42 protein-coding genes and 1 riboswitch (1 of these 43 running past the window's edge) are annotated in these 57,671 nt (G+C 71.3%); of the genes, 7 read left to right on the forward strand and 35 right to left on the reverse strand.

Translation table 11 applies throughout. The annotated features are described in order from the left end of the window. Positions 1-40: 40 nt before the first annotated feature. Both JKV81_RS07100 and JKV81_RS07105 read right to left on the reverse strand, forming a co-directional pair. Complete coding sequence (locus JKV81_RS07100; protein ID WP_202075188.1) at positions 41-934, reverse strand: NAD(P)-dependent oxidoreductase; 894 nt, start codon at positions 932-934, stop codon at positions 41-43. A gap of 49 nt (positions 935-983) precedes the next feature. After that, positions 984-1,607 (reverse strand): adenosylcobinamide amidohydrolase, encoded by a 624-nt coding sequence (locus tag JKV81_RS07105; protein ID WP_372444091.1) that lies wholly within the window; start codon positions 1,605-1,607, stop codon positions 984-986. 341 nt (positions 1,608-1,948) lie between these two features. On the opposite strand from JKV81_RS07105, the gene JKV81_RS07110 reads away from it, so the two are divergent. Then, the gene (locus JKV81_RS07110; RefSeq protein ID WP_202075190.1) at positions 1,949-2,941 is read left to right on the forward strand and encodes a PRC and DUF2382 domain-containing protein; all 993 of its coding nucleotides are present in this window, start codon (positions 1,949-1,951) and stop codon (positions 2,939-2,941) included. 58 nt (positions 2,942-2,999) lie between these two features. On the opposite strand, the gene JKV81_RS07115 is transcribed toward JKV81_RS07110, so the two are convergent. The 19 genes from JKV81_RS07115 to JKV81_RS07205 all read right to left on the reverse strand — a co-directional run bounded on the left by JKV81_RS07115 (position 3,000) and on the right by JKV81_RS07205 (position 26,328). Further along, complete coding sequence (locus tag JKV81_RS07115) at positions 3,000-3,833, reverse strand: ABC transporter ATP-binding protein (protein ID WP_129260614.1); 834 nt, start codon at positions 3,831-3,833, stop codon at positions 3,000-3,002. Continuing rightward, the gene (locus JKV81_RS07120; RefSeq protein WP_236055622.1) at positions 3,830-4,840 is read right to left on the reverse strand and encodes a FecCD family ABC transporter permease; all 1,011 of its coding nucleotides are present in this window, start codon (positions 4,838-4,840) and stop codon (positions 3,830-3,832) included. Before JKV81_RS07120 ends, JKV81_RS07115 begins: the two co-directional genes overlap by 4 nt. A 155-nt stretch (positions 4,841-4,995) precedes the next feature. Continuing rightward, complete coding sequence (locus JKV81_RS07125) at positions 4,996-6,045, reverse strand: ABC transporter substrate-binding protein (RefSeq protein WP_129260615.1); 1,050 nt, start codon at positions 6,043-6,045, stop codon at positions 4,996-4,998. A gap of 58 nt (positions 6,046-6,103) precedes the next feature. Next, positions 6,104-6,290, reverse strand: a riboswitch (cobalamin riboswitch). A 79-nt stretch (positions 6,291-6,369) separates the two neighbouring features. Then, positions 6,370-6,528, reverse strand: a complete 159-nt coding sequence (locus JKV81_RS36650; protein ID WP_164992653.1) for a hypothetical protein — start codon at positions 6,526-6,528, stop codon at positions 6,370-6,372. Beyond that, entirely contained in the window at positions 6,525-8,369 is a 1,845-nt protein-coding gene (locus tag JKV81_RS07135) for an acyl-CoA dehydrogenase family protein (RefSeq protein WP_129260616.1), read from the reverse strand. Before JKV81_RS07135 ends, JKV81_RS36650 begins: the two co-directional genes overlap by 4 nt. A 48-nt stretch (positions 8,370-8,417) precedes the next feature. Further along, positions 8,418-9,368 carry a carbohydrate kinase family protein gene (locus JKV81_RS07140; RefSeq protein WP_202075191.1) on the reverse strand — a complete coding sequence of 317 codons (951 nt, stop codon included), beginning with the start codon at positions 9,366-9,368 and terminating at the stop codon, positions 8,418-8,420. A 114-nt stretch (positions 9,369-9,482) separates the two neighbouring features. Then, entirely contained in the window at positions 9,483-9,746 is a 264-nt protein-coding gene (locus JKV81_RS07145) for a type B 50S ribosomal protein L31 (RefSeq protein ID WP_099171537.1), read from the reverse strand. Positions 9,747-9,847: 101 nt separating this feature from the next. Then, a complete protein-coding gene (locus tag JKV81_RS07150) occupies positions 9,848-11,155 on the reverse strand; it encodes an MFS transporter (protein WP_202075192.1) in 1,308 nt (435 codons plus the stop codon). Between the two features lie 35 nt (positions 11,156-11,190). Next, positions 11,191-11,874, reverse strand: a complete 684-nt coding sequence (locus JKV81_RS07155) for a helix-turn-helix domain-containing protein (protein ID WP_129260619.1) — start codon at positions 11,872-11,874, stop codon at positions 11,191-11,193. A gap of 67 nt (positions 11,875-11,941) precedes the next feature. Continuing rightward, a complete protein-coding gene (locus JKV81_RS07160) occupies positions 11,942-12,817 on the reverse strand; it encodes an ABC transporter substrate-binding protein (RefSeq protein ID WP_129260620.1) in 876 nt (291 codons plus the stop codon). A gap of 5 nt (positions 12,818-12,822) precedes the next feature. Then, a complete protein-coding gene (locus JKV81_RS07165; RefSeq protein WP_202075193.1) occupies positions 12,823-13,515 on the reverse strand; it encodes a GNAT family N-acetyltransferase in 693 nt (230 codons plus the stop codon). A 51-nt stretch (positions 13,516-13,566) separates the two neighbouring features. After that, positions 13,567-14,472 carry a YihY/virulence factor BrkB family protein gene (locus JKV81_RS07170; RefSeq protein WP_129260622.1) on the reverse strand — a complete coding sequence of 302 codons (906 nt, stop codon included), beginning with the start codon at positions 14,470-14,472 and terminating at the stop codon, positions 13,567-13,569. 110 nt (positions 14,473-14,582) lie between these two features. Beyond that, positions 14,583-14,900 (reverse strand): cupin domain-containing protein, encoded by a 318-nt coding sequence (locus JKV81_RS07175; protein WP_124278669.1) that lies wholly within the window; start codon positions 14,898-14,900, stop codon positions 14,583-14,585. A gap of 32 nt (positions 14,901-14,932) precedes the next feature. Then, a complete protein-coding gene (locus tag JKV81_RS07180) occupies positions 14,933-16,567 on the reverse strand; it encodes a glycoside hydrolase family 13 protein (protein ID WP_129260623.1) in 1,635 nt (544 codons plus the stop codon). A gap of 110 nt (positions 16,568-16,677) precedes the next feature. Continuing rightward, entirely contained in the window at positions 16,678-17,634 is a 957-nt protein-coding gene (locus tag JKV81_RS07185) for a carbohydrate ABC transporter permease (RefSeq protein ID WP_202075194.1), read from the reverse strand. 15 nt (positions 17,635-17,649) lie between these two features. Further along, on the reverse strand, positions 17,650-18,612 hold the full coding sequence (locus JKV81_RS07190) for a carbohydrate ABC transporter permease (RefSeq protein ID WP_124278667.1): 963 nt from the start codon (positions 18,610-18,612) through the stop codon (positions 17,650-17,652). 83 nt (positions 18,613-18,695) lie between these two features. Then, positions 18,696-20,108 carry an extracellular solute-binding protein gene (locus tag JKV81_RS07195; RefSeq protein ID WP_202075195.1) on the reverse strand — a complete coding sequence of 471 codons (1,413 nt, stop codon included), beginning with the start codon at positions 20,106-20,108 and terminating at the stop codon, positions 18,696-18,698. Between the two features lie 357 nt (positions 20,109-20,465). Continuing rightward, positions 20,466-24,755 (reverse strand): discoidin domain-containing protein, encoded by a 4,290-nt coding sequence (locus JKV81_RS07200; RefSeq protein ID WP_202075196.1) that lies wholly within the window; start codon positions 24,753-24,755, stop codon positions 20,466-20,468. Between the two features lie 388 nt (positions 24,756-25,143). Beyond that, entirely contained in the window at positions 25,144-26,328 is a 1,185-nt protein-coding gene (locus JKV81_RS07205; protein ID WP_129260626.1) for a S8 family peptidase, read from the reverse strand. A 348-nt stretch (positions 26,329-26,676) separates the two neighbouring features. On the opposite strand from JKV81_RS07205, the gene JKV81_RS07210 reads away from it, so the two are divergent. Further along, the gene (locus JKV81_RS07210) at positions 26,677-29,874 is read left to right on the forward strand and encodes an alpha-L-rhamnosidase (RefSeq protein ID WP_129260627.1); all 3,198 of its coding nucleotides are present in this window, start codon (positions 26,677-26,679) and stop codon (positions 29,872-29,874) included. A gap of 47 nt (positions 29,875-29,921) precedes the next feature. On the opposite strand, the gene JKV81_RS07215 is transcribed toward JKV81_RS07210, so the two are convergent. The 4 genes from JKV81_RS07215 to JKV81_RS07230 all read right to left on the reverse strand — a co-directional run bounded on the left by JKV81_RS07215 (position 29,922) and on the right by JKV81_RS07230 (position 35,481). Then, positions 29,922-31,997, reverse strand: a complete 2,076-nt coding sequence (locus tag JKV81_RS07215) for a beta-galactosidase (RefSeq protein ID WP_129260628.1) — start codon at positions 31,995-31,997, stop codon at positions 29,922-29,924. Between the two features lie 90 nt (positions 31,998-32,087). Beyond that, positions 32,088-33,434, reverse strand: a complete 1,347-nt coding sequence (locus tag JKV81_RS07220) for an ABC transporter substrate-binding protein (RefSeq protein ID WP_129260629.1) — start codon at positions 33,432-33,434, stop codon at positions 32,088-32,090. 163 nt (positions 33,435-33,597) lie between these two features. Beyond that, positions 33,598-34,539 (reverse strand): carbohydrate ABC transporter permease, encoded by a 942-nt coding sequence (locus JKV81_RS07225; protein ID WP_099171563.1) that lies wholly within the window; start codon positions 34,537-34,539, stop codon positions 33,598-33,600. 3 nt (positions 34,540-34,542) lie between these two features. Then, entirely contained in the window at positions 34,543-35,481 is a 939-nt protein-coding gene (locus tag JKV81_RS07230) for a carbohydrate ABC transporter permease (protein WP_236055618.1), read from the reverse strand. Between the two features lie 510 nt (positions 35,482-35,991). Here JKV81_RS07230 and JKV81_RS07235 point away from each other — a divergent pair. Continuing rightward, positions 35,992-36,978 carry a LacI family DNA-binding transcriptional regulator gene (locus JKV81_RS07235; protein WP_129260630.1) on the forward strand — a complete coding sequence of 329 codons (987 nt, stop codon included), beginning with the start codon at positions 35,992-35,994 and terminating at the stop codon, positions 36,976-36,978. Positions 36,979-37,008: 30 nt separating this feature from the next. On the opposite strand, the gene JKV81_RS07240 is transcribed toward JKV81_RS07235, so the two are convergent. Next, on the reverse strand, positions 37,009-37,434 hold the full coding sequence (locus JKV81_RS07240) for an acyl-CoA thioesterase (RefSeq protein ID WP_129260631.1): 426 nt from the start codon (positions 37,432-37,434) through the stop codon (positions 37,009-37,011). A 278-nt stretch (positions 37,435-37,712) separates the two neighbouring features. Here JKV81_RS07240 and JKV81_RS07245 point away from each other — a divergent pair, with 278 nt between their 5' ends. After that, positions 37,713-40,724 carry a carbohydrate binding domain-containing protein gene (locus JKV81_RS07245; RefSeq protein ID WP_129260632.1) on the forward strand — a complete coding sequence of 1,004 codons (3,012 nt, stop codon included), beginning with the start codon at positions 37,713-37,715 and terminating at the stop codon, positions 40,722-40,724. A 56-nt stretch (positions 40,725-40,780) separates the two neighbouring features. On the opposite strand, the gene JKV81_RS07250 is transcribed toward JKV81_RS07245, so the two are convergent. The 7 genes from JKV81_RS07250 to JKV81_RS07280 form a co-directional block, all read right to left on the reverse strand. Then, positions 40,781-42,805, reverse strand: a complete 2,025-nt coding sequence (locus JKV81_RS07250) for an elongation factor G (protein ID WP_202075197.1) — start codon at positions 42,803-42,805, stop codon at positions 40,781-40,783. Positions 42,806-42,936: 131 nt separating this feature from the next. Then, entirely contained in the window at positions 42,937-44,001 is a 1,065-nt protein-coding gene (locus JKV81_RS07255) for an aldose epimerase family protein (protein ID WP_202075198.1), read from the reverse strand. Continuing rightward, positions 44,001-45,038 carry a LacI family DNA-binding transcriptional regulator gene (locus tag JKV81_RS07260; RefSeq protein WP_099171573.1) on the reverse strand — a complete coding sequence of 346 codons (1,038 nt, stop codon included), beginning with the start codon at positions 45,036-45,038 and terminating at the stop codon, positions 44,001-44,003. The genes JKV81_RS07255 and JKV81_RS07260 overlap by 1 nt, the downstream gene beginning before the upstream one ends. A gap of 65 nt (positions 45,039-45,103) precedes the next feature. Next, positions 45,104-46,147 carry an ABC transporter permease gene (locus JKV81_RS07265; RefSeq protein WP_202075199.1) on the reverse strand — a complete coding sequence of 348 codons (1,044 nt, stop codon included), beginning with the start codon at positions 46,145-46,147 and terminating at the stop codon, positions 45,104-45,106. Next, on the reverse strand, positions 46,144-47,142 hold the full coding sequence (locus JKV81_RS07270) for an ABC transporter permease (RefSeq protein WP_124278655.1): 999 nt from the start codon (positions 47,140-47,142) through the stop codon (positions 46,144-46,146). Before JKV81_RS07270 ends, JKV81_RS07265 begins: the two co-directional genes overlap by 4 nt. Then, positions 47,139-48,746, reverse strand: coding sequence for a sugar ABC transporter ATP-binding protein (locus tag JKV81_RS07275; protein WP_129260637.1), 1,608 nt, complete (start codon positions 48,744-48,746; stop codon positions 47,139-47,141). The genes JKV81_RS07270 and JKV81_RS07275 overlap by 4 nt, the downstream gene beginning before the upstream one ends. A gap of 101 nt (positions 48,747-48,847) precedes the next feature. After that, a complete protein-coding gene (locus tag JKV81_RS07280; RefSeq protein WP_202075200.1) occupies positions 48,848-49,933 on the reverse strand; it encodes an ABC transporter substrate-binding protein in 1,086 nt (361 codons plus the stop codon). Positions 49,934-50,440: 507 nt separating this feature from the next. Here JKV81_RS07280 and JKV81_RS07285 point away from each other — a divergent pair. Both JKV81_RS07285 and JKV81_RS07290 read left to right on the forward strand, forming a co-directional pair. Next, on the forward strand, positions 50,441-52,873 hold the full coding sequence (locus JKV81_RS07285; protein ID WP_202075201.1) for an RICIN domain-containing protein: 2,433 nt from the start codon (positions 50,441-50,443) through the stop codon (positions 52,871-52,873). A 72-nt stretch (positions 52,874-52,945) separates the two neighbouring features. Continuing rightward, positions 52,946-55,294: an AbfB domain-containing protein gene (locus tag JKV81_RS07290; RefSeq protein WP_202075202.1), complete on the forward strand. Its 2,349-nt coding sequence runs from the start codon at positions 52,946-52,948 to the stop codon at positions 55,292-55,294. A gap of 45 nt (positions 55,295-55,339) precedes the next feature. On the opposite strand, the gene JKV81_RS07295 is transcribed toward JKV81_RS07290, so the two are convergent. Continuing rightward, complete coding sequence (locus tag JKV81_RS07295; protein WP_129260641.1) at positions 55,340-56,167, reverse strand: phytanoyl-CoA dioxygenase family protein; 828 nt, start codon at positions 56,165-56,167, stop codon at positions 55,340-55,342. A gap of 222 nt (positions 56,168-56,389) precedes the next feature. Between JKV81_RS07295 and JKV81_RS07300 the strand changes: the two genes are divergently transcribed. Next, positions 56,390-57,409, forward strand: a complete 1,020-nt coding sequence (locus tag JKV81_RS07300; RefSeq protein WP_202075203.1) for a LacI family DNA-binding transcriptional regulator — start codon at positions 56,390-56,392, stop codon at positions 57,407-57,409. Between the two features lie 103 nt (positions 57,410-57,512). Here the strand turns inward: JKV81_RS07300 and JKV81_RS07305 are convergent, their stop codons facing one another. Continuing rightward, positions 57,513-57,671: the final stretch of a LamG-like jellyroll fold domain-containing protein gene (locus JKV81_RS07305; protein WP_129260643.1), read on the reverse strand. 3,171 nt of this gene lie beyond the right edge of the window; the window shows 159 of its 3,330 coding nt (coding positions 3,172-3,330); its start codon lies beyond the right edge, outside the window; it ends in the stop codon at positions 57,513-57,515.

Genomic DNA, 57,671 nt, shown 5'->3' on the forward strand with positions numbered 1-57,671 from the left:
CGTCATATGATGCCCCATCAACAGCCTTTGAAGACACGCCTTAGGGCGTGCCCGCGTAGTACGTCGCGATCATGTCCTGGTCCCCGTGTCCGGCCGCCTCCGCCCGGGCGAACCGCTCGGCGGAGGCGGCGACCAGGTCGAGGGTCACTCCGGAGGCCTCGGCCGCGTCGAGGATCAGCCGGGAGTCCTTGAGCGCGGTGGACAGCGCGAAGCTCGGGGTGAGGTCGCCGGAGAGCACCGCCGCGGACTTGCCCTGGAGGTACGGGGTGTCCAGCGGGCCGCCCTTCATCGCGTCCAGGAAGAGCTGCGGGTCCAGCCCCAGCCCTTCGGCGAGATTGAGGCACTCCGCCACGCCGTTGACCATGTTGATCACCCAGGTGTTGGCGACGAGCTTGAGGCGGGTGGCGCCTCCGGGCTCCTCGCCGACCCATACGGTGCGCTGCCCGATCGCCTCCAGGACGGGCAGGGCCGTCGCCCGGGCGCTGGACGGGCCGGAGACGAACACCGTGAGCGTGCCCTGCTCCGCGGGCTGCTTGGTGCCGGAGACCGGGGCGTCGAGGTAGACCAGCCCCAGCCCGGCGGCCCGGTGGGCGAGGTCGGTCGTTGCGTCGAGCCCGACGGTGGCGCTCTGCAGCCAGACCTGCCCGGGACGCAGACCGGGCGTGGCCGCGGTGAGGGTCTCCGCCACGGACCGGGCGTCCGTCAGGGCGGTGAGGACGATGTCGGCACCGCGTACGGCTTCCTCGGGCGTGTCCGTCACGGTGGCGCCGTGCCGGGCCAGTGGCTCGGCCTTGGACCGTGTGCGGTTCCAGACCCGGACGGGGAGCCGGTCCCTGAGCAGGCTGCGGGCCATCCCGGATCCCATGATCCCGGTGCCGAGGACCGCGACGGTCGGCGTGCCGGGGGCGGAGTCGGCGGGGGATGCGGTGGTCATGGGGAGGTTCCCTTCGTCGGCGGCGGGCCGGTCGCGAGGCCCGTGGGCCTCAAGACTGCCGCAGCGCGCTCTCCAGACAGGCGCGGTGCACGGCTCTGGCGAGTCGCGCGCCCCAGCGCGAACGCGGCCCGGCGAACGGTTCGCCCGGCTGCCCTCCCGGGTCGGGCGCGGCGACGCAGACGGCGTCCGTCGGTGTCCCGGAGCAGTCGAGTCCGGCGTCCACGAGCGCCTGGACCTTCGCCTCGGTGGCGGTGGCCACCGCGTTGACCAGGGCGGCGTCGGAGAGCGCCACGGGGAGGGTGACGACGATGTTGACGGTCCCCGGAGGCGGCGGGCCGTCGGTGCCTTCCGCCGGGGCCGCGGCCCATCCCCGCACTCCGAGGCCGCTGGTGACCGTCGCGGTCGCACCGCCGTCGTCGGCGACGGTGTACGCGGTGACGTCGGCGGCCGTCATCAGTCCGGCGCCGGGGCCCCGGAGCGCCTCGGCTTCCGCGATCTCCGCGAGGTGCCGGTCGGGGTCGAGGCGGGGGTAGCCGCCGGGCACCTGGGCGTTCAGGATCCAGGCGCGCGGGCCGATGCCGCCGCCGAGCACGGCGCTGCTGCACACCCGCCAGCCGGGCCCCAGGCGCCACACCAGGTGGTGCAGCCCGAGGCCGTCCTCCTGGCGGGCCAGCAGCTCGCCGCGCTGCCGGGGCGGGCGGATGCCTACGGATGTGATGGCGAACCCCCCGGGACAGGCCTGCCGACGGTCGGCGGCGCGCGTCGATCATACGGGCGGGCCGGGGCCGCGTTTCCGGCGCACCCGGACCGGCCGCCTCACCCGTATGGCGTAACGCGAGCTGCGGGCGGATAACCGCGTCGAGCGGGGCCACCGCCCCTCCCCGGTGTCCTGGGCCGTTCGCCGCCCGGGCCGGGAAGTTGCAGCGTCCAACCGGGTGAGGCGCGATGGAATCCGGACGCGCCTCCCCTGCTGGAACCACCCGCAGGACGCGCCCGGGCGAGGAGGAATCGGCCATGGGAGCCGCTGACGGTTTCACGGATTCCGGCGAACTCGACGGTCTGACCGTCTACGACAGCGACGGAGAGAAGGTCGGCACAGTGGGGCGGGTGTACGTCGACGACGACACCGGCAAGCCCGACTGGATCACGGTCAAGACCGGCATGTTCGGCATGAAGGAGAGCTTCGTGCCGCTTGCCGGGGCTCGCCGGGTGGGTTCCGACCTGCACGTCTCGCATCCGAAGGACCGCGTCAAGGACGCCCCCCGGGTGGACGCGGACGCACACCTGTCCGTATCGGAGGAGGAGGAGCTCTACCGGCACTACGGCATGACCAAGAAGGGAGCCGGGCCCGCAGGAGCGGGCGGCGACGCGCGCACGACGTCCGGGACCGGAACGGGTGCCATGGGCGCCGCGGGTGCGGCCGGAGCAGCCGGCGCGGCCGGCACCGCTCGCGCGGGCTCCGGCGGTCAGGCGAAGGCCACCGGCACCACCGCGGGGACGGGCAGGCACCGCGACGTGGACACGTCCGCCACGTCCCGTCCGCTCGCCGGAGCCGGAGCCGAGCGGTCCGCCACGGGCGCCGGCGGCCGTGACGAGATGGTGCGCTCCGAGGAGCAGCTCCAGGTCGGCACGGAGGAGTACGAGAGCGGCAAGGCGCGCCTGCACAAGTACGTCGTGACCGAGAACGTCACGCGGACGGTGCCGGTGTCCCACGAGGAGGTGCGCGTGGTACGCGAGCCTCTGCAGCCGGGCGAGAAGGTCACCGGCATGAAGGGGACCGACCTCGGCGATCAGGATGTCGAAGTCACCCTCCACGCCGAACGAGCCACCGTCCGCAAGGAGGCGGTCCCGGTGGAGCGGGTCCGTCTCGAAACCAACAGGGTCACCGAGCAGAAGGAAGTCTCCGCCGAACTCCGCAAGGAGAAGATCGACTACGCGGACGGCAAGGACGACATGGGCAGCGGCAAGGACACGGGCGGCGAGTTCGGCCAGGGACGTCGTCGCTGACCCCCTCACACAGCGGCGAAAGGCCGCGCGACAGTAGCGAGGGGCGGACCCGGGTGGTTCACGGGCCCGCCCTTTCGTCGCGTTCGGGCCGTGCGTGGGCGGCTTCGCCCGGCAGGAACCGCACCGAGGGGCGGCCTTCGGGCCCTTCCGGCGTCACCACCGCGCGTACCCGGTAGACATCGGCGATGAGGTCCTCGGTGAGCACCTCCGAGGGCGTGCCGCCGGCGACCACCCGGCCTTCCTTCATGACGGTGACGCGGTCGCAGAACATGGCGGCCAGGTTGAGGTCGTGCAGTGCGATCACGGCGGTGACGGGCAGCGCGGCGACCAGGGACAGCAGCTCCAGCTGATGCTGGATGTCCAGGTGGTTGGTGGGTTCGTCCAGCAGGAGTTCACGCGGCTGCTGGGCCAGGGCGCGGGCGATCTGCACGCGCTGGCGCTCGCCGCCGGACAGGGTGTGCCAGGACTGCCCGGCGCGGTCGGCGAGTCCGGTGCGCGCCAGCGCCTCGCGTACGGCGTCCTCGTCCCCCGGTCCCGGCCCGGACCAGGCGCGCCGGTGCGGGATGCGCCCGAGGCGTACGACGTCCAGCACGCTCAGGTCGACCTGGGTGGCGGCGTGCTGGTCGACGACGGCCACGCGGCGGGCCACGGCCCGCCGGCCGGTCTCGGCGAGGGTGCGGCCGTCGAGGGTGACGACGCCGGCGCCGGGGGTGAGTACGCCCGCCATCACACGCAGCAGCGTGGTCTTCCCTGAGCCGTTCGGCCCGAGGAGCCCGACGGTGGTGCCGGGCGGCGGCGCGACACTCACTCCGTCGAGGACGATCCTCCCGCCGGCCTCCCGGCTGACGCGCGTGGCCCGCAGGCCGTCACCGGGGGTCTCCTCCCGGCTCATGAGCCGCTCCTTCGCGTGCGGTGCAGGATCAGGACGAAGACGGGCACTCCGATGAGGGAGGTGACCACGCCGACCGGGACCTCCTGGGGGTCGAGGACGGTCCGGGCCAGCGTGTCGACCCAGACCAGGAACACGGCCCCGGCGAGCGCCGTCACCGGCAGCAGTCTCCGGTGGCCCGCTCCCGTCAGCGCCCGGGCCGCGTGCGGCAGGACGAGACCGACGAACCCGATGGCACCAGCCGAGCTGACGAGGGCCGCGGTCAGCAGCGCGGTGGTGCAGAGCAGCACGATCCGGGTGCGGGTCACATGCACCCCCAGCGCGGCCGCGGCGTCCTGGCCGAAGGCGAAGGCGTCGAGCGTACGGGCATGGCCCAGGCAGATGAGCAGGGTGACGGCCAGGACGGCCGAGCACATCCACACGTCGCCCCAGCCGACCCCGCTCAGTGAGCCGAGCAGCCAGAAGAGCACGCCCTTGGTCTGTTCGGCGTCGGCGGCGGTCATCACGACGAAGGAGGTGAGCGCGGAGAAGAGCTGCATGGCCGCGACCCCGGAGAGGACGACCCGGTCGGTGGATCCGCCGAGCGTGTGGCTGAGCAGCAGGACGAGGGCGAAGGAGAGCAGGGCCCCGGCGAACGCGCCGCCCGAGACGGAGACCGCTCCCCCGCCGACGCCCAGGACGACGACCACGACCGCGCCGGTGGACGCCCCGGAGGAGACGCCGAGGACGAAGGGGTCGGCGAGCGGGTTGCGCAGCAGCGACTGCATCACGGTGCCGCAGATCGCGAGCCCGGCCCCGCAGACAGCGGCGAGCAGGGTGCGGGGCATGCGCAGGTTCCAGATGATGCCGTCCCGGATCGGGGTCAGCCGCCCCTGACCGAGGCCCAGGTGCGAGGCCACCGCCGACCAGACGTCCGGGACGGAGATGCGGGCGGGGCCGATCGTGACGGCGACCGCGACGGACAGGAGCAGCAGGGCCACCCCGCCGCTCCACAGAAGGCCGCCGCGCAGGAGCCGGGCCGCGCCGGCCGCCGGGACCGGCTGCTCCGGGTGCGCGTCCGGGGTGTGCGGGCGCTTCGCCACGTCCACGTCCGGAGTGTGCGAGGGCTTCGCCACGTCCGGTACGTGCCCGGTCTCCGGTACGTCCCGTATGGGGCCGGTGTCCGTCACCCCGCGAGTCCGAACGAGCGCAGCCCGGCCGCCACCCGCTCCACGCCCTCCACGGTCCGGATCGTCGGATTCATGGCCTGGCCGCTGAGCAGGACGTACCGCTTGTGCTTGACGGCGTCCAGGTTCTTCGTGGCGGGGTTGGACTCCAGGAACGCCATCTTCTTCCCGGCGCTCTCGGCGGTCTGCGACTTACGGGTCAGGTCGCCGATGACCAGCACGTCGGGGTTGCGGTCGGCGACGGTCTCCCAGTTGATCTGGGGCCATTCCTCGTGGGTGTCGTCGAAGACGTTCTTCGCGCCGAGCTCCTCGGTGATGATGCCGGGGGCTCCGCAGCACCCCGCCAGGTAGGGGGCCTCGGCGTTGGCGAACCAGTAGAGCATCGTGGTGCCGGACGCGTCGATGTCCGCGGTCGCCTTGTCGACGCGGCCGCGGAGGCTCGCGACCAGCTTCTCGCCCCGCTCGGGGACGCCGAACACCTTGGCCAGGTCGCGCACTTCGCCGTAGACGGCGTCCATGGTCAGTGTCTCGGTGCGGGAGCCGTCGCTGCTGCCGGTGTTGTCCTTGCCGGCGCAGTCGGAGGGCGAGAGGTACGTCGGTACGCCCAGCTCCTCGAACTGGTCGCGGGAGGCCACACCGCCCTTGCCGAGGGTGGATTCGAACGAGGCGGTGACGAAGTCGGGTTCCTCGGCGAGGACCTTCTCCGAGGAGGGCTGGTTCTCGGCGAGGCGGGGCACCGTGGACTCGTCCTTCTCCAGGCCCTTCATCACCGGGTCCGTCCACGTCGCGGTTCCGGCGAGCCGGTCGGCGAGGCCCAGGGAGAGCAGGATCTCCGTCGATCCCTGGTTGAGGGAGACGGCGTGACGCGGTGCCGCGTCGACGGTCACCGTACGGCCGCAGTTCTTCAGCGTCACGGGGAAGCCGTCGGCTGCGCCGTCCCCCGCGGTGCCTGCGGCGGGCTCGTTCCCGCCCGCGCCGCAGGCGGTCAGAAGGACGAGTCCCGCGAGGAGCAGGGCAGTTCGGCGTACGGTGCTGGCTATGGGCGGCACGGAGTCCTCGGCGTTCTCAGGGCTCTTGCGCGAAGCCCGGTACGGAGTTCCGCTCCCGGTGCGGAAGCGGGTGCCAGCAGGTCTTCGGACTCGGGTTCGTCCGGACGGGGCGCCTTCCCGGTGCACCCGAGGGTGTCCCAGTGGCCGTGGCCCCGCCCGTCCCCCTCACCGCTGCGCGTCAGCTCCGGATTCGCACCGGATTCCCTGACTCCACGTGGAGTGTGACTGGCGTCTGCAAGCTATCACGCGACGTGAGGACGGCCTCGGGGCCGTCGCCGGCACGGAGAGGGGGGGCCTCTCCGTACCGGCGGGCCGTCGGGCGGGTCAGCGCTTGGGGTGAACCGATTCGCCTCCGTCCGTGAGCGGCTTGTTCGTCCGGCGAGCGAGCACGGACGTGGTGCCCCAGTAGGCGAGCAGGACGGCGCGCAGGCCCAGGATCTCCAGGCGCTCGCGGGCCGCCTGCCCCCGGCGTCCGGCGCTCACCGGGCGTCCGCCGGGGCGGTGTTCCACGGGCCCGCGGGATCGTCGTACGCGTCCGCGTAGCCGGGTCCGGCGATCGGCCAGTCGGCGAGCAGGCGCTCGGGCAGGGCGAAGGAGTCGGCCAGTTCCGGGGCGTGCGCGGCGACGGCCGCGACGAGCTCCTCGACGGCCTCGGGCAGGGCCTCCACCTGATCGCCGCTCAGGAGGCCGGCGGCCAGCAGGTCGCCGCTGTTGCGGGAGACCCACTCGACGGCGAACAGCCGCTCCAGCTCCGCCAGCCGGTCCCTGGCATCCCCCGGGGGAAGCGCCGCGCGGGCGTCGGCGTAGGCCTCGGCGGCCTGCCGGTAGGCCCAGGCCTCGACCCCGCGCAGGGCCGGGCCCGAGGCCGCATTCCACCGGCCGAGGGTGTCGGCGTCGGGCGCCCGGAGCGCGCGGGCCCTGGCCCTGGCGAACCAGATGTCCTGGACCGAGGCGAGGAGCCCGCCCAGGAAGCGGGGGTCGGCCAGGTCGCCGGGGCGGGGGGCCGGGACGTCGTCCCGGCCGGGCTCGGCGGCGAAGAGCATGTCGGCCGCCGCCTTGGCGTACAGGGCGATGTTGTCGCCCTCGGCGGTGATGGCGCCCTCCACGCCGGTGACGAGTTCGGTCATGCCGTTGTTCTCCAGCAGGGCCTGTGCGCCGCAGCGTTCGCGGCTCTCGACGATGACCTCACGGGCCCGCCAGGTGATCCAGGCCTTGGCGACGTCGACGAGCCTGCCCGCCTCCGTGCGCCCGTCCTCGTCGGTGCAGGCCTCCCATCTCTCCTGCGCCCTGCGGTACAGCAGGCTCATGGCGAAGACCGTGGCCATCGCCGAGGCGAGCGGGCCGTGGTGCGTCCGGTGGGCGTTGACGGGTACGGGCGGGGCGCCCCGGCTGCCGGAGATCATCCGGTGCCCGCCGTAGCGCACGGCGACCGCCAGGGTCGCGCGCGCCGAGCCGGCCGCGCAGGCGCTCATCGAGATCCGGCCGGGGGTGACCCGCCCGATCGAGGTGAGGAAGCGCCGCCGCCTGTCTCCCGGGCCGGTCCTGAACTCCCCCGGCACGCCTCCCTCCTCGGCGGATCCCAGCAGGGCGTCCCGCTCGACGAAGAGCTGGTCGAACGAGGTGAGGCAGTGGTCCACCGGGCTGCCCATCCGGGCCGGCAGCCGCCGCACCCGGATGCCCGGCAGCGCTCGCGTCTCGTCGGTGAGCTGCACCAGGAAGAGGCGTACCCCGTGGTCGGCACCGTCGGCGACCAGGCGGGCGGCGACCAGGCCCGACTTCGCCCCGCCCGCCGGGCTCGTGTTGGGCATGAACTTCTGCGCGCCCGGGTTCGGGGTGTGCAGGACGAATCCGTCCCGCTCGCGGTCGTACGTGGCGGTGGTCTCCATCGCCGCCGCGTTGTTGCCGTGCGCCACCTCCGTACAGAGGAAGGTGCCGATCCGCCGCATCGTCAGATAGTCCGACAGATCGCGGCGGCCCGCGCATTCGTGGTCGAGGAGGCTGCCGAGGAAGAGGTTGTAGTGGATGCCCGCCACGGTGGTCAGCGCGGGGTCCACCGGGCCGAGCCAGGCGTGCAGGGCGGCCAGCGCGCGCGGGTCGGAGGCGAGGCGCGCTCCGCTGTCGAGGGAGAGGTTGAGGATCCGCAACCGGTCGTAGGCGAGTTCCAGCCGCTCTTCGGGCGTTCCTCCGGCGGGGCGGCGGAACGGTTCTGTGCTGATCAGCCGCTGCCAGAAACCGTGTTCACGGCGGTGTTCCGGGCCGAGGAGAACGCCGGTCAGCAGTTCGGCGGTGGACGGTGGGGCGGTGTCGGTAAGGGTCACGGTCATGTAGAAATCAACGATCGTGGTGCGGGCGAGGACACCCCCGTGAACGCCCTACCCCTCCGGGATCGCTCCGCTGGTCAGGGCCGCTGCCAGCTCCTCCTCGTCGGGGGGCAGCGCGCCCGCCCGTGCGACGGTCACGGCGGCCGACGCCAGTGCGTGACGCAGCACGTCGCCCAGCACGGTGGTGTCCAGGGAGCACAGCCGTGCGCGGCCCGGAGCGCCGAGCAGTCCGTACGAGGCGAGGGCGTGCAGCGTGCCGGACATGAAGGCGTCGCCGGCGCCCACGGTGTCGGCGATTTGGACGGGCGGTGCCCCGGCGCTCACGGTGGCGCCCGGCACGAAGGCCGTCGCTCCCCCGGCGCCCCGGGTGAGCAGGACCAGCGACGGCCCGGAGCCGAGCCACCGCTCGGCGGCCTTCTCCGGGGCCTCGTCGGGGTACAGCCACCGCAGGTCCTCGTCGCTGGCCTTGACGATGTCGCTGAGTGCGACGAAGCGCTCCGCGCGCCGCACGGCGGGGAGGTGGTCCCCCATCAGCGCGGGCCGCACGTTGGGGTCGTAACTGACGGTCGCCGCGCCCCGGAGCGACCGGACGAGGTCGAGGACGGTGTCCGCCCCGGGTTCCAGGGCGGTGGCGATGGACCCGGTGTGGACGTGCCGGGGCGGATCGCCGGGCAGCGCGACGGGACCGAGTGTCCAGGTGATCCGGAAGCCGTACGTGGCCCGACCCTCGTCGTCGAGCCCGACCGTGGCGGCCGGGGTGGGCGCGTCGCCGCCGTCCGTCAGGACCCGCACCCCGGCTGAGGCGAGGTGGTCCTCGATCAGGCGCCCGTCGGGGTCCCGGCCGAGCTGCGTGACCAGGGTGGTGTCACGGCCGAGCCTGGCCAGGCCGTACGCGACGTTCGCGGGGCTGCCGCCGGGGTGGGTCCGGTCCGGGGCGCCCGGCAGCCGGACGATGTCGGCGACGCATTCGCCGATGACCAGCAGGGCGGGGCTGTCGGGCATGGGGGCGGGTCTCCTGGGGAACGCGGGCGGTCCTGCCCCGGTGAGGCGCGGCGGTCACGGGGCACACTGCCGCCGATTCTGCCCCGTGTGCGGACGGCCGTGGAGACCCGGGCCTCAGGAGGCGTCCCCGCGCCCCTCGTCCCCGTAACGGCGCTCGAACTTGGCGACCTGGCCCTCGGTGTCGACCACCCGCGCCTTGCCGGTGAAGAAGGGGTGGCTCTCGGCGGAGATCTCCACGTCGATGACCGGGTAGCTGTTGCCGTCGTCCCAGTCGATCGTCTGCTCGCTCGACGCGGTGGACCGGGTCAGAAAGGCGTACCCGGCGGATCGGTCGCGGAAGACGACGGGACGGTACGACGGGTGCTTGTCCTGCTGCATCTCGGCTCCTGGAAGTACGGGGATCTCGCGTCCCGGCTCCGGGCCAGCCTCGCCAAGGGCGCCGCCCGGCGCGATCCGGGGCGTCCGTACGGAGCAGCGGATCAGCCCCTCTCCCAGCCGGGGGCGGGGGCGGCCTGCGGGGCGGGGGCGGTGCGCCAGGACCACAGGAGGGCGCCGGCCAGCAGCACCACGGCACCGAACAGCCAGGGCAGCGGTCCCGCGGGCAGCGCTCCGACGGCCAGGCCGGCGGCCGCTCCCACGAGTTGCTGGGCCAGCGACTGCACGGAGAGGGCCGTCGCGCGGCCGGAGGTGTCGACGCGGCGGTGCAGGAGGTCGTTCTCGGTGGGCCCCGCGGCGCCCAGGCCCAGGTAGACCAGCCCGTATCCGACGACGGCCGTGGTCAGCGCGGGCGCACCGGTGGCGGACACGGTGGCGCCGAGCGCCAGCAGACCGGCCACGCTCGCGCCGAGGCTCACCAGGACCGCGTGTTCCGCGTCCCCCGCGAGCCGGGCGACGAGCGGCGCCAGCCGGCTCCCGAGCGCGGAGCAGGCGAATCCGGCGGCGGCCAGGCCCGCGAAGAGGACCGCCCCGGACTCCGCGGTCCCGGTCAGCGCGGCGGCGCGGCCCGGGGTGAGCAGTTCGAGAGCGGCGAGAGCCGTACCCGCGGCGCCCGCGGTCATCAGGATGCGCCGGATCAGGGTGTCACCGGCGCCGAGCCGGATCCCCGAGGCGACGGCTCCGGGGACACCCCGCAGGACGCCGCGCAGGGTGACCGCGGGGCGGGGAGGCTCCGTCAGGGCGGTCAGGACGTGGACGATGAAGACAATGTCGATGACCACGCCGAGGAGCACGGGCACCGAGAGCGGCAGGACCAGGTCCGAGGTGAGCGCCCGCAGCCGGGCCCCCGGGTCCGGGCCGAGGCCGAGCAGCCAGGGCAGCGCCCCTCCGAGGAGGACGCCGAGGGCGATGGCGCCGGACGAGGCGGCGCTGCCGTGCGCCAGCCCCGTACGGAGATCGGCGTCGGGGCCGGAAGCGGCGTGCACGGTGTCGACGTACCAGGCTTCGGCGGGCCCGCTGGACAGGGCACGGCCCGCACCCATGAGGGCCGTGCCGAGGATGATCACCCAGGGGGTGGTGCCGAGGCCCATGAGCGTGAGGGCGCAGACGTTGAGCAGACCGGCGCCGGCCAGGACGGCGCGGCGGCCGATGACGTCGGAGAGCCCGCCGGTGGGGAGTTCCAGGGCGGCGGCGGTCAGGGAGTGCGCGGCGAACGCTCCGGCGATGACGGTGAGGGACAGGCCGCGCTCGGTGAAGAGCAGCACCATCGGCGCCATGACGAGGCCCGCGGGGAGCCAGAAGAGGAACGAGACGGCGACGAACCTGCGGCGCGCCGTGCGTGCGTCGGGCATGGTGGCAGGGGCCTTCCCGGCCCTGGGCGACGGGGTCACCGGGCTCTTCCGGCGTCCGCAGCCGGGCCGGCGTCGGGGCCGGGGCCTGCCTCGGCGGCCGGGGCGGAGGCCACATCGGCGGCGGGAGTTGCCGGTCCCTCCCCCGCCAGCGGGAGTCCTGCGGTGAGCAGCACGACCTGCCGGGCCCGGGGGTCGGACTCGTCCCGTGCGGTCAGTTCACCGAGCTTGGCCGCGATCGCGTCGCGGAGTTCGCGGAGGGACTCCGGCGTCAGACGCGGCATCAGGTCGTCGATCCCCGAGGCGTCGTGCCACTCCTCGCCGAGCCGGCCCGCGTCGATGTCCGCCTCGTGCTGCTCCATCGACTGCTGCAGGTGCTCGACCTGGCGGCGCCTGCCCAGCACCAGCATGGCCCGGCCCGCGGGCGTGGCGAGCATGGCCGCGTTGCTCGCCGAGGTGACGGCGTGCACGGCCTTCCAGCGGCGTTCGCGCCCGTCGCGGTGCTCGGCCTCCGCCACGAAGGCGTACTTGGCCAGCACCCTGAGGTGGTAGCTGGTCGACGCCGACGACTCCCCGGTCCTGGCCGCCAGTTCGCTCGCGGTGGCCGGCCCGTGCAGCCGCAGCAGGCCGAGCAGCCTCAGGCGCAGGGGGTGCGTGAGCGCCTTCAGGGCCGCCGGGTCCCGCTCGGGGTCGAGTACACGATGCGTGGCGTCGCTGTCCATGGCGGCAGCCTAGAGCGCTCCGGCACTTTGCCAAATAGTTTTTGCAGAATATTTTTGGGAAAGTTGTTCAGCCCGCCGCCTCCTCCACCGCGTCCGCGACGAGCGCGAGGAAGCGTGCGTGGGCCTGCGGGCTGCACAGCGGTTCCGGGTTCCACGGCACGGTGCGCGCGCCCCGGCCGGCCGCTTCCCAGGCGGGGTCGGTGATCCCTTCGAGCGGGACGGCGTTGGACCGGATGTCCGCCAGGACGATCCCGGGCTCCAGCGCCGCGGCCTCCGCCCAGTCGACGGTGGCCCAGTTGACCCCGGCCCCGTCGGGCGGCGACACGAGGCCGACCCCGAGCTCGGCCAGCACCCGCAGTTCGGGCCACATCTGGGGCCGGGCGACGTACGCCTGCTCCGGTCCCGCCGGTGAGAGGGCCACCACCCTGGGGGCGCCGGGGGCACGGGCCGCCGCGCGCAGCCGCTCCCGGGCCGCGCGCAGCTCACCCGAGGCGTCCGGGACGGGCGCGCCGCCGAGCGAGCGCGCGAGGGCGGCGAACCTCTCGGCGACCCGGTCCAGGGTGCGCGCCTGGCCCACGTCGATCACGACGACCGGGACGCGCTCCTCCAGGTGCTTGGCGGTGTCCGGGTCCAGTCCGTAGAGCTGTCCGTGGCCGTAGCTGACGGCGACGACCAGGTCGGGCCTGCCGCGTAACAGTGTGTCCACGTCCAGGGCGTCGCCCGCACCCCGGTAGTCCACGGTGTCCAGCGGGAGCGTGCCGGTCTTCGCCCGGTCGGGCTCCGCCCCGTCGTGCCCCGAGCCGAAGATCCCCTCCGGGCGTATCCCGTAGTCCCACAGTGTCGCGCCCGCCTGGACGTACGCGAGCACCCGGGCGGGCCGGCGGTCCGCCGCCGCCAACTGGCCCCGGTCGTCCGCGAAACTCCACGCGCTCTGCTCCGTCATGCCACTCACCCCTCCGAACCGACGGCCTGGGCCCTCTCCCCGGCTCGCCTCCCACTACCTGCCCGGCCCGTCGGCTCCACACCCCCGGTGGAGCGCCCCAGATACGTGAGCGGCCCCGGGTCGGGTACGTCGATCACCTGGAACCCGAGCCGGTCGTAGAACGCCCTGGCCGGGGTGTTCGCCGTCAGCATGGACAGATGGACGGCCCCGACGCCCTTCCGGTGCAGGGCATCCAGGAAGGCGCCCACGAGCTCCCTGCCGTACCCCTTGTGCTGCCACGGCGGCAGCAGGTCGATGTGCAGGTGCGCGGGGTAGGCGTCGAGCTCCGGGAGGATCATGCGCTCGGGGTGGTGGAGGAGGGCCGTCATCGCCTCGGTGAGCGTTTCCGGTTCACCCTGCGGCTCGGGGAAGCGGTCCGTGACGCGGGGCAGCCAGACCTCCCGGAAGGCCTTCACGAAGGTCCGGGTGTCGGCGGTCCCGAGGACGTAGCCGGCCGCCCGCCCCGAGCCGTCGTCCAGGACGAACGTCAGCTCCGGTTCCAGGTGGGCGTAGGGCGCGGCGAACAGGGCGGGCATCAGCCCGGGGTCGGGGTACAGATGCGTGCTGTCCCCGCCGTTGTCAGCGGTGCGGACGCAGATGTCCGCGAGGGCCTCCTGGTCGGCGGGCCGGTAGGGGCGTACGTACGGGGTGCGGGTCATCGCCCCATCCTTTCCCGCTGGGAGCGCTCCCACAAGGCCCCGCGGGGCACTTCAGGACTCCTCGCCCCCCTGGTCGTCGGAGCGGGCCAGTTCGACGTTGAACTGGGCGCCGGTCAGCAGCGCCAGGTTGGTGAACCAGATCCAGATCAGGAAGACCACCACCCCGGCCAGCGACCCGTACAGCCGGCTGTAGCTGGCGATGTGGGTGGCGTACAGCGCGAATCCGGCCGAGGCGACCAGCCACAGGAACGCCGCGAGCACCCCGCCGGGCAGCGCCCCGCGCAGGCTCCGCGCGGAACGCGGGCCCGTACTGAAGAGGACCAGGATGAGGCAGGCGACCAGACAGAGCAGCACGGGCCACTTGAGGCCCTCCCACACCGTCTCCCCGGCCTGCGCCAGGCCCGCGCGGCGTCCGAGCCAGCGCGCCAGGGGCCCGGTGAGCACGAGGGCGAAGGCACTGGCCATCAGCAGGACGAGCAGCCCGACGGCCGAGACCACGATGATGTGCGCCTGGCGCAGGGGCGGCCTGGTGTCCTTGACGCGGTGCATGGCGTGCATCGCCCTGCGGAAGACCGCCAGATAGCTGGAGGCCGACCAGACGGCGCTCACGCTTCCGGTGACCACGAGCAGCCAGACCGCGGTGCGCTCCTGGGTGGCGGCCTCCAGGGGCCGGCGCAGCGCCGATCCGGACTCGGCGGGCGCGAAGGCCGTGATGTCGGCGATCAGCGCGTCGGTGGCCCCGGGGTTGGCCAGGCCGATGACGGAGACGGTGACGAGGAGCGCCGGGAGCAGCGCCAGGATGGCGTAGTAGGTGAGGGCGGCCGCCCAGTCGGAGAGGTCGTCGTTCCACAGGGACACGGGGGTACGGCGCAGAGCGGTGCGCCAGTGCCTCCGTGTGGTGCGCCCTGCCGGGGGCGCGGTTCGTTCCGCGACGGGGTCGTCGGTCCTGCTGGGCACGCGGATACTCCGGGGGACGAGGGAAGGGGGGGACGGCCGGGACGCCTCTCGGCGGCCCGGCTGCTCCCTTTCTCTCATGCCTCGGTCCCGCGGTCGTAACCCAGGGCGGCTCAGTCGTTGACGGCGGTGAGCAGCACCACCGCGTCCTCCAGGGCCAGCAGTCCGTGCCGCTCCTGAGGAATGGGGTGCAGCCGGCCCGCCGTGAGGTCCACGTCCCCGGATCCCGCGGTGAGCCGGACCGCGCCGCGCAGCACCTGGAGCGAGGCGGCGGGCGGCGCGTTGTGCTCGTCGAGGGCGGACCCCTCGGTGAGCGCGATCACCGTCTGCCGCAGGGGCGCCTGGCGCAGCAGCAGATGTGCGCTGCGCCCGTGCGCGTCGGCGCGGGCCGCGGCCAGGTGCTCGTCGGCGAGAGCGTTGAGATCATCCATACGACCACTGTGCCGCAGCCCCCGCTCCCTCGCTATCGCTTCTCGCGCAGCCAGGCGGCCGTGTCGTCCGGCAGCAGACCCGAGGGGTCCGGCGGGGCGCTGGTCAGCAGGATCTCGTGATGGCCGGGGAGCGGGACCGGGCCTCCCGAGAGGTTGACGACGCAGATCAGGCCGTGGGTCCGCCGGAACGCGAGGACGCCCGGTGCCGACGGCAGCCAGTCCAGCCGGCCGTCGGCCGTCTCGCCGGGTGCGGCGGCGAAGCCCGGCTCGTCGCGGCGCAGCCGCAGCGCCTTCCGGTAGAGGCTCAGCATCGAGCCGGGGTCGGTGCTCTGCCGGTCGGCGGCGTACGAGGGCCAGGCGTCCGGCTGCGGCAGCCAGGGTTCGGCGGTGGATCCGAAGCCCGCGTACGGCTCGTCGGCGGACCACGGCAGGGGCACCCGGCAGCCGTCCCTGCCGGGGTCGACACCGCCGGAGCGCAGGTGCATGGGGTCCTGGATCCGGTCGCGGGGGATGTCGGCCTCCGGCAGGCCGAGCTCCTCGCCCTGGTAGAGGTAGACGGCGCCCGGCAGCGCCAGCGAGAGCAGGGCGGCCGCCCGTGCCCTGCGGGTGCCCAGTTCCAGGTCGGTGGGTGTGCCGAAGACCTTGGCCGCGAAGTCGAAGCCGGTGGCCTCGCGTCCGTAACGGGTGACCGTGCGGGTCACGTCGTGGTTGCACAGCACCCAGGTGGCAGGTGCTCCCACCGGGGCGTGCTCGGCGAGCGTGTCGTCGATCGCGGAGCGCAGCAGCCCGGCGTCCCAGGGGCAGGCCAGGAAGTTGAAGTTGAACGCGGTGTGGAGTTCGTCGGGGCGCAGGTAGCGGGCGAAGCGCTCGGAGTCGGGGAGCCAGACCTCGCCGACGAAGATGCCGTCGTACGTGTCGGCGATGGCGCGCCAGGAGCGGTAGATGTCGTGGAGCTCGTCCCGGTCGATGTAGGGGTGGGGGTCGGTGCCCTTGACGAAGTCGGGGAGGGCGGGGTCCTTGGCGAGCAGGGCCGCCGAGTCGATCCGTACGCCGGCGACGCCCCGTTCGAACCAGAAGCGCAGGACGTCCTCGTGCTCCTGGCGGACTGCGGGGTGCGCCCAGTTGAGGTCGGGCTGTCCGGGGGCGAACAGGTGCAGGTACCACTGGCCGTCGTCGATCCTGGTCCAGGGGGTGCCGCCGAATTCGGAGACCCAGTCGTTGGGCGGGATCTCCCCGTGGCTGCCGCGTCCCTCTCGGAAGTGGAACAGCTCGCGCTCGGGGCTGCCGGGGGCGGCGGCCAGCGCCGCCCGGAACCAGCTGTGCTGGTCGGAGACGTGGTTGGGGACGATGTCGACGAGGGTGCGGATGCCGAGCTCCCGGGCTTCGGCGATGAGCTTCTCGGCCTCGGCGAGGTGGCCGAACGCCGGGTCGATGGCCCGGTAGTCGGCCACGTCGTAGCCGCCGTCGGCGAGGGGCGAGAGATACCAGGGCGTGAACCAGAGGGCGTCGACGCCCAGTTCGACAAGGTAGGGCAGCCTGGCCCGTACCCCCGCCAGGTCGCCGGTGCCGTCTCCGTCGCCGTCGGCGAAGCTGCGTACGTAGATCTGGTAGATGGCGGCGTCGCGCCACCACGGTGCGGTGGCCTCGGTCGGACGGTTGGCTGCCACGTGGCGTTCCTTTCGGGCAGGAGGTACTCCGCCCCCGGCCCGGACGCGGGGCGTGTGGTCGGAGGGCCGGCGGCGGAGTGCTGGTGGGGAGGCGGTGGTTCGGGGGGCGCTCAGCCCTTCAGGCCGCCCGCGGTGAGTCCGCTCATGATGTTGCGCTGGAAGAGCAGGAAGATGAGCAGCGTCGGGACGGACGCGATGGTGAGCGCGGCGATGAGGACGTTCGTCGGCACCCCGTTGGACAGCGAGTAGATGCCGACGTTGAGGGTCTGCTTGCCGGGGTCGGGCAGGGTGAGCATGGGCCAGAGGAAGTCCTTCCAGACTCCGACGACCGCGAAGATGGAGACGACCCCGAGGATCGGCCGGGAGATCGGCAGGATGATGGAGCGCAGGGTGCGCAGGGGCGAGGCTCCGTCGATGGCCGCGGCGTCGAGGAGTTCGCCCGGGATGGAGTCGAAGAACCGCTTCAGCAGGAAGATGTTGAAGGCGTTGGTGACCGACGGGAGCCAGATGGCCCAGGGCGAGTTGAGCAGGTTGCGCTCGAAGATCGGTACGTCGAGGACCGTGAGGTACTGCGGTACGACCAGGACGGTCGCCGGGATCATCAGCGTGGCCAGCATCATGCCGAGGATGACCTTGCCGAACATCGGCCGCAGCTTGGACAGCGAGTAGGCGGCGGCCACGTCGAGGACCAGCTGGAAGGCGAGCGCGCCGAACGCGTAGTAGAGGGTGTTGAAGAGCAGCTGGGCCAGGTCCATCACGTTCCACGCCTGGGAGTAGTTCTCCGTGTGGATCGAGGAGGGGAAGGCGGTGGGCGGGCTCTGTACGACTTCCTGGGTGGTCTTGAGGCCGCCGGTCACCATCCAGTACAGGGGGCCGAGGAACGCCAGGGTGAAGGCCACCACCACCAGGGCGAAGACGATCCAGTAGACGGCCTTTCCCCGGGGCCGGCCGAGCTGGGCCGGTGAGATGAGGGTCCGCTGGCGGCCCAGGTCGGCGTCCCGGCGGCGGGCCTTGCGGCTGCCGGGCCTCCCGGGTCCGCGCCGGGAGACAAGCGTGCTCGATGCCATCGTCGTGCTCCCGTCCTAGTCTTCGCTGCTGCGGCTGAGGCGTACGTACACCGCGGAGAAGCCCGCGAGGACGACGAGCAGGAGGAGGCCGAGGGCCGCCGCTCCGCCGTAGTTGTTGAAGTTGAAGGCGTACTGGTAGATGAGGTAGACGACCGTCGTGGTGGAGCCCTCGGGGCCCGCGCCGTTGGTCAGCAGGAACGGTTCGGTGAAGACCTGCATCGTCGCGATGATCTGCATGAGCAGCAGGAGCGACAGGATGAGCCGGGTCTGCGGGATGGTGACGTGCCAGATCTTGCGGAGCAGTCCGGCGCCGTCGAGCTCGGCCGCCTCGTAGAGCTCGCCCGGGATGCCCTGGAGGGCGGCGAGGTAGATGAGTGTGGCCCCGCCCATGTTCATCCAGGTCGACGCGATGACGACGGACAGCATCGAGGTGTCGGGGTCCTGGAGCCATTGCTGGGCGGGCAGATGGAGGAATTCCAGGATGCGGTTGAAGAGTCCGTAGCCGGGGTCGTAGAAGTACTTGAAGAGCAGGACGGAGGCGACCGGCGGCAGCATGACGGGCAGGTAGACCAGCAGCCGCAGATACCCCTGGGCGTGCCGGAACTCGTTGAGCACGACGGCGACGACGAACGGCACCGCGAAGCCCAGCACGAGCGCCAGGACGGTGAAGAGCAGGGTGTTGCGCCAGGCCTGCCAGAACGCCGGGTCGTTGAAGACGTAGCTGAGGTTGGACCAGCCGGCCCAGGTCGTCGTGCCGTCCTCGGTCTTCTGGAAGGCCAGGAGGAACTCCCTGACCATCGGGTACCAGGAGAAGAAGGAGAAGCAGAGGACGGCTCCGATCAGGAAGCCGTGCGCCGAGATGTTGCGGCGCAGGGCGCGCACGAACTCCTCCCGGGCGGAGTCCGGCCCGGTGGGGCGTGGGTGGTGCCCGGGTGGCGGTGCGCTCGCCTTCCCGGTGGACAGGGTGGGGGCCGACATGGTCTCTCCTCGGTGCCGGTGCGGTCGCTCACGGACGGCGGGATGCGGGGCCGGGCCCGCCCGGCCCGGCCTCCGCACGTCCGTTACTGGTTCGCCAGGACCTGGTTGACCTGCTGCTCGGCGGTGTCGAGCAGCTTGTCGACGTCGGCGTCCTTGTTGGTCAGGACCGCGGACATCGCGTTGTCGAGGATCTTGTAGATCTCCTGGGCCTTCGGCGGCTCGGCCTTGCCCTGGACGGGGTTGTCCATGAAGGCCTTGAAGTTCTCGACGGGCATGGTCGCGTTGGCGGCGCGTGCGGCGTCGTCCTTCGTCTTGCTCTCACCGGTGAAGAAGTTCGGCTGCGGCAGCCCGACGGGCAGCTGGTCGGCCTTGGTGCGGGACCATTCGAACTGCCCCTTGCCGGGGGTCAGGTTCTTGAAGTTCAGCCAGGCGACGGCGGCCTTGATCTTGTCGGGCGAGCTGCCCTTCTTGATCATGTAGTTGTTGCCGCCGAAGAGGGTGCCCTGACCGCCGGGGATCGGTCCGAGTCCGAAGTTCTCGTACTTCGCGCCCAGTTGCTGCACCATGTAGGCGATGTCGTCGGGAGCGGCCAGGAACATGCCGAGCTTGTCGGTGGATATCTGCTTCTGCAGATCGCCCCACTTCAGCAGCTGGGTCTTGCCCATGCTGTCGTCCTCCCAGCGCATGTCGTGCAGCTGCTGGAGGACCTGCTTGCCCTTGTCGTCGTTGAACGCGGCCTTCTTGCCGCTCGCGTCCACGACGTCCCCGCCCAGGCCGTACTGGGTGGCGGTGAAGTGCCAGCCTCCGTTGTTGCCCGCGCTGTACTCGCCGAAGCCGGCGATGCCCTTGCCCAGGCCCGCGATCTTCTTGCTCGCGGCGCGGACCTCCTCCCAGGTCGACGGCGGGGTGTCGGGGTCCAGTCCGGCCTGGGTGAACAGCTTCCGGTTGATCATGAGGCCCATGGTGTAGTTGCTGGTCGGCAGCGCGTAGAGCTTGCCATCCTTGCGGGCCACGTCGAGCACCTGGGGCTGGATGTCCTTGAGCGCCGGGACCGAGGTGTCGTTGACGTACGCGGAGATGTCCTCGGCGCCGTCGTTGTCCAGCACCTGCTGGAGGTCCGTGAAGTAGGCGTAGAACACGTCGGGTTGCGACTTGCCCTTGAGCATGGCCGTGAAGCGCGGGGGCTCGAGGCACTGGCCGGGCGTGGACTTCCCGTTGATCTTGACGTTCGGGTACGTCTTGTTGAACGTCTTGACGTCCTCGTTCCACTCGCGCAGCTCCGCGGCCTTCGCGGCGGGCGGCATGCAGTCGATCGACAGCGTCACCTTCGCCTTCGGGTCGAGCGGCGCGGACGGATCGGACGAGCCGCTGCCGGAGTCGTCGTTCCCGTCGCCGCTGCTGCTCGTGCCGCAGGAGGCAAGGGTGGTCAGGGCGAGCGCGGTGACGACGGCGGCCGCGGAGGCACGGCGGGTACGGCGGAACCCAGCACTTCTCATCGGTGGTCCCCTTCGGGCATGTGCACGGAAGGCCTCGGCCGGCTGTCTGCCGGGGCGCGGCATACTCAACCACCGGCGACATGGGAGCGCAATATCTCGCGCAGTTTTCGTAAATGTTTGACAGCGCTCCGCATGTGAGGAGGCAGGCAGGAGCGGGCCGATGCCCCACCAGCGCACCCCCGCACACCCCGCCAGCACCCCCGCACACCCCGCCAGCACCCCCAGGTACGCCGCACACCGGACAGCCGGAGCCCGCAAGAGACGGACTGCCCACTGCAAGCCGTTACGCGCGCAGGGGTGCCCCCCGGGCCCCTTGCGGAACCCGGGAAGCACCCCTGGGTGCGCTGCTCCGCCCTCCTACGGATTGATGTTGATCTTGAAGGTGGAGGTGGTGTTCTTCACGTCCTGGGCGTTGCCGCTGAACTTCAGCCCGCTGAAGGTGACTTCACCGACCGCCGGGCCCTGGCCCGCCTCCGGCATCTCGTTGGCCCACAGCCCGAAGCCGGACTTCGCGTCGAACGCGTCACCGCTCTTGCGGGCGCCGGAGACCGTGATGTCCGTGAGCACCGTGTCCTTGATGGGGAACTGCGGCTGTCCTCCCACGTAGTTCGTCTGGAACATGATCCCGCTGTACGTGGGATCGACGATGTCCACGTGCGAGATCCGGATGCCCTGGAAGACCTTGGAGGCGGAGAACAGCCAGATGCCGGGGAAGGTCTGGGTGCCCCAGAAGTGCCCGCCGGCGCGTACGACCGACACGTTCTCGATCGTCGTGGGACCGGGCCCGAACCCGTTCATCGGATAGCCGAAGTCCAGCGAGCTGACCGTGATCCCGGAGTACACCAGGGTGTCGGCGATACGGATGTTGCGGAAGGTGTTGTCGTAGCCGCCGTACACGGCCACGCCCGCGGCCCGCCAGGTGAGGAGGGACGTGAGGTTCTCGTACACGTTGTTCTTCATGTCGGCGCCGCCGGCGTCGATCGCCGAGAACAGTGCGAAGCTGTCGTCCCCGGTGGCCCGTGCCTCGTTGTTGGTCACATGGTTGTCCGTGGATCCGTTGGTCATGTTGATGCCGTCGGCGAACATGTTGCGGATCCGGGAGTTCTTGATGGTGACGTTGTCGGTGTTGGCGCCCCAGTAGAGGCACACCATGTGTTCGTTCCAGATGTTGTCGATCACGATGTCGGAGACGTTCGAGAAGTCGAACACCTTGCCGGGCCCGTCGATGCGGGACGTGTAGTTGCCGAAGTACGCGAAGTCCGAGAACGACGAACCCTTCGCACTGGCCTCCGCGCGGAATCCGATGTCGGTGTTGTCCTGCGTCGACGGGGCCTGGAACCGGGTGAACCAGGGCCCGGCGCCGGTGACCTTCACCGCCTTGCCGTAGACCTGGAACTTGCCGGCGGTCGAGTAGTCACCGGCCGGGAGGTAGACGCCCACGAGGTTCCCGGTCGTGTCCATCCGCACCTTGTCCAGGGCGTTCTGGACGTCCTGGTGGGTGAAGCCGGCCGGCACGGTGTACCGGGCGGGGTCGGGGTTGGCCTTCTGGGTGACCTGCTCCAGGCTGACGAAGTCGATCGCGTAGGTGCTGGTGTTGGCCGCGTCCTTCTGCAGCCGGATCCTGCTGCCCGCCGGGACGTTCTTCCCCAGCATGAGGTTCGCCTCGTCGTAGATGTGCCGGGGCGCGCCCGAGCCCGGGGAGTTGCCGGGGCCGGTCTCGTTCCCGTACAGCCAGGCGTACTTCGAGGTGAGGTCGATGGCCTTGAGGAAGGTGCCGTCCACGTAGACGTTCAGCTTCGAATCGATGCCGCCGCCGCCCGCGGAGTCCGGGATGGAGAAGCGGGTGACCAGGGTGTTGGTGGGCGCCCTGGTCGTGAATTCGACGTAGTTGCCGGTGCTGTCGAGGGTGACGGCCTTGCGGCCGGACGCCTCGCCCGCGATGTCACCGACGGTCCTGTTCGGGCCGACGACCTTGGCACCGCCACCGGTGACACCGTCCTCCGCCTCGTACATGTCGTACGGCATGTCGGCGCCGCGTCCGACGAAGAACGATTCGGTGGTGGTGTTGTTCCCGCGCTTCACCGGCAGTTCGTTGGCGTCGTCGGCGAGCACCACCTTCAGCGTGTACGAGCCGTCAGCGGCCGTCCAGGTGCCGAGGGAGACGGGTGCGGTCGTGGAGCCCGCCGCGATGGCGCCGTTGTGCGCGCCGGTGAGGGTCTTCACCGTGGCGCCCTTGGAGTCGATCACGCTGAGGGTGATGCCGTGGCTGCCGGCGGCCGAGGCGATCGAGCCCTGGTTCTTCACGGCGACGGAGAAGGTGACCGTGTCGCCCTGCGACGGGGACGACGGGGCGGTCGTGACCGCGCTCGCGACGAGGTCGGAGCTGGAGACCGGCTTGACGACCAGCGGGGTGCCGCTGGTGTAGCGGTTGTCGGTCTCGTTCTCCTCGATGATCTCGCCCGCCGGGTCGACGACCGCGCCCAGCGTGTAGCTGCCCGCCTCACGGGACCCGATGCCGGCGGTGACCTGGGCGGAGGCGCCGGCGGCGAGTGCGCCCACCGAGGCGGTGGCGACCTTGGATCCGCCGAGCTCGAAGTCGAGCTTGCCGGCGGGAGAGGCGAGCGCGCCCGTGTTGCGTACGGTCGCGGACAGCGTGATGGCGTCCGACTCCACCGGCGCCGCGGGCGCTGCCGTGACCGCCGTGACCTGGAGGTTCGGGTTGGGGGCCGGAGTGCCCAGCACCTGGAACTCGGCGACCTGGCCGGCGCCGGACCCGGTGTTGGAGGTGAACTTCAGCTGGACGTCGGCCACGCGTGCGGTGACGGGGATGGTCACCGTGTTGCCCGTGGCCGGGTCGAACGCGTAGTTCTTGGCGGCGGCCAGGCTCGCGAACGCGGTGGCGTTCTGCTCCCGCCCGAGCACCTGGATGTTCTGGGTGCGCGCCCCCCAGCTGCTGTCGGGGTTGAGCTTGACGACGACGCTCTCGGTGTCGGCGTTCGCGCCCAGCGCCACGGTCAGGGTGTTCGGATAGCTGCCCCCGGCCCCTTCCCAGTACGTGGTGAGGGAGTTGTCGTTGGCGTTGGCCGCGACGAACGTGTGGACCACGGACGAGGCGGTGATCGGCTTGGAGACGGCGAGGTTGGAGGCGGCGGCCGTGGACCCGTTGCGCGTCACGGTGTTGCTGGGGCCGGATATGTTGCCCGCCGCGTCCCTGGCCCGGACCACGTAGCTGACGGTGGCGCCGGCGGGCTGGGTGTCCGTCCAGGTGGTGACGTCCCCGGCCACGCTCTTGCGGAGCACGTTGTCGGCGTAGATCTCGTAGCCGGTCACCCCCTTGTTGTCGGAGGACGCCTGCCAGGTCAGCTTGATCTGACCCGCCGACGGCTCGGTGAACGCCAGGCCGGAGGGGGCGGTCGGCGCCTGGGTGTCACCGGAGTCGCCCTTACGGGTGACGGTGTTGCTGTTGCCCGACACGTTGCCCGCCGCGTCCCTGGCGCGCACGAAGTAGGACACGCTCTCGCCCGCGGGACGGGTGTCGGTGAACGTGGTGACGTCTCCCGCCAGGCTGGTCAGCAGAACGTTGTTCGCGTAGACGTCGTAGCCGGTGACACCGGTGTCGTCGGAGGACGCCTGCCAGGTCAGCTTGACCTGGCCGGTGGACGGCTCGGTGAACGCCAGGCCGGTGGGGGCGGTCGGTGCCTGGGTGTCGCCGGTCGCGGGGCCGTAGATCTCCAGCTCCGAGAGCTGGGCGGCCGGCTGGACGGAGTTGGCGGTGACGAGCACACGCACATGACGGGTGGTGGTCGCGTCGAAGGAGATCGTCGCCGACTGCCCGTTCGCGGGGCCGAAGGTGTACGCCTTGGAGGCCGTCAGGTCACTGAACTCCGTGCCGTCGGAACTCCCCTGGATCTTCAGCGTCTGGGTCCGCTGCTCCCAGCCGTCGGGCAGCCGGAGCACGACACGGTCGATCCGGACCGACGAGCCGAGGTCCGCCTGGATCCACTGCGGGAGCTCGTTGTTCCTGCTCTCCCAGTAGCTGGCCCGGTTGCCGTCGTTGCCGTGTGCGGCCACGTAGGTCTCGGTGTGGCTGCTCGCCTTGAGCGTCCGGCCGGCGGCGAGGTTCACCGACGACTCCCCCGCCGTCCGGACCTCCAGCTCGGAGAGCTGCGCGTTCCGCCACCCGGTGTTCGCCGTGATGTTCACCCGCACGAAGCGGGTCTGTGTGGCCGGGAAGGAGATCCTCACCTCGTTGGACGCACCGGGGCTGAAGGTGTACGCCGCCGAGGACTTCAGCGTCGAGAAGCTGGTGCCGTCGGCGCTCCCCTGGAGCGAGAGGGTCTGCTGCCGGCTCTCCCAGCCGGCGGGGAGCTTCAGCGTCACCTCGTCGACCCGTGCGGCGGAGCCGAGGTCGGTCTGGACCCACTGCGGCAGGGTGCCGCCGGAGCCCTCCCAGTAGGTCGCCTGGTTGCCGTCGGTCACGTTCCTGGCGCCGTACGCGTCACCTGCGCTGCTCGCCGCCGCGGCCCGGCCTGCGGCGATGTTGGGGCCGTCGGCCGCCGCGGCGGTGAGCGACGGCCATCCGATCATCAGAAGACTGGTGGCGACCATGGCGGAAAGCGTCCGCCATCTCCAGCGTTGGGCTCTCATAAGTCCCCGATCTTCGGCCTCGGCGCGGGACACGCCGAGGGCACGGCTCTGTCGGAACAGCTCTGCGGCACTTGTTTCTGCACACACTGAGCTGTGTTTTGCGCTTAGCCGTCAGAGAGTTGCAGAGAAATGCGATAGCGTCCACGGTTGCGACAGAAACCGGAACGGGACGGGGGGCGGCGTCGGTCGTGCAAGGACCGTCCATCAGGCGGCACTTGACCGGGCCGGCGTCCGGTCACGGCATGTATGCGGCGCGCAAGGGATGGACGCAATTATTTGCATGGCGCTGCAAGCCGGACGAAAGTCCCTGTTCCCGGGCCCCTCCACGGCACGGCGAAGAGCGGGGCCCGCAGGACGCGGACCCCGCTCCCATGGAGCCGGGTGGAGGTCAGAGACCGCCGGTGTACAGGAGCCGGTCGGGCGAGCCCGTGCCCAGACCCGTCAGGACGTCCGGGGTGGCCTCCTCGGCGAGCGCGTCGGCGACCTGCTCCGGCGTCGCGTCGGGGTTCTGCTCCTTGTAGAGGACCGCGGCACCGGCGACGTGCGGGCTGGCCATCGACGTACCGCTCAGTGTCGTGGAACCGCCGCCGAGCTTCGCGGACACGATGTCCACGCCCGGGGCGTACAGCCACACACAGGTGCCCCAGTTGCTGAAGGTCGCCTGCCGGTCCTGGTCGTCGCCGGCCCCCACGGCGAGCACACCGTCGGCGCGGGCCGGGGAGACGTCGCAGGCGTCCTGGTTCTCGTTGCCCGCGGCGACCACGGGCAGGGTGCCCTCCGCCGCGAGCGCGTCGAACGCGTCGTCGACGGCCGAGGACGCGGGTCCGCCGAGGGAGGCGTTGACGACCGCCGGCTGCTCGGCGTTCTGGGCGATCCAGTCGAGCCCGGCGATGATCCCGGCCCAGGTGCCCGAGCCCTCGCAGTTGAGCACCCGCACCGGCACGAGCGAGGCGGCGGGGGCCACTCCGTACGTGGAGCCGGCGACGGTCCCGGCCACGTGCGTGCCGTGGCCGTTGCAGTCCTCACCGTTGCGGCCGTCGCCGATCGCGTCGTAGCCGGCGCCCACCCGGCCGCCCAGCTCGCTGTGGGCGGACTCGATGCCGGTGTCCAGGATGTACGCGGTCACCCCCTGGCCCGTGCCGTCCACGTCGTATGCGCCGTCCAGCGGCAGGTTCCGCTGGTCGATGCGGTCCTGCCCCCAGCTCCCGGCCACGGCCCGCTTCGTGCCCGCCGTCGTGGCGGCGGGCGGCGAGACGGACGCCTCGCTGTTCTCCTCGACCGCTTGGACGCCTGCCGCGCCGCGCACCTCCTGGAGCTGAGCGGCCGTCAGCGAGGCCGCGAAGCCGTGCAGGACCTTGCTGTACGTGAAGAGGGTGCTGACCCCCAGCTGTTCGGCCATGGCGGCCGGCTTCTGCTCGGGCGAGAGGGTGACGATGTACTGACCGGGCACGGCCCGGGTCGACTTCTCGACCGGTACGAGGACCTCGCCGGTGTCCGCCGTGGCCGTGGTGGTGCCGATCAGAGGGGCGATCAGCAGTAGAGCGGCTGGTGCCCAGCGGGCGCGCAGGCGCATGCGTTCTCCCTTGGGGTGGAGGAGCGGATCGCGGACCCGTCAGGCCCGCGACGTGCGAACACCTGACCTTTCGTCCACATCCCCGGCGAGCCTGAGCCGCGTCAGCCGGACAGCGCAACGATCGGCGCCGGGGCAGGCCCATTCGGCCCATCGGGTGAAAGGTTTCAACTCCTCCCTGCGAGCGAAGATAGACCTGCCCCGCAAGGCCGTCAATGCCACGTACAGCAGGCTTGCAACCCCCGTTCCAGGATGGGGGCGATCACGTGAGAACTCTTGACAGGGTCCGGTCAGAACCCTAGCTTCACGGAACTGAAACGATTCATCATCGCCTCGTTACGGAGCCGCGTTGTGATCAGCAGAAGACGACTGCTCAGCACCACCGCCGCCACCGCCGCGCTCGCCGCCGTGTCCTCGCCCGCCACCGCGGCGGCCGGATCGGCGGGGGCGGCCGCCGGGCGGGCCCGCGTCACCGGGCCGACCGTCGAGTACGTGCGCCGTCCGCTGGGCCTGGACACGCCACGTCCCCGGCTGAGCTGGCCCGTCGCGTCGGACACCCCCGGCATGGTCCAGACCGCCTACCAGGTGCGTGTGGCCACCGCCCCCGAGCGCCTCGGCGCACCCGACGTGTGGGACAGCGGCCGGGTCGGCTCCTCGCAGTCCGTACTGGTTCCGTACGGAGGGCCGCCGCAGACGTCCCGTACCCGCTACTTCTGGTCCGTGCGGATCTGGGACGCGGACGGCCGGGCCTCCGCGTGGAGCGAGCCGTCCTGGTGGGAGACCGGTCTGCTGGACGCCTCCGACTGGTCGGCCGGGTGGATCGCCGCACCGGCCGCGCTGACCGGCGCACCCGTTCTGGACGACGCCTCCTGGATCTGGTTCCCCGAGGGGGACCCCACCGTCGAGGCGCCCGCCGCCACGCGGTGGTTCCGCGGCCGGGTGGAGGTTCCGGAGGGTGTCACCCGCGCCCGTCTGGTCATGAGCGCCGACGACGGTTTCACCGCCCTGGTGAACGGTGTGCGGGTGGCGCACACGGAGGCCGACGGCCCGGCCGAGAACTGGAAGCGCCCCGTCCTGGTGGATGTGTCGGACCGGCTGACCGCCGGTACCCAGGTGATCGCCGTATCGGCGACGAACGCCGTCAGCGGACCCGCCGGGCTGCTCGGGGCGCTGGAGCTGACGACCGCGGACGGGACGACCACGGTGGTCACCGACGCGGGCTGGCGGGCCACCGACGAGGAACCGCCGGAGGACTGGCACTCCGTCACCTACGACGACTCCGCCTGGCCCGCCGCGAAGGTCCTCGCCCGCTGGGGCTCCGGGCCGTGGGGCAGGGTGGAGGTGGCGCACTCCCCCGCCACCCAGCTGCGCCGGGAGTTCCGGCTGGGCCGCAAACGCGTCGCACGGGCCCGGCTCTACTCGACGGCTCTCGGCCTGTACGAGGTGTCGCTCAACGGCGAGCGCGTCGGTGAGGACCGCCTCGCCCCCGGCTGGACGGACTACCACCAGCGGGTCCAGTACCAGACGTACGACGTGACCGGGCTGCTGACGAAGGGCGGCAACGCGCTGGGGATCACCCTCGCGGCCGGCTGGTACGCGGGGAACATCGCCTGGTTCGGCCCTCACCAGTACGGCGAACGTCCCGCCGCACTGGCCCAGTTGGAGATCACCTACGCCGACGGGTCGACCGAGCGCGTGGTGTCGGGCAGTGACTGGCTGACCGCCGCGGGTCCCGTCACCGGCGCCGACCTCATGGCGGGCGAGGAGTACGACGCCCGGCTGGAGACCGACGGGTGGACGCGCGCCGGCTTCGACGCGGCCGGCTGGCACCCCGCCGACCGGGTGGACGGGGTCACGGCGGCCCTGGTCGCCGAGGTGGACGGCGCCTGCCGGGTGGAGCGCGAACTGACGGCGCGTGAGGTGACGGAGCCGAAGCCCGGAGTCTTCGTGTTCGACCTCGGCCAGAACATGGTGGGCACCCCCCGCCTCACCGTGTCGGGACCGGCCGGTACGACGGTGCGGCTGCGGCACGCCGAGGTGCTGAACCCGGACGGCACGATCTACACCGCCAACCTGCGCACCGCCCGCGCCACGGACACGTACACGCTCAAGGGCGGCGGGCGGGAGACCTACGAGCCGCGCTTCACGTTCCACGGCTTCCGCTACGTCGAGGTGACGGGCTATCCCGGCACGCCGGGCCGTGACGCGGTCGTGGGCCGGGTCATCCACACCTCGGCGCCCTTCACCATGGACTTCACCACCGACGTCCCCATGCTCGACCAGCTCCACAGCAACATCACCTGGGGGCAGCGCGGGAACTTCCTGTCCATCCCGACGGACACCCCGGCCCGCGACGAACGGCTGGGCTGGACCGGCGACATCAACGTGTTCGCGCCCACCGCCGCGTACACGATGGAGTCGGCCCGCTTCCTCACCAAGTGGCTCCACGACCTGCGCGACGCCCAGACCCCGGACGGCGCCTTCACCCATGTCGCCCCGGACCTCCCGAACGTCGGCAACGGCGCGGCCGGCTGGGGGGACGCCGGGGTGACCGTGCCGTGGGCGCTGTACCAGGCGTACGGCGACGTACGGGTGCTGGAGCAGTCCTGGACCCCGATGACCGACTGGCTGACGTATCTGGAGGCGCACAGCAACGGGCTGCTGCGCCCGGCCGACGGGTTCGGCGACTGGCTCAACATCGAGGACGAGACGCCCAAGGACGTCATCGCCACGGCCTACTTCGCCCACAGCGCGGATCTCGTGGCGCGGACGGCCGAGGTGCTGGACAAGGACCCCGCTCCGTACCGGACGCTCTTCGGCCGGGTGCGCGACGCGTTCCGCGCGGCGTACGTCTCGGACGGCGGGCGGGTGAAGGGCGACACGCAGACGGCCTATGTGCTGGCGCTGTCCATGGATCTGCTGGCGGAGGGGGACCGCGCGCCGGCGGCGGACCGGCTGGTCGCGCTCATCGAGGCGAAGGACTGGCATCTGTCGACGGGGTTCCTCGGCACCCCGCGGCTCCTGCCCGTGCTCACGGACACCGGCCACACGGATGTCGCCTACCGGTTGCTCACCCAGCGCACCTTCCCGAGCTGGGGGTACCAGATCGACCGGGGCGCCACGACGATGTGGGAGCGCTGGGACTCGATCCGGCCGGACGGCAGCTTCCAGGACGCCGGGATGAACTCCTTCAACCACTACGCCTACGGCTCGGTGGGCGAGTGGATGTACGCGAACATCGCGGGCATCGCCCCCGGCGCGCCCGGCTTCCGGAAGATCCTCGTACGACCGCGGCCGGGCGGCGCGGTGACCCGGGCCGGAGGCCGGTTCGATTCACGGTACGGGCCGGTCGCCACGAGCTGGCGGAAGGACGCGGACGGCTTCGCCCTGAGCGTTGTCCTGCCGCCGAACACGACCGCCGAGGTGTGGGTGCCGGGCGGCGACGAACGGAGCGCCGGCCGGGGCGACGCGGACTTCCTCCGGCTGGACGAGGGGTGTGCGGTGTTCTCGGCGGGATCGGGCACGCACCGGTTCACGGCCTCCGGCTGAACCGTCCGGTGCCCCGTGGGACGGGCCGTCCCACGGGGCACACCGCGCTACGCGGCGCCCTGCCGGAAGGGCGTGCTCCCGGACGCGACGCGGAGCACGGCGACGCCCCGCGGGGGCAGGACGAGACCGTCGGCCCCGGACGAGGGACCGGTGAGGATCTCTCCGTCCACCGTGCCGAACGCCACGGGCTCGTCCGTACGGTTGACGAGGAACCAGTACGCGTGGGAGCCGTCGGTCCGTACGGTCAGCTCGGCCCTCCCCCGCGCCGCGGCGGGGAGCTCGGAGGTCACGCCGGCGCCGGACAGCAGGGAGCGCAGCACCTCGGGCAACCCGTGGCGGCCCAGCCGGGTGGAGACGTAGGCCGCGGACCCGCCGCCGGCCGGGGCGCGCCGGGTGAGGGCGGGGCGTCCGGTCTGGTCCCCGCTCGCATAGCGGGCGAGCACCGTGACCTCGGGGTCGGTCACGTCGATCCGGTCGGTCCACAGGGTGCCGGTCAGCCCGTTGTCGAGCTGTACGTCCTCGTCCTCCAGCAGGGGGCCGAACTCCTCGATGCGGATGCCCAGCAGATCGCGCAGCGCGCCCGGGTAGCCGCCGAGGTGCACGTGGTCGTTCTCGTCGACGACGCCCGAGTAGTAGGTGGTGGCGAGGTGGCCGCCGCCGCGCACATAGGCGTCCAGCCGGCCGGCCAGGGCCCGCGGGACGACGTGGAGGAGGGGGGCCGCGACGAAGTCGTAGCCGGTGAGGTCGGTCGCGGTCGTGACGACGTCCACCCGGACACCCAGGGCGAGGAAGGCGGAGTACCAGTCGAGCGCCTCCTGCCGGTAGCGCATCAGGGAGGAGGGCTGGGAGTCGCGTTCGACGGCCCACCAGGACTCCCAGTCGTACACCAGCGCCGCGCGGGCGGGCTGCCGTACGGAGCCGGTCACCGGGGTGAGGGTCTCCAGGGTCCGGCCGAGGGCGCTGACCGCGCGGAACAGCTCGCTGTCCGGGCCGGCGTGGGGCACCATCGCGGAGTGGTGCTTCTCGGCGCCGGCGGCGGACTGGCGCCACTGGAAGAAGCAGACCGCGTCGGCTCCGTGGGCGACGTGAACCAGGGAGTCGCGGGCGAGTTCGCCCTCGCGCTTGGCGACGTTGACGGGCTGCCAGTTCACCGCGCTCGTCGAGTGTTCCATCAGGAACCAGGGCGCGCCCCGGGCGATGGAGTGGGTGAGGGAGGCCGAGAAGGACAGCTCGTCCAGGCGCTGCGGCCCGGGGTGGGCGTAGTGGTCGTTGGAGACGAAGTCGATCTCCGCGGCCCAGTCGGGGTAGTTCATGCCCTGCGTGCCGCTCATCACCATGAAGTTGGTGGTGGCCGGGATACCGGGGGTGATGCGGCGCAGGATCTCGCGTTCGGCGCGGAGGTAGTCCTTCAGCGCGTCGGAGGAGAAGCGCTTGAAGTCGAGCTGCTGGGTCGGGTTGGCGTGGCTCGCGGCCAGGCGAGGCGGCTGGATCTGCGCCCAGTCCCCGTAGTGCTGCGACCAGAAGGAGGTGGCCCAGGCCCGGTTGAGCTCCTCCAGGGTGCTGTAGCGGGCGCGCAGCCAGTCCCGGAAGGCCTGGGCGGCGTCGTCGGAGTAGTCGTAGATGTTGTGGCAGCCGAGCTCGTTGGAGATGTGCCAGGCGACCACGGCGGGGTGGTCCGCGTAACGGGTGGCCATGGCCTCCACCAGCCGCAGGGCGTGTCTGCGGAAGACGGGCGAGGTGGGCCGCCAGTGCTGTCGCGCGCCCTGGGAGAGGGTCTCGCCGGTGCGGGTGACCGGCAGGATCTCCGGGTGCAGGGTGGTGAGCCAGGGGGGCGGCGAGGCGGTGGCGGTGGCGAGGTCCACCGCGATGCCGCCGGCGTGGAGCAGGTCGAGCACCTCGTCCAGCCACTCGAAGTCCCACCGGTTTTCGGCCGGCTGGAGGCGCGCCCAGGAGAAGATGGCGACGGAGACGACGGTGACCCCGGCCTCGCGCATCAGCCGGACGTCTTCCTTCCACACCTCGCGCGGCCACTGCTCCGGGTTGTAGTCGGCCCCGTAGGCGAAGCGCGCGGGGCGGTCGTCGGAGGGCGGGCGCAGCCAGTGGCGCTCGGAGGCGGGGGTCATGATGATCCTTTCGGATACGGGGTGCGAGTGCGGCAGGGGGCGGCCGCCCGTCGGCGGGCGGCCGCCCCCTGCTGGTTCAGCGGCTGGAGGTCACTTGTTGACGTTGAAGCCCTGGTCGTTGCCGTAGGCGACGGAGGCCTTCTGCCATTCCTTCAGGCCGTCGGCCAGCGTGGTGTCGGAGACGTACGCCTTGCCCACGGAGTCGTTGAAGATGGAGTTCGCGTACACCTGGAACGGCAGGTAGGACCAGTCCTCCGGTACCTGGCTGGCGGACCGGGCGAAGATCTCGTTCGCCTTCTGGCCGCCGAAGTACGGGAAGGTGGTGTCGAGGAACGACGGGGAGGACAGGTCGGCCGTGGTCGCCGGGAAGGCGCCGCCCTTCAGGCGGGCCTGGACGCCGTCGGAGTGGTTGGCGTACTCGTTGAACGCGTACGCCAGGTCCTTGCTCTTGCCGTCCTTCATCACGGCGAGGGCGCTGCCGCCGTTCTCCGAGCTGACCTCGCCGCCCTTCTCCCACTGCGGGAGCGCCGCGGCACGCCAGTCACCCGAGGCCGACTCGACGCCGGAGACGAAGTTGGCGGGCATCCACGCGCCGGTGGCGAGGGTGGCGATGGTGCCGTCCGCCAGGCCCTTGTACCACTCGTCGCTCCAGTTGGTGACGGGGGCCAGGAGCTTCTCGTCGATGAGCTTCTGCCAGACCTTGGTGTAGGCGAGGACACCCTTGTCGGCGGTGAGGTCGACCGTCACGTCGGTGTCGCGGTTCTTGAACGGGGTGCCGCCGGCCTGCCAGATCATGCTGGTGGTGAACCCGGCGTCGCCGGTGTCGTTGGCTATGTAGGCCTTGGGGTCCGCAGCGTGCAGGGCGCGGGCCGCCTCGAGGTATTCGTCCCAGGTGGTGGGGACGGCGATCTGGTGCTTGTCCAGCACCTTCTTGTTGTAGAAGAGCGCCATCGGGCCGGAGTCCATGGGCAGCGCGTACACGGCGTCGTCGACGGCGACCGCGTTCCACGGGCCCGGCGAGTAGTCGGCCTTGAACTCTCCCGCGCCGTAGCGGCTGAGGTCCTCGAGGGACTTGCCGAGGGCGAACTGTCCGACGGCGTAGTACTCCACCTGCGCGACGTCCGGCACCCCGGACCCGGCCTGGACGGCGTTCTGCAGGGCGGTGTACTGGTCGTTGCCGGTACCGGCGTTGACCAGCTTCACCTTGACCTTCGGGTACTCCTTCTCGAAGTCGCTGACCACCTGCTTCAGCGTCGGTTCCCACGCCCACACCGTGATGGAACCGCCCTCCTTGAGGGCCGCCCGGAGGTCACCTCCGGACACCGTCTTGTCCGATGACCCGGCGTCGCCGTCGGAGGATCCGCAGGCGGTGAGGCTCAGCGCGGCCGCGCACAGCAGGCCGACGCCACGCATCGCGCGTCTGGTCATGGTTCTCATAATTGCTTCACTCCGTTGTGGTGAGGATGGTGCGGGAACCGTCGGGCGGCCGCACGGGGGTGCGTGGCCGGCGAGGGGTGGGACACCGCGCCGGAGGGGGGCCGTGGATGACCGGTCCCGGGGCGCGGAGTTGGGGTGGCGGCCGGTGCGGCCGGGGAGGGGGTCATCCCTTGACGCTGCCCGCCGCCAGGCCGGACTGCCAGTAGCGCTGGAGCAGCAGGAAGGCGATGACGAGCGGCACGATGGTCAGCAGGGAACCCGTGATGACGAGGTTGAAGACCGGCTGGCCGCCCGCGGTGGACGCCTGTTCGTTCCAGGCGTTCAGCCCCAGGGTCAGCGGGTACCAGTCCGGGTTCTTGATCATGATCAGCGGCAGGAAGTAGTTGTTCCACGTCTGGACCATGGTGAAGAGCAGGACCGTGACGATGCCGGGGCCCAGCAGCGGGAGCGCGACGCGGAAGAACGTCCGCAGCTCGCCGGAGCCGTCCATCCGGGCCGCTTCGAGGAGTTCGGTGGGGACGGCCTCGGCGGCGAACACCCACATGAGGTAGAGCCCGAACGGTGAGATCAGCGAGGGGATGATGACGGCCCACGGCGTGTTGGTGAGCCCCATCTTGCTGAACATGAGGAAGGTGGGGACCGCCAGCGCGGTGGCGGGCACGGCCACGGCGCCGATGACGACGGCGAAGACGGCGCGCTTCCCGGTGAAGTCGAACTTGGCCAGCCCGTAGCCGCCGAGGACGGCGAGGAAGGTGGCTCCGCCGGCGCCGGCGACCACGTACAGCAGGGTGTTGAGGAACCAGCGGACGAAGATGCCGTCGTCGTAGGTGAGCGTCTGGGAGATGTTGTCCCAGAGGGCGAAGTCACCGCTGAACCAGAGGCCGAAGGAGCCGAAGAGCCCCTTCTGCGTCTTGGTGGCGTTGATGACGAGCCAGGCCAGCGGCATCAGCGCGTAGAGCGCGGTCACGCCCATGAGCACCGTGAGCAGCACGCTGCGACGGGGCTTGTCCGGCGAGCGGCGTGCGCGCGAGCCGCGCCGGGGCGCGGGGGCGCGGTGGGTGGTACGCCGGGGTGTCTGCTCGGCGGTGAAGGAGGGGGCGCTCATCGTTCACGCCTCCTTTCGCATGCCGCGCAGCTGGACCGCGTAGGCGATGATCATCGTGACGACTCCCATGACGAGGGAGACCGTCGCCGCGTAGTTCTGCTGGCGTCCGGAGAAGGACAGCGTGTAGGTGTAGAAGTTGGGCGTGAAGTAGGTCGTGATCGCGTTGGGCGCCAGCTTCTGCAGGATGCTGGGCTCGTTGAACAGCTGGAAGCTGCCGATCACCGAGAAGATCGTCGCGATCACCAGCGCACCGCGGATCGCGGGGATCTTGACCGCGGTGATGATCCGCCACTGTCCCGCTCCGTCGATCTCGGCGGCCTCGTAGAGGGACTTGGGGACGACCCGCAGCGCCGAGTAGAAGATCAGCATGTTGTAGCCGATGAATTCCCAGGTGACGATGTTGCCGATGCTCGCCAGCACCAGGGACGGGGAGAGCGGGTCGGGCAGCGACACGCCGAAGGCGTCGTTGAAGTTGCCCACCAGCCCGAAGCGGGTGCCGTAGATGAAGCCCCACATCAGGGTGGCGACGACGGCCGGCACGGCGTACGGCAGGAAGACCGCGATCCGGAAGAAGCTCTTCCCGTAGATCCTGCCGCTGTCCAGGGCCAGGGCCACGAGCAGGGCGAGGCCGAGCATGACGGGCACCTGCACCACGAGGAAGAGCGCCACCCGGCCCACGGCCGCCCAGAACTGCTCGTCCTCGAAGGCCCGCTGGAAGTTGTCCAGGCCGACGAAGGACGTGCCGCCCACCAACTGGTCCCGGAAGAAGCTCAGATACAGGGAGTAGATGATCGGCGCGAGGAACACCAGGGCGAACACGGCCATGAAGGGCCCTACGAAGACCCAGCCGACCTGCCCGCGCCGTCCTCTCCGGACACGCCGGCCGCGGGACCCTCCGGCTGGTGGGCGGCGTCCGGTCGTGATCGGCGTAACGGCCGTCATGGGTACTCCTGTTGGTCCGGCGTTGTGCAGGCCCCGGCCGGATGGAGACACCGGACATCGTGGAGGCGCTGTGCTTGAGGGGGCCGAAGTCCACGCGAACATCCGTGAAGATGTTTACGTAAACATTTATCGGTGAAGTGATGTCTACACGTCTCTCACGTCATGGTCAAGGCTCGGTTTCCCTGCTGTGCCGACCAGTTGGGACGCGACAGGCCCGCCGGCTCCCCCGAGCGGCGGCGCCCTGGTGTGCCCGTGTGTCGGAGCCGGGCGTCCGGAGTGGTAGAAATGCCCTTGGTCCGCCCCTCGGTCCGCAGGCGCATACGAGCCACACGCGCAGCAGAGACAGGGCGGTTCCCGCTCGGAAGACCCCCACATCACGCGCGGCCCGCCCGGCCCCGCGGCCGGACCGGCACGCCCAGACGGCGAGAGGCTCACACGACCACGACGGAGGCGGACGCAGTGCAGGGAAAGGAACAGGCCATGGACCGGCCACCTCGCAAGGAGGCTTCGATGGCCGACGTCGCGCGCCTGGCCGGTGTCTCCTCGCAGACCGTCTCCCGGGTCTCCAACGGGAGCACGGTGGTGTCCGAGGAGACCCGCGACCGCGTCCTGAGCGCCATGAAGGAGCTGAACTACCGCCCCAACAGCGCCGCCCGCGCCCTGAAGAGCGGGAAGTTCCGCACGCTGGGCGTCGTCCTGTTCACCCTGGCCACGACGGGCAACGTCCGTACGCTGGAGGCCATTTCCGCCTCGGCCGCGGACGAGGGGTACGCGATCACCCTGCTGCCCGTCGCGACGCCCACCAGCACGGGGGTCAGGGGCGCGGTGACCATGCTCGGCGAGCAGGTCGTGGACGGCATCATCGTGATCATGGAAGTCCGCCTTCTGGACGCCGCCATCTCGCTGCCGCCGCACACCCATGTGGTGGTGGCCGACTCCGACGCCGGCGACCGCTACAGCGTCGTGGACACCGATCAGTCCGGGGGCGCCCGGGCCGCCGTTCGCCACCTCCTGGACCTCGGACACCGCACCGTGGCGCACGTCGCCGGCCCCGCGGAGTCGTACGCCGCCCAGCGTCGCGCGCACGCCTGGCGGCAGACCCTGGAGGAGGCGGGACGCCCGGTCCCGACTCCGGTGGACGGCGACTGGTCGGCAGCCTCGGGGTACGAGGCGGGTCTCGTCCTGGCGGCGGACCCGTCCTGCACCGCGGTCTTCGCGGCCAACGACCAGATGGCGCTGGGCGTCCTGCGCGCCCTTCAGGAACGCGGCAGACGCGTCCCGGAGGACGTCAGCGTCGTCGGCTTCGACGACATCGCCGACTCCGCGTCGTTCCTCCCGCCCCTGACCACCGTCCACCAGGACTTCGCCGAGATCGGCCGTCGGTGCGTGGACGGGGTCCTGCGGCAGATCCGCGACGAGACGACGGAGCGCGGCACCACCCTGGTCCCGACCCACCTGGTCGTCCGCGCGAGCACGGGCCCGCCGCCGAGGGGATGACTGCACGCCGGTCGCGCTCGGCCCGGCCGGTCAGCCAGCAGGGATCCCGAGGAGTTCCGGCTTCGTGGCCAGTGCGGCGAACCGACCCGCCGGGTCCGCGACCAGCCGCCGGGCCGTCAGGTCGAGGATGCCGCCCACCCCGGTGATCTCCGCGGCCACGGTGCCGTCCTCCTTGAGGATCCGCTGGCGGATCTCGAAGGTCTTCCCCTCGCCGTGGAAGAGCTCGCAGCTGACGCGGACCCTGTCACCGCCCCGCAGTTCCCGCAGGTACTTCACCGTCACCTCCAGCTGCACCGGCCCGATCCCCTCGGCGAGCAGCTTCTCCTGGGCCAGTCCGGCCTCCCGCAGCAGCTCCCATCGGGCGTGCTCGGCGTACTGGAGGTAGACCGCCTGGTTGAGGTGGCCCTGGGTGTCGAGCTCGTATCCGCGCACCGTGACATCGACGAAGAAGGTCATGCACAGCGGAACACACGCGCACCCCTCCCCCATTCCTCTCCGTCACGAGGGGTCACACGGGTGCGCGGCCCCTTTACGGACCTGTCATGTCCCGCTAACTTCCTGGATGCAAGAGATTGCAGAAAGGTTCTGACGGAGATTTCCGTCAGAAGCACTGCTCGCCCGAACCCCGAGGCGCGTCCGGGTTCTCCGGCGGGATCATGGCAGCCGCTCGCGGAGCGGCTGTGCTGTCGGCAGTCGCGGTCCACCCGCCCGCGGCCCTCCCCTGGAGCACACGCATGAGACGTACCCCTGTCCGGCTGCTCGGACGACCGGCCGCCACGGCCGTCGCCGCGGTGGTGATGCTGGGACTCCTGACCCCGGCGCCCGGCCCGTCCGGAGCGGAGTCGGCCCTGCCGGCCGCCGCCTCGGAGTCCACCGCCACCGTCTTCTACTACACGAAGACCAGGAACTGGTCCGCCTACCGGCTGCACTACGCACCCGACGGCGGCTCCTGGACCACCGTCCCCGGTGTGGCCATGGAGGCCGCGTGCACGGACTGGGTGAAGCAGACCGTCGACCTGGGCGGCGCGTCCGGCCTCGCCGCCACGTTCAACGACGGATCCGGCGTCTGGGACAACAACGCCGGCAAGAACTACGCCCTGGGCACCGGCGCGGTCACCGTCAAGGACGGCGTCGTGGCCCACAGCGACCCCTGCGCGGACAGCGGAACGGAGCCCGAGGAGGGAGGCCGTACGGCCTCGGTCTACTACTCGACCGCCACGGTCGGCTGGACGACCACCAATCTGCACTACCAGCCGGCGGGCGGAGCCTGGACCACCGTGCCCGGCGTGGGCATGGAACCGGCCTGCACCGGCTGGGTCAGGAAGACGGTGGACCTCGGCACCGCCGCCTCCATGCTGGCCACCTTCAACAACGGCAACGGGGTCTGGGACAACAACAACGGCGGCAACTACACGGTTCCCGCCGGCCTCACCACCGTGAAGGACAAGAAGGTCACCGCCGGCGCGGCGGACCCCTGCGCCGCCGAGGCGCCGGACACCCGGGCGCCCACCGCCCCCTCGAAGGTGTCGGCGAGCGCGGACGGGGTGTCCGTGGTGCTGACCTGGGACCCGTCCACCGACGACCGCGGCGTGACGAAGTACCAGGTGACGCGGACGGGCGGGACGAAGGGCACCGCGGTGACGGACGTCGGCTCCACGGTGTACTCCGACACCGGGCTGGAGGCGAGGACGGCCTACAGCTACACCGTCAGGGCCGTCGACGCCGCGGGGAACGTCTCGGCGGCGTCCGCCGCGGCGACCGCGACCACCGGGGAGAAGCCGACGGCCCCGGCCTCCGGGAAACCGCTCGGCACCGACCCCCGCAAGGACCCCGTCTACTTCGTCCTCACCGCCCGCTTCAACGACGGCGACACCACGAACGACAGGGGCGGCAGCCAGCACGAGAAGTCGGGCAACGCGGCCAACGGCGACCCCATGTTCCGGGGCGACTTCAAGGGCCTGGTCGACAAGCTCGACTACATCAAGGGCCTCGGCATGTCGGCCGTCTGGATCACCCCGGTCGTCCTGAACCGCTCCGACTACGACTACCACGGTTACCACGGCTACGACTTCTACCAGGTCGACTCCCGGCTGGAGTCCGCCGGGGCCTCGTACCAGGACCTCATCGACGCCGCCCACGCCAAGGGCATGAAGATCTACCAGGACGTCGTCTACAACCACTCCTCGCGCTGGGGCGCCAAGGGCCTGTTCACCCCGAAGGCGTACGGGGTCCGCGACACCCAGTGGAGCTGGTACTACGACGAGAGGAACGACGGCTTCGAGTACGACGGCCTCAGCGTCGAGCCGAAGTCCGGGAAGTCGTACTACAACGGCGACCTGTGGTCCACGGCCGAGCCCTCGGGCAACACCTGCGTCAACTGGGGCACACCCACCGGGGCCACCTCACCGGAGGGCTACAGGATCTACAACTGCCAGTGGCCCAGCCCCACTTCGGGCATGTTCCCGAAGGCGTACTACCACAACTGCTGGATCGGCAACTGGGAGGGCGAGGACTCCCGGAGCTGCTGGCTGCACGACGACCTCGCCGACTTCAACACCGAGAGCACGCCCGTGCAGAACTACCTGATCGGCGCCTACAACAAGTACATCGACATGGGCGTCGACGGCTTCCGTGTCGACACCGCCGTGCACATCCCCCGCACCACCTGGAACCGGCGCTTCCTGCCGGCCATCCAGGAACGCGTCACCCAGCAGTTCGGCACCGAGGCCGCGAAGAACTTCTTCGTCTTCGGTGAGGTCGCCGCCTTCGTCAACGACAAGTGGAACCGCGGTTCCGTCAACCACTCCGCCCAGTTCTACACCTGGAAGGAGCGCAAGGAATACAGCGCGGACGACGAGAAGGCCGCTCTGGAGATGTACGACTACGAGCAGCAGCAGGGCACCGGATCGCAGCCGACCTCCACCAACGCGTTCCTGGAAGGCAACACGTACCACGCGCCGGACCACAGCCGGTTCTCCGGGATGAACGTCATCGACATGCGGATGCACATGAACTTCGGCGACGCGAACAACGCCTTCAGCAACGGCAAGGACTCCGACGACAGTTACAACGACGCCACCTACAACGTCGTGTACGTCGACAGCCACGACTACGGACCCAACAAGAGCAGCGAACGGTACGCCGGCGGCACGGACGCCTGGGCGGAGAACATGTCGCTGATGTGGACCTTCCGGGGCATCCCCACGCTGTACTACGGCTCAGAGATCGAGTTCCAGGCCGGCAAGAAGATCGACTGCGGGCCCACCTGCCCGCTGGCGACGACCGGCCGGGCGTACTACGGCGCCCATCTCGCGGGCGACGTCGTGGCGTCGGACTTCGGCACGGTCGCGTCGGCGTCCGGCGCGGTCGCCGACACCCTGGCGAAGCCGCTGGTCAAGCATGTGCAGCGGCTGAACCAGATCCGCCGTGCGGTGCCCGCGCTGCAGATGGGGCAGTACTCCACGGAGGGCATCACCGGTTCGATGGCGTACAAGCGCCGCTACACCGACACGGCGAGCGGCACGGACAGCTTCGCGCTGGTGACGGTCTCGGGCGGCGCCACGTACACGGGCATCCCCAACGGCACGTACAAGGACGCCGTCACGGGTGACACCCAGGTGGTGACGGGCGGGACGCTCGCCGTCGCCGCGCCGGGCAAGGGCAACCTGCGGGTGTACGTCCTCGACCTCGGCGGCAGGAACGCGGCGCCGGGGAAGATCGGTGCGGCGGGTCCCTACCTGAAGTGAGCCACCGTGTGACGGACGCGCGGGCGCACGCGTCCGTCACACCGGCGGCCCGGCTCTCACCGCCCGCCGTCCACCCGTCGCAGGGTCCGCAGGAGGTACTCCTTGCGGTTCAGCGGGTCCCGGTCGGTCCTGGACCGGTGCGGGGCGGGGCCGTCGACCGGCCGGTAGTCCTCGAAGGCGGACTCCACCACGCCTTCCCCGCGCGTCATCCCCGGCAGCAGCTGCTGGAGCTCATGGACCCGGGCCGCCGGGACCACGCCCTCCACCACGCAGACACCGTCGCGCGTCTCCGGGGGCCCGGGGACGGCGCGCAGCCGTGCGAGCACCGGCACGAGCGGGCCCAGGGAGTCGGCCGGGATCTCGGCACGGAAGCGGTGCATCGGCTCGTACACCGTGGTCCCGGCCCGTCTCAGGGCGTCCATCAGCACCAGCGGCGTCAGATGGCGGAAGTCCCCCGCCGTGCTCGACATGCTCTTGTCGAACACCGCGTGGGAGTGGCTCTGCCGGGGCCAGTACCCGGAATGGGTCATGGTGACCGTGCAGTCGGTGACCTGCCATCCGTGAATTCCCTGGCCGAGCGTTTCCACGACGGTGTCCTCCACCGCCCGCATCAATGCGTACGGCATGGAACCGAGCTCGACCTCCCGGCGGAATTCCACCCCGCTGCCGAATGCGGCGGGCTCCACCCGGAGTCCGACGGTGGCGAGAAAGGGATTCGGGTCCGTGTCGATGAATTCGACGGCCGAACCCGTTCCCGCGGGCCGCTCCAGGCAGATGGTCGTCGTCTCCCGGAAGCCGACCTCGATGCCGTACTCGTCCGCCAGCGTCGCCTGGATGACCTCCTTCTGCACCTCGCCGTAGAGCGACAGGGACACCTCCTGGCGGAGGTCGTCACGGCGTACGCCGATCAGCGGGTCCTGCTCCGCCAGGTGCCCGAGGGCGATGTGCAGGGCTCCCCTGTCCTGACGGCGGCAGGGGGTGACGACGGTCTCCAGGGTCGGCGGGGCGAAGTGGGCCCGCGCGGGCTCCATGGCCGGTTCGCCGGTCATGTCCCCGATCCTGTCGCCGATCCGGACGGCGTGCAGGCCTCGCAGCCTGCCGATCCTTCCGGCGGGGAGCACGGCCCCCCGGACGTCCGTCCCGTGGTCGAAGACGGTGATGGCCGAGATCTTGCCCTCACGGCCCTCCTGTTCGCCGTCTCCTCGCAGCCGGACGCGTTCCCGGGTGCGTACCGTCCCGGAGAACATCCGGGCGTACGCGATCTTCTCCCCCGCCGGGCCGCGTTCGACCTTGAAGACCGTGCCGGAGGCCGGGCCGGCGGTGTCCTGGTCCGTCACGGGCAGGAACTCGGCGATGCCCCCGGTCAGTTCGGCCACGCCCGCGCCGGTGACCGCTGACCCGAAGTACACCGGGTGCACGAGCGCCTGCCGGGTCTGCCGGGCCAGCCGCTCACGCAGCCGGCCGTACGGGACGCCCGCCCCGCCCTCGACGTACGCCGCCAGGAGCTCGTCGTCGTGGGTGGTGAGCAGATCGGTCAGCGCGGTGACGAAGGCCGGGTCCCCGGCGGTGAACGGCCGGGTGCGCGCCTCCCTGGTGCCCAGCCCCTCGGCGGTGCCCATCGCGACGACCGCGGGTGACAGCCGTCGCGCGAGGTCGGCCAGGACCCCCTCGTACCGGGCGCCGGCCCGGTCGGTCTTGTTCACGAACACGAGCGTGGGGATCCGCAGGCGGCGCAGGGCCCGCATCAGGATCCTGGTCTGCGCCTGGACGCCCTCGACGGCGGAGACCACGAGCACCGCGCCGTCGAGCACGCCGAGGACGCGCTCCACCTCGGCGATGAAGTCGGGGTGCCCGGGGGTGTCGATCAGATTGACCGTGACACCGTCGACGGCGAAGGAGACCACGGCGGACTTGATGGTGATGCCGCGCTGCCGCTCCAGGGCGAGGGTGTCGGTCTGTGTGCTGCCGTCGTCGACGCTGCCGACCGCGTCGATGACTCCGGCGGTGTGGAGCAGCCGCTCGGTCAGGCTCGTCTTACCGGCGTCGACATGCGCCAGAATTCCCAGGTTCAATGTGTGCACTGAGCTTCGGGTCCTCGAGATAGGGGTGAATTCCTGTCTGGGTGGACACAGAAGCTCGGCGCATGGACATCTCCCTGGTTCGTCAGTTGGTGCCGGAATTACAGCAGGGCGCCCGGCCGGGCGGCAATCGATTAATTCCGGAGGTGCGGGAAGCGCAGTTCGGTACGGCTGCGCGCGGTGTCGCCGGGGCGCAGCACGGTGCTGGGCAGATCGGGCCGGTTGGGTGAGTCGGGCAGGTGCTGGGTCTCCAGGCAGACCGAGCCGTGCCGTTCGTGGCGGCGGCCTGCGCCGTCGGTGAAGGAGCCGTCGAGCTGGTTGGCGGTGTAGACCTGGATGCCGGGCTCCGTGGTCCACACCTCCAGGACCCGGGTCGCGTCCGGGGCGGTGAGGCGTGCGGCGCGGCGCAGTCCGGCGCCGGTGTCCCGCAGCACCCAGGAGTGGTCGAAGCCGCCCGCGGCGCGCAGCTGTGCGTCGTCCGTGCCGAGACGTTCGGCGAGTACCTGGGGCGTGGTGAGGTCGAACGGGGTTCCGCGGACCTCGGCGGGCGGCCCCAGGGGGATGCCGTCGTCGTCCACCGGGAGGTAGGTGTCGGCGTCGACCTCCAGGCGGTGGCCCAGCACGTCGTCGTGGCCGGTCAGCTCGAAGTAGGCGTGGTTGGTGAGGTTGACGACGGTGGGGCGGTCGGTGACCGACGCGTAGTCGACGGCCAGGGTGCCGGCGGTGTCGAGGGTGTACGTGACGGTGGCGTGCAGCGCCCCGGGGAAGCCCATGTCGCCGTCGGGGCTGTGCAGGGTGAGCCGTACGGACACGGTGTCGTCGGTGCGGTCGGAGGCAGCGTCCCACACCTTGGTGTGGAAGCCGTCCGGTCCTCCGTGCAGGGCGTGGCCTCGGTCGTTGGCGGGGACGTGGTGCTCGGTGCCGTCCAGGACGAAGCGGCCGTGGGCGATGCGGTTGGCGTAACGGCCCACGACGGCACCGAAGTAGGGGTGTTTGGCCGTGTAGTCGTCGAGGCCCGGGAGCGAGCGGACGACGGACGCGGTGGCGCCCGTGGTGTCCGGCACGGTGAGGCGGTGCAGGGTCGCGCCGTAGGTGAGTACCTCGGCTCGGACTCCCGTACCGCTGTCGAGGGTCCACAGGTCGGTCCGGGTCCCCTGGACGGAGCCGAAGGGGGTGCGGTGCACGGTGGGGCGCGGCATCAGAGATCCTCGGTGCGGCCGGAGTCGGGCCCGGCCTGGGTGGATTCGCGGACGACGAGGCGGTAGCCGGGGCGTGGCCTGCGCGGTTCGGCGACGGGTGCGCCCGAGAGCTGCTCGACGAGGCTGTCGACGGCGAGGCGGGCGATGGCTTCCTTGTCGGGGGCGATGGTGGTGAGCGTGGTGGTGGTGTAGCGGCTCTCCTCGATGTCGTCGAAGCCGACGACGGCGATGTCGTCGGGGATCCGCAGGCCGCGTTCGGTGATGGTCCGCATCGCACCGATGGCGATGAGGTCGTTGTACGCGAACACGGCGTCGGGGCGGTGGCCCTGGTCGAGGAGCTGCGCCATGCCGGTGGCGCCGTCCTCGCGGCCGTAGCCGTCGGTGACCACGACCAGGGATTCGTCGGGTGTGATGCCGGCGGCCTCCAACTCCTCGCGCCAGCCCCGGAGCCGGAGGTGTGCGGGCTGGCGTTCCTGGCCGGTGCGCGATCCGAGGAAGGCGATACGGCGGTTGCCCTGGCCGACGAGGTGGCGTACGGCGGCGCGGGCCGCGGCCACGTTGTCGATGGCGATGTGGTCGTACGGTGCTTCGTACTCGCGCTCGCCGAGCAGGACCAGTGGCGCGGTCTCGGTGCGCGCCATGAGGTCCTCGGTCTCCAGGTGGATGGGGCTGAGGATGAGTCCGTCGATCACATGGGAGCGGAAGCCCTGGCTGACCAGGAGCTCCTTCTCCCTGAGTCCGGCGGTGTGGTCGACCAGGACGGTGTAGTCGTGGCGGGCGGCCGCGTCGATGACGGCTCCGGCGAGTTCCGCGAAGTACGGGTTGCCGAATTCGGGGACGGCGAGGGCGATGATGCCGGTGCGGCCCTTGCGCAGATGGCGGGCGGTGAGGTTCGGCCGGTAGCCGAGCTCGTCGATCGCCTGCTGCACCTTGGCGCGCATCGCGGGTGTGACGTGCTGATAGTTGTTCACCACGTTCGACACGGTCTTGATGGACACGCCCGCCCGTTGTGCAACGTCCTTGAGGCTGACGCCCACGGCACTCCTTGGTTCGGCTCGGCTCGGCTTGGCTCTGTGGCCGGCCCGGTGCGGCCGGCCTGTCGTCAGGTGCTTCTGCGACTGCGCGCGAGATAGCGCTGCGCCACCACGACAACGATAAGGAAGCCGCCGCTGACCACCGACTGGTAGGAGGAGTTGAGCGAGCCGATCTGGTTGATCAGGTTCTGGATGACGGCCAGCAGCAGGACGCCCCAGAGCGTTCCGCTGATGGACCCGGCGCCGCCGATGAGCAGGGTTCCGCCGATGACGACGGCGGAGATCGCGTCGAGTTCCATGCCCACGCCGACGATGGTGACGCCGGAGGACAGCCGGGCGGCGTTGAGGGCGCCGGCGAGTCCGGCGAGCAGGCCGCTGAGCGTGTAGACGAGGATCTTCGTACGGGCGACGGGCAGGCCCATCAGGGTGGCGGCGTCGCTGCTGCCGCCGACGGCGAACAGGGACTGCCCGAAGGAGGTGCGCTGCAGGACGAGTCCGCCGGCTCCGAAGAGCACCAGGGCGATGATGATCGGGTAGCCGAAGCCCCAGACGCTGCCCTGGCCGAGCTCGCCGAAGGCGGAGTCCTTGGGCACGAGGTAGGTGGTGGCGCCCTCGTCGGTGAGGGCGAGCAGCAGACCGCGGGCGCCCAGGAGGGTGGCGAGGGTGACGATGAAGGGCGCCATGTTCCCCCGGGCGATGAGGAATCCGTTGAGCAAACCGATGCCGCCGCACACCACGAGGGGGAGCAGCAGCGCGGCGAGGAATCCGTACTGCGAGGCCCAGGCGGCGAGGACTCCCCCGAGGGCGAAGACCGAGCCGACGGAGAGGTCGATGCCGCCGGTGATGATGACCATCGTCATGCCGAGGGCGACCACGGCGAGGAACGAGGCCTGGATGGTGACACCGCGGGCGTTGTCCAGCGACGCGAACGTCGGGTAGATGAAGGAGGCGGCGATCACGACGGTCAGCAGGACCGCGAGGACGCCCTGGCGTTGCAGGAGTTCGGCGGCGCGCTGCCGGCCGGTCTGCTCGGGGCCTGCCGCGGGGCGGGCCGCGGGCGCCTTCGGTGCGGCCGGGGCCGGGGCGGCGGTGGCGGGCTTGGTTTCGTTCATCGGGACCGACGCTCCCGGGCGACGTAGACGGCGGCGATGATGATGGCCGCCTGGGCGATCTGTGCGGTGGAGTCGGGCAGGTCGTGCTTGACGAGGGTGGCGCGCAGCAGCTGCATGAGCAGGGCGCCCGCGACGGTGCCGAGCACCCGGACGGAGCCCCCGTTGAGGGGGGTGCCGCCGACCACGACCGCCGTGATGGCGGAGAGTTCCATGAGGGTGCCGAGCGAGGAGGGGTCGCTCGCGGTGAGCCGGGCCGTGGCGAGGATGCCGGCGAGGGCGGCGAGCACTCCGCAGAGCACGTACACGCCGATGAGGACCCGCTTGACGGGCAGCCCGGCGAGCGCGGCGGCGGAGCGGTTGCCGCCGATGGCGACGACCTGGCGGCCGAAGGTGGTGCGCTGCACCAGGAAGGCGACGGCGACGGCCAGCACTCCGGCGATCAGGACGACCAGCGGGATGCCGAGGAAGGAGCCGGTGCCCAGCGACAGCAGGTCGGGGTTGACGATCTGCTTGAGCTGCCCGTCGGCCATGACCAGGGCGAGGCCGCGGCCTCCGACGAAGAGGGCGAGCGTGGCCACGATGGGTTGCAGCCCGACGAGGGAGACGAGGGCGCCGTTGACGGCTCCGACGACCGCGCCCGCCAGGAGCGAGACGACCAGCGCGGGGACGAGCCCGTAACCGAGGTAGAGCGGGAGGAAGGCGGCGGCGAGCGCCATGGTCGAGCCGACGGAGAGGTCGACGCCCTCGGTGCCGATGACCAGGGCCATGCCCAGGGCGACGATGACGATGGGGGCGACCTGGACGAGCTGGGTGCGGAAGTTGTCCGCGGTCATGAAGTGGTCGGTGAACAGGGCGTTGAAGAGGAGCACCACCGCCACGGCGACGTACACGCCGTAGCGCTGGTACCAGGCGGGGTCACGCAGCCGGGCCAGGGGGCTGGCGGACTCGTGGGGCTTGTCGCTCTTCGCGGGCGGGGCGACGGCGGTCTGGGTCATCGGGGGTCCTCCTGGGCGGCCGGGTCCCGGTCGGCCGGCTGCGGTGCGTGGTCGGCGAGCACTTCGAGCAGCCGGTCCTCGGCCACGTCGTCGCCCGACAGCTCTCCGGCGACCGCTCCGCCGCGCAGGACGACGATCCGGTCGGCGCCCTCGATGAGCTCCTCGATGTCGGAGGAGATGAGCAGGACGGCGAGGCCCTCGCGGGCGAGGTCGTCGATGAGGCTCTGGACCTCGGCCTTGGCTCCGACGTCGATGCCCCGGGTGGGTTCGTCGAGCAGCAGGACCTTGGGTTCGAGGCAGAGCCAGCGGGCCAGCAGGACCTTCTGCTGGTTGCCTCCGGAGAGTTCGCCGACCTTCTGCTCGGGGCTGGACGCCTTGATCCGCAGGCGCTTCATGAAGATGTCGACGATCCGGTCCTGCTTGGCGCGCGAGACGACACCGGCCCGGGAGAGGCGGGGCATGGCCGCCAGGACGATGTTCTCGCGTACGGAGAGACCGGGCACGATGCCCTCGGCCTTGCGGTCCTCGGGCAGCAGGCTGATGCCGGCGCGGATGGCGGCGGCCGGGGTGAGGCGCTTCAGCGTGGTGCCGTCGACGGTGAGTTCGCCCTTGTCCAGGGGCAGTGCGCCGGACAGTGCCTTGGCCGTCTCGCTGCGGCCGGAGCCGAGGAGGCCGCCCAGGCCGAGCACCTCGCCCGCGTACAGCGACACGGATATGTCGTGGAGCTGGAGTCGGCTGGAGAGGCCGGTGGCGGTGAGCACGGGTGTACGGGCGGCCTCGTGCCCCTCGGCGGCGAAGCTGGTGACGCCGGAGCGGCGCACCTCGGAGAGGTCGCGGCCGAGCATCATCGACACGAGCTGCATCCGGTCGAGGTCGGCGAGGTCGCCGGTGTGGATGTGGCGCCCGTCGCGCAGGACGGTGACGCGGTCGCAGATCCGGTAGAGCTCGTCCATGCGGTGGCTGACGTAGAGGACGGCAATGCCCTGGCCGCGCAGGCGTTCGATGACGCGGAAGAGGGTCTCCACCTCGCGTGGTTCGAGCGAGGAGGTCGGCTCGTCCATGATGACGACCTGGGCGTTGACGGACACGGCCCGGGCGAGGGCGACCATCTGCTGGGTGCCGACACCGAGGGTGTGCAGGGGGCGCCGGGGGTCGACGCGTACGCCGAAACCGTCGAGCAGGTCGCCCGTCTCGCGGTGCATGCGGGCGAAGTCGATGAGGCCGAAGCGGTTCCTCGGTTCGCGGCCCAGGAAGATGTTCCGCGCCACGCTCATCAGCGGGACGAGGTTGACCTCCTGGTAGATCGTGGAGATACCGGCCTGCTGGGCCTCGAACGGCCGGGAGAACCTGACCGGTTCACCCGTCATCCGCAGTTCGCCGCCGTCGGGGCGGTAGACGCCGGTCAGCACCTTGATGAGGGTGGACTTGCCCGCGCCGTTCTCCCCGACCAGCGCGTGGGTCTCCCCCGCGCGCAGGGAGAAGGTGACGTCGTCGAGGGCGACGACGCCGGGGAACCGTTTGCTCACCGAGCGGGCTTCGAGCACCGTGGCGGCCGTGTCGCCGGCCGCCTCCGGTACCTGAGGTACTGCTTCGGGTGGTGCCATGGGTCTTCTTGGCCTTCCGCTGTCCAAGGGGTGAGGGCCCGGGGCCGCCGTGGCTCGGTACGGGCGCCACGGCGGCCGGGGCCGCTGGGTTCAGGAGCGGATCAGAACGCCCCGCCGAGCGATTCCTTGGCGTTGGTCTCGTCGTAGGCGCGGTCGGTGATGATGACGTTCTCCGGGATCTCCTCGCCGCCGTAGAACTTCTGGGCGGTCGCGAAGGCCAGCGGGCCGAAGCGCGGGTTGGACTCGATGACGGCGTTGTACTCGCCGTTGACGAGGGCCTGCACGGCGTTGCGGGTGCCGTCGACCGAGACGATCTTGACGTCCTTGCCGGGCTTCTTGCCGGCGGCCTTCAGGGCCGTGACGGCGCCGAGGCCCATCTCGTCGTTCTCCGCGTAGACGGCGGTGATGTCGGGCTTGGACTGGATGAGCTGCTCCATGACCTGCTGGCCCTTGTCACGGGCGAACTCGCCGGTCTGCTGGGCGACGATCTCGATGCCGGGGGCCTCGGCCTTGATCTGGTCGACGAAGCCCTTGGTCCGGTCGGTGGTCACGTTGTTGCCGGAGGCGCCGAGGAGGATCGCCACCTTGCCCTTGCCGTCCGTCGCCTTGATCATCGCGTCGGCGGCGCGCTTGCCCTGCTCGACGAAGTCGGAGCCGAGGAAGGCCACGTAGTCCTTGCACGCGGTGGAGTTGACCTTGCGGTCGATGGTGAGGACGGGCACCTTCTTCGCCGCGGCGGCCTTGAGCGCCGGCTCGAGGCCGTCGGAGTTCAGCGGCGCGATGATGAGGAACTGGGCGCCCTGCGAGAGCATGTCCTGGATGTCGCTGATCTGCTTGGACAGCTGCGACTGCGCGTTGGTGGTGAGGAGCTTCTTGACGCCGACCTTCGCGGCCTCGTCCTTGATCGACTGGGTCTCGGCGATACGGAACGGGTTGGCCTCCTTCTCCGACTGGGAGAAGCCGACCACGGCGTTCTTGAGGTCGATCTTGGGCGCGCCGTAGCTCTGCAGCGAACAGCCGGGGCCGGAGGCGGCCTCGGGGGACTTGGCCGCCTGGGCTCCCTGGCTGCTGTCACCGCCCACGCTGTCCGAGGTCTCCGACTTGGAGCAGCCGGAAACGGCCAGCGTGGCGGTGGCGGCGATCAGGCAGGCCGCGGCGAGGGTACGGGATCGACGCTGGGTCATCATGCGCGGGACGCTCCTTGGCGAGGTGACGGCACACCGTTCGGCGTGCGGTCGGGCATGGCGGGACGATGCGTCAGCCGCTCGGCGGCAGTTGACGCTGTATCCCTCACGACCCCGCTGCGAGCTGCGGAAACGACGGTCGTGAGGGCTTGTGCGGCCTCTCGGCGGCTCGGTTTACAACGTTATATAGGCGCGGTGGCGCAGGCGGCAAGAGAGTTGTCGATGCGTTTCCAAAATGTGTCACCCGGGCGCACCGCCTTCCGCGGAGCCGCGGCCGGGGCGGGACGGCACCAGGTGCTGCGCCACCCCTGGACACCGGCTTGACCGCGTGCTGTCATACCGCCGACATCAATTTTCCAACGTTGCAAGCGAGTTGTCGTCCCGTCGCCCCCGGGCGCGACAGCGTCCTTCGCCATGCGCCGGCCCGTCCGGGCCGGTCACCCCACCCCTGCCCGGTCCGGGCGGTCACCGCGCCCCTGTCCGGCAGAGCAGAAGCGGAGTCCCCACACGATGCCCCTGAACCGCAGACAACTCATGACGAGCGCCCTGGTCACCGCCGCCGCGGCCACCTCGGCCGGCCGCTGGGCCACGACCGCGACCGCCGCCGAAGGCGTGGTGGCCGCCGCGCGCGGCGGGCACTACTCCCCCAACGCCGCCCCGCTGCACCCGACGGCGTTCCTGAAGCTGCCGCCCGGCCGGGTCAGCGCCAAGGGGTGGCTCGCCGGTCAGCTGCAGCTCCAGCTGGACGGACTGTGCGGCCGGTACGAGGAGTTCTCGCACTTCCTCGACTTCGAGGCCACCGGCTGGGTCCGCCCCGACCGGGGAGGCTGGGAGGAGGTCCCGTACTGGCTGCGCGGATACACGGACCTGGCGATCGTCACCGGCGACGCGAAGGCGCTGGCCTCCGCACGCCGGTGGATCGACGCGGTCCTCACCACCCAGCAGTCCGACGGCTTCTTCGGCCCGAAGGCCCTGCGTACGTCGCTGAACGGCGGCCCCGACTTCTGGCCGTTCCTGCCGCTGATCCAGGCGCTGCGCTCCTGGCAGGAGTACAGCGACGACAACCGGATCATCCCGTTCCTCAGCCGGTTCTTCCGCTACATGAACGCCCAGGGCCCCGGCGCCTTCGACACCAGCTGGATCGCCCTGCGCTGGGGCGACGGCCTGGACAGCGTCTACTGGGTGTTCAACCGCACCGGTGACACCTTCCTGCTCGACCTCGCCGACAAGATCCACCGTTACGGCGCCGACTGGGGCGACAACCTGGTCAACCCGCACAACGTCAACATCGCCCAGGGCTTCCGGGAGCCCGCCCAGTACGCCCTGCGCAGCGGCTCACCGCAGGACACCCGGAACACCTACGGGACGTACGCCAAGGCGATGGACGCCTACGGACAGTTCCCGGGCGGCGGCTTCGCCGGGGACGAGAACGCGCGGCCCGGGCACGGAGACCCCCGGCAGGGCTTCGAGACCTGCGGCATCGTCGAGTTCATGGCGAGCCACCAGCTGCTCACCCGGATCACCGGTGACCCGCTCTGGGCGGACCGCTGCGAGGAGCTGGCCTTCAACTCGCTGCCCGCCTCGCTCGACCCGTCGGGCAGGGCCATCCACTACATCACCAGCGCCAACAGCGTCGACCTGGACGACGTGCCCAAGCGGGACCGGCAGTTCCAGAACGGCTTCGCCATGCAGGCGTACCTGCCGGGTGTCGACCAGTACCGCTGCTGCCCCCACAACTACGGGATGGGCTGGCCCTACTTCGTCGAGGAGCTGTGGCTCGCCACCCCGGACGGCGGTCTCGCCGCGGCGATGTACGCGGCCTGCGAGGTCACCGCCAAGGTCGCGGACGGCACCGAGGTCACCTTCACCGAGGAGACCGACTACCCCTTCACCGACACGGTCACCCTCTCGCTCCGGGCTCCGAAGCAGCTGCGCTTCCCCCTCGTGCTGCGCGTGCCCGCCTGGTGCACCGAACCGGACATCCGGGTCAACGGGCAGCGGGTCACCGCCCCGGCGGGCCCCGCCTTCACCCGGGTCGAGCGGACCTGGTCCGACGGCGACAAGGTCACCCTGCGCTTCCCGCAGCGGACGACCGTACGCACCTGGGCGGACAACCAGGGCTCGGTCAGCGTCGACCACGGGCCGCTCACCTACTCGCTGCGCATCGGTGAGTCGTACGAACGCATCGGCGGCACCGAGCAGTTCCCGGAGTACGCGGTCCACGCCACCAGCGCCTGGAACTACGGCCTCGTCCTGGACGGCGCGCGGCCGCCCGTCCCGGCGCGCCGCCGGGCGGCCGGCGCGAACCCCTTCACCCTGGAGGGCACCCCGCTGGTGATGACCGCCCGCGCCCGCCGCATCCCCGAGTGGGGCGCCGACGACGAGCACGTGGTGGCGCCCCTCCAGCGGAGCCCCGCGCACAGCACCGAGCCGGTCGAGGAGGTCACGCTCGTCCCGATGGGCGCGGCCCGGCTGCGGATCACGTCCTTCCCGACGGTGAGCCCGGACGCGGAGCCCTGGCTGGCGGACCGCTGGTACCGGATCGCCAACCGCAACTCCGGCAAGGTGCTCGGTGTGGACGGCATGTCCACCGCGAACAGCGCCCATGTCGTCCAGTTCGGCGACACCGGGACGGCCGACCACCTGTGGCGGCTCGTGGCCAACGGCGACGGCTGGTACCGCATCCGCAACCAGCACTCGGGCAAGGTGCTCGGCGTGGATCTCATGTCCACCGCCAACAGCGCCCACGTCGTGCAGTTCGACGACAACGACACCGCCGACCACCTGTGGCAGCTCGTGCCCGACGGCGACGGCTGGTACCACATCCGCAACCGCAACTCGGACAAGGTGCTCGGCGTGGACGGGATGTCCGGCGCCGACAGCGCCCATGTCGTCCAGTACGACGACAACGGGACCGCGGACCATCTCTGGAAGCTGCTCTGAGCGACGGTCCGCCGACATGCCACCCCGCGCCGCCGGCCCGGGGGGACACCTCCTCGTGAAGGAGTTCCTGGAATGCAACCCGCACCCGCACCGCGTCGCGGCACCTGGTGGAGACGGTTAACCGCCGGCACCGGCCTGCTGGCGCTGCTCGCCACCGCACTGGTCGGGGCCGCCACCGCCCCGGCCGCCGCCGCACCCGCCGCGTGGACGCCGAAGCCGGCGCCCATGACGACGCCCTGGACGAACCAGGTGTCCGTCGACAACCCGCTCCCCGAATACCCCCGCCCCCAGCTGACCCGGCCCGACTGGGCCAATCTCAACGGCATCTGGGACTTCGCGGTGACCGGTCGCGACGCCGGTCAGCCCGCGTCGTTCTCCGAGCAGATCAGGGTGCCGTTCGTCGCGGAGTCCTCGCTCTCGGGCATCAAGCGGAAGATCACCCAGAACGACAAGCTCTGGTACAAGCGCACCTTCACCGTGCCGGCGGACTGGAACGGCCGCCGGACCGTGCTCAACTTCGGCGCCTCCGACTGGCAGAGCACGGTCTGGGTCAACGGCACCCAGGTCGGCGCCCACAAGGGCGGCTTCGACTCGTTCTCGTACGACATCACGCCCCAGCTCAACGGCGGCACGAACACCGTCGTGGTCTCCGTGTACGACCCGACGCAGACCGGCGGCCAGGCCGTCGGCAAGCAGCGGATCAACGACGTGAACCCGCACGAGGGCGGCGGCATCTTCTACACCGGGGCCTCCGGGATCTGGCAGACGGTCTGGCTGGAGCCGGTCGCGGCCTCGCACGTGACGCGCCTGGACATGACGCCGAACCTCGGCAACAGCACCCTGCGGGTGAAGGTGCAGGCCGCGGCCGGCGGCGGCCGGAGCGCACGGGTCACCGTCTCCTCCGGCGGCACCGTCGTGGGTACGGCGACGGGCGCGCCCGGTGCGGACATCTCCGTGCCCGTGCCCAGCCCCCGGCTGTGGAGCCCGGACGACCCGTTCCTCTACGACGTACGCGCCGAACTGCTCGACGGGACCACCGTGGTGGACTCGGTCGGCAGCTACGCGGGCATGCGGTCCATCGGTATCGCGAAGGTCGACAACATCCTGCGCCCGGTCCTCAACGGGAAGTTCGTCTTCCAGACCGGCACCCTCGACCAGGGTTACTGGCCGGACGGCATCTACACGGCGCCCACCGACGCCGCCCTGAGGTCCGATCTCCAGGCGCACAAGGACCTCGGCTTCAACATGGTCCGCAAGCACATCAAGGTCGAACCGCAGCGCTGGTTTTACTGGGCGGACAAGCTGGGCCTCCTCGTCTGGCAGGACATGCCCGCCATGGACACCGGGAAGACCCCCGACTCCGCGGCGCGCACCCAGTGGGAGGCGGAGTACCACGCGGTCATCGACCAGCACCGCAGCTCGCCTTCGGTGGTGATGTGGGTCAACCAGAACGAGGGCTGGGGCCAGTACGACCAGGCCAGGATCGCCGACGAGGTGAAGGCGTACGACCCGTCCCGGCTGGTCAACAACATGAGCGGGGTCAACTGCTGCGGTTCCGTGGACGGCGGCAACGGCGACGTGATCGACAACCACATCTACGTCGGCCCCGGCAACACCGCGCCGACCGCGACGAGGGCCGCGGTGCTCGGCGAGTTCGGCGGCCTCGGCTACAAGGTGCCGGGCCACGAGTGGTTCCCCGGCGGCGGGTTCAGTTACGAGGACCAGGCGAGCCTCTCCGCCCTGAACAACCGCTTCGTGGGCCTCATCGACTCGATCCGCGTGGGCCAGCTGCCCGCCGGGCTCTCCGCCTCGGTCTACACGGAGATCACCGACGTCGAGAACGAGGCGAACGGGCTGCTCACCTACGACCGCCAGGTCGTCAAGGTGGACACCGCCCGGGTGAAGGCCGCCAACCAGGCCCTGATCCAGGCGTCGAGGACTCCCCCGCCGCCGGTCACCCTGCCCACCGGGAACAGGTCGCTCCGGGTCACCACCCCGGGGCACACGAACAAGTACCTGCGCCACTCCCAGGAGCTCGCCTACACGGCGGTCGTCGACAGCGGCAGCACGGCGCTGCTGAAGAACGACGCCACCTGGAAGGTCGTCACCGGCCTGGCGAACGGCAACTGCTACTCGTTCGAGTCCCGCAACTACCCCGGCGAGTACCTGCGCCACCGGGACTTCCGGGTACGCCGCGACGCGAACGACGGCTCGGCCCTCTTCAAGGCCGACGCCACCTGGTGCGCCGTGGCGGGACAGGGCGGCGTACGGCTGTCGAGCGCCAACCTGCCCGGCAGCTATCTGCGCCACATCGACTCGGAGGTGTGGCTGGCCACCCCGGGCGGCGGTCACGCCTGGGACAAGGCGGCGACCTTCACCGAGGACACGACCTGGGCGGTGGACAGCCCCTGGGCACCCTGAGGTGAGCGCCCCGGGCCCGGTGACCGACTGCCGGGCCCGGAGGCGTCACGCGTCGCCCATGACCAGCCCCTCGATGGTGTGCTTCTGCACGATGGGGGTCAGCTCCTCGACCACCGGACAGTGCAGATGGGCCCGCACCCGGCCGGGCAGCGACGACCAGTACGCGCGGGTCACCGCCATGTCGTGCCGGTCGTCGTTGCCCGCGCCGGGGGCGTCGACCCCCAGCACCAGGACGGGACGGGCGTCGGACGACCGGTTCGCCGTCCCCCGGTGGATCGTCAGGGCGGACCGGGCCGAGATGTCCCCGCGCTGCGGGTACTTGCGCTCGGCGAGGGCGTCGTAGCGCGGGTAGCTGTCGCGGGGCGGGAACATCCCGTGGCCGAAGGCGGGATCGTCGTCCCACTGGGTGCCCGGCGCGATCTCGAACGGACCCATGTCCTCGCGTGTGTCCACGGCGGTGAGGTTGAAGGCGAGGGACGTCAGCCGGCGCTCGTCGCGGGTGGCGTCCGGCATGGGGAAGTCCCGGTGCCAGGGCTGGTTCACCGCCCCCGCGAGCGGGACGTCGAAGCCCAGCTCGACGATGCGGTAGTCGGGGCCGAGGACCGCCTCGCACACGCCCCGGACCCAGGGGTGGTCGACGAGTTCGACGAAGCCCCGCAGCTGCTCGGGGTGTATCTCGACGTAGTACCGGTGGGGTCCGCGGCCGACCGCGCCGCCCTCCCGGCCGCGCGCCTCGGTGAAGGCGGTGTCGATGTCCTCACGCATCCGGTCGGCCCACTGCGGGGTGAAGGCGCCCCGGTGGGCGGTGATCCCGGCCGTGTACAGGTCGTGGACGGCCGCGTCGAGGCGCGGGGCGGGGGCGGTTTCGGGCATGGCGGTGGGTCCCTTCAGCGGCGGGAGACGGGGACGCCAGACGGGCGCGCGGCGGTGTTGCACGCGTGCCGTCCTGCGCGACGCGTCCTATGTTGCAACGTTGCAATCATCGTGGCAAGAGGCAGTACGCACCGGGGTCCGACGGGCCTGTTAACGGTGCACAGCACAGAGGGCGCGGTCCGTCGGCCGCCCTCGGACCAGAGGGACGGGAGCGCACCGGCTGTGGCAGCGAGACTCAAGGACGTCGCCGCGCTCGCGGGGGTGTCCGTCAGGACCGTCTCCAACGTCGTGAGCAACACGGCGGCCGTCGCCCCGGCGACGCGCGCCCGGGTCATGGCGGCCGTCGAGGAGCTGGGCTACCGCCCCAACCTCGCCGCGCGGAACCTGCGTCAGGGGCGCACGGGCCTCATCGGGGTCGTCGTGCCCGAGATCCACTCCCCGTACTTCGGCGCGCTGACGGGGCTGCTCATCGACGCGGCCCAGGAGCGTGGCTGGACGGTGCTCCTGGAGCGGACCGGCGGGCGCCCGGATCTGGAGCGGCGCCTGCTGGACGGCTCGGAGGGCCATCAGGTCGACGGGATGATCATCAGCCCGTGGTCGACGTCCCCGTCGGAGCTGGCCTCGCTGGCGGGGGGCCTGCCCCTCGTCGTACGCGGTGAGCTGGAGCCGGACGGATCCATCGACCATGTCGCCCTGGACAACGTGGGGGCGGCGCGCGACGCCGTGGGCCACCTGGTCGCACGGGGCCGCCGGCGGATCGCGGCGATCGGCCTGCAGTCGGGGCTGGGCCACGGTACGGCCGAACTGCGCGCCGAGGGCTTCCGGCAGGGGCTGCGGGAGGCCGGCCTGGCCCCGGTGGCCGAGGTGGAGGTCGCCGACCTGCACCGGGCGGAGGGGGCGCGGGCCCTGCGCGAGCTGCTGCGGCTGCCCGGGCCTCCCGACGCGGTGTTCTGCTTCAGCGACGAACTCGCGCTCGGCGCCCTGCGCGTGGCCGCCGAGCAGGGGGTGCGCGTGCCGGACGACCTGGCGCTGATGGGGTTCGACGACATCGAGGACGGCCGGTTCGCCGCCCCGTCCCTCACCACGATCGCCCCGGACCGTGAGCAGATCGCCGAGCGCGCGGTGCAGTGCCTGACCGAGCGGGTCTTCGGCCGCCTGGAGGCGCTGCCCGGCCGCCGCATCGTGGTCCCGCACCGTGTGCGGGGACGCGAGAGCACCGGGGCGGCTCCCGCCCCGGTGTGAGGGCCGTACGGGCGCTCGCCGTCGGTCCTCGTGGCGGGCGCGCGGAGCTCCCGGCGGTGCGGCGGTGTGCGCGCACCGCCGGGAGCGGTCCAGCGGCCGGGGACTACGGCTGTTCGCCGTCGTGGAGCGCGGTCACCTCCTGGTCGGTGAGCGCCTTGTCGTACACCTTCACCTGGTCGACGGAGCCGTTCCAGAAGTCGGTGTTGCCGCCCGACCACTTGGCGCGGCCCACGGCGAGCGAGCCCGTGCTGACGTCGGCGGT

The sequence above is a fragment of the Streptomyces silvae genome, from assembly GCF_016745505.1.
GTDB classification, from domain to species: Bacteria; Actinomycetota; Actinomycetes; order Streptomycetales; family Streptomycetaceae; genus Streptomyces; species Streptomyces silvae.

What these genes read in the sequence shown, in the direction of transcription:
- JKV81_RS07215 (WP_129260628.1), bottom strand. Translation starts at nt 31,997, where the DNA reads ATGACCCCCGCCTCCGAGCGCCACTGGCTGCGCCCGCCCTCCGACGAC.
- JKV81_RS07155 (WP_129260619.1), bottom strand. Translation starts at nt 11,874, where the DNA reads ATGGACAGCGACGCCACGCATCGTGTACTCGACCCCGAGCGGGACCCG.
- JKV81_RS07290 (WP_202075202.1), top strand. Translation starts at nt 52,946, where the DNA reads ATGCAACCCGCACCCGCACCGCGTCGCGGCACCTGGTGGAGACGGTTA.
- JKV81_RS07135 (WP_129260616.1), bottom strand. Translation starts at nt 8,369, where the DNA reads ATGACCGTGACCCTTACCGACACCGCCCCACCGTCCACCGCCGAACTG.
- JKV81_RS07175 (WP_124278669.1), bottom strand. Translation starts at nt 14,900, where the DNA reads ATGGATGATCTCAACGCTCTCGCCGACGAGCACCTGGCCGCGGCCCGC.
- JKV81_RS07255 (WP_202075198.1), bottom strand. Translation starts at nt 44,001, where the DNA reads ATGCCGCGCCCCACCGTGCACCGCACCCCCTTCGGCTCCGTCCAGGGG.
- JKV81_RS07280 (WP_202075200.1), bottom strand. Translation starts at nt 49,933, where the DNA reads ATGATGACCCAGCGTCGATCCCGTACCCTCGCCGCGGCCTGCCTGATC.
- JKV81_RS07185 (WP_202075194.1), bottom strand. Translation starts at nt 17,634, where the DNA reads ATGGCATCGAGCACGCTTGTCTCCCGGCGCGGACCCGGGAGGCCCGGC.
- JKV81_RS07110 (WP_202075190.1), top strand. Translation starts at nt 1,949, where the DNA reads ATGGGAGCCGCTGACGGTTTCACGGATTCCGGCGAACTCGACGGTCTG.
- JKV81_RS07285 (WP_202075201.1), top strand. Translation starts at nt 50,441, where the DNA reads ATGCCCCTGAACCGCAGACAACTCATGACGAGCGCCCTGGTCACCGCC.
- JKV81_RS07295 (WP_129260641.1), bottom strand. Translation starts at nt 56,167, where the DNA reads ATGCCCGAAACCGCCCCCGCCCCGCGCCTCGACGCGGCCGTCCACGAC.
- JKV81_RS07235 (WP_129260630.1), top strand. Translation starts at nt 35,992, where the DNA reads ATGGCCGACGTCGCGCGCCTGGCCGGTGTCTCCTCGCAGACCGTCTCC.
- JKV81_RS07265 (WP_202075199.1), bottom strand. Translation starts at nt 46,147, where the DNA reads ATGAACGAAACCAAGCCCGCCACCGCCGCCCCGGCCCCGGCCGCACCG.
- JKV81_RS07100 (WP_202075188.1), bottom strand. Translation starts at nt 934, where the DNA reads ATGACCACCGCATCCCCCGCCGACTCCGCCCCCGGCACGCCGACCGTC.
- JKV81_RS07270 (WP_124278655.1), bottom strand. Translation starts at nt 47,142, where the DNA reads ATGACCCAGACCGCCGTCGCCCCGCCCGCGAAGAGCGACAAGCCCCAC.
- JKV81_RS07150 (WP_202075192.1), bottom strand. Translation starts at nt 11,155, where the DNA reads ATGCCCGACGCACGCACGGCGCGCCGCAGGTTCGTCGCCGTCTCGTTC.
- JKV81_RS07145 (WP_099171537.1), bottom strand. Translation starts at nt 9,746, where the DNA reads ATGCAGCAGGACAAGCACCCGTCGTACCGTCCCGTCGTCTTCCGCGAC.
- JKV81_RS07190 (WP_124278667.1), bottom strand. Translation starts at nt 18,612, where the DNA reads ATGTCGGCCCCCACCCTGTCCACCGGGAAGGCGAGCGCACCGCCACCC.
- JKV81_RS07115 (WP_129260614.1), bottom strand. Translation starts at nt 3,833, where the DNA reads ATGAGCCGGGAGGAGACCCCCGGTGACGGCCTGCGGGCCACGCGCGTC.
- JKV81_RS07220 (WP_129260629.1), bottom strand. Translation starts at nt 33,434, where the DNA reads ATGAGAACCATGACCAGACGCGCGATGCGTGGCGTCGGCCTGCTGTGC.
- JKV81_RS07200 (WP_202075196.1), bottom strand. Translation starts at nt 24,755, where the DNA reads ATGAGAGCCCAACGCTGGAGATGGCGGACGCTTTCCGCCATGGTCGCC.
- JKV81_RS07275 (WP_129260637.1), bottom strand. Translation starts at nt 48,746, where the DNA reads ATGGCACCACCCGAAGCAGTACCTCAGGTACCGGAGGCGGCCGGCGAC.
- JKV81_RS07230 (WP_236055618.1), bottom strand. Translation starts at nt 35,481, where the DNA reads ATGACGGCCGTTACGCCGATCACGACCGGACGCCGCCCACCAGCCGGA.
- JKV81_RS07165 (WP_202075193.1), bottom strand. Translation starts at nt 13,515, where the DNA reads ATGACCCGCACCCCGTACGTACGCCCCTACCGGCCCGCCGACCAGGAG.
- JKV81_RS07225 (WP_099171563.1), bottom strand. Translation starts at nt 34,539, where the DNA reads ATGAGCGCCCCCTCCTTCACCGCCGAGCAGACACCCCGGCGTACCACC.
- JKV81_RS07245 (WP_129260632.1), top strand. Translation starts at nt 37,713, where the DNA reads ATGAGACGTACCCCTGTCCGGCTGCTCGGACGACCGGCCGCCACGGCC.
- JKV81_RS07205 (WP_129260626.1), bottom strand. Translation starts at nt 26,328, where the DNA reads ATGCGCCTGCGCGCCCGCTGGGCACCAGCCGCTCTACTGCTGATCGCC.
- JKV81_RS07140 (WP_202075191.1), bottom strand. Translation starts at nt 9,368, where the DNA reads ATGCCCGACAGCCCCGCCCTGCTGGTCATCGGCGAATGCGTCGCCGAC.
- JKV81_RS07240 (WP_129260631.1), bottom strand. Translation starts at nt 37,434, where the DNA reads ATGACCTTCTTCGTCGATGTCACGGTGCGCGGATACGAGCTCGACACC.
- JKV81_RS07160 (WP_129260620.1), bottom strand. Translation starts at nt 12,817, where the DNA reads ATGACGGAGCAGAGCGCGTGGAGTTTCGCGGACGACCGGGGCCAGTTG.
- JKV81_RS07195 (WP_202075195.1), bottom strand. Translation starts at nt 20,108, where the DNA reads ATGAGAAGTGCTGGGTTCCGCCGTACCCGCCGTGCCTCCGCGGCCGCC.